Origin of the sequence: Salinimonas profundi, assembly GCF_014750655.1 — a bacterium.
GTDB classification, from domain to species: domain Bacteria; phylum Pseudomonadota; class Gammaproteobacteria; order Enterobacterales; family Alteromonadaceae; genus Alteromonas; species Alteromonas profundi_A.
Map to the genome: position 1 here is coordinate 1 of NZ_JABBXD010000001.1, position 57,671 is coordinate 57,671.

A 57,671-nucleotide genomic window follows, 5' to 3' on the forward strand; every position below is an offset into this window, starting at 1 on the left:
TGGGTGTTCTCCTTTGTGGAAGAACACCATGCAGTAGCTATGTCAGGTTTTGAATGTGGGGATTACCGGACGCTTACCATTAACCGGCTACCGTTCGCCTAATGAAGCAAAACGAGATGTGGGATATTACCTGATGAATTATTATAACTGGAAAAGACCGCATCAATTTAACGATGGGCTACTATCGGCAGAAGCAGAAGAATTAGCTAAAAAGGTGTCTGGGTTTTATTGACCAATACACCTTGAGACTTTATTGATGCAAATTTCCTATAAATTCAGGTCTATTATACTCAAATTTTATTTGGATAACTGGTCTTCTGCCTTACATGCAGTGGACATTTCCAATTGGGTTCTAATGAACGTCCGCTATATTGGCGAGCCTCGGAGTCACAGCCGTGATTATTTAACATTGGGTTCTCCTGGCCGTTGAAAATTTTATCCCTTTGACGAATATGTTGCTGGAAAGAATCAAACTTGTCTTCGCTTCTCAACTTCTCAAATTGTTGATGCAAATTGAATACAATAGAAGGGAACTCAAAGCGACGACTTTTACGAAGACTTGAGGGATTCAAACATATTATAAAAAAAGCTTCTCCTCCCAAACTAAAGCTAAAATCATTATGTTCTGGATTGCTGCTTACCTCGCTATCCCAACTATACAGCCGCGAATCTATATCATGTAGCTGCTGGAGCTTTTGCCAGAGTAACTTTTCGTAATAGCGCTCAGTATAGTCATAGGGCCCATCGAATACGCATACAAAGGATGAGTACATATGTTTATCAATTGAAAAATCGTGTATAAATTGATAAAGATAGTGTAATATTTCTAGGTTATTAGTGGCATCATCTAGAGTGCTAAAAGCTTTACTCTTTATTTGATTACGATTTAACGCAGTCTTCGCTCCTGCGCAGGGAAAACCAGTTTGACTTATAAAGTCACGAACAGAACTATCTGCTGACTCTATAAGAGAAATCATATCGCGGCCTCCAATGGTTGCTTTGTTAAAGGTCCTTTTAATGAAAGGTTTATAGATTGGTTGATTTCCTCAGAAGTAGGCATACGCTTTACATGAATTCCTGTTTGCCTAAAGTCGGAACTGATTACTCCATATTCTACGAACTTACTTAATATAGATAAGTTGGGGTAATATCCCCATTTTTTATGAAATATTGAAGCGTTGTGGATAAAGTCAAGACAATGATTAAGTGGACAAAAATAATTTGCTCTATACTGACAAAAAATCGCTTCATGAACCTTTTCTATGCGTAAGCCCATCCGTATGCATTTTTCGAAAAAGTCTTCATCATTAACCCCAGTCCCTTCCAGGGCCTCATCATATCCACCTGACTTTTCAGCGTCCTTTCGATTTATAAAATACAGGGAACGGTTTAGCCCATCCTCGTATTTTTGATACAAATTACATGGAAGCATGTTTTTTGATAAATCCAGCGTAAGAGCATCATACCCGCGATACAGCGATTCTTCCTTAATAGCTATATATAAAGAAGGTATTGTGATAGAGCCTAATTTTGCCTTACACGTATGTTTGGCAATAAAATCACGTGGAGGAAGCATATCCACGTTGATGTGTCCTATTAAAGGAAAGCTTGCACTAGTTAACCCTTTGTTTTTCGCCTTAGCTATTGGAATAGAATCATGACTGATGAATTTGTGGTTGATTTGAAAATGTTCTGACTTACTTAGAGACAAGCCATTTGGAGAGCGCATCCATATTACATTCAACTCATCAGGAAGTGGAGAGCATTGTTCAAGGTGATGAATCAAATTCTTTAGTTGACTCGTACGGTTTTTAACTAGAGTGAAAATGCTAACCTTCATCGCAGATCTCTTTGGTTTATTATCTTTACAAATTTGCAATATTTTTGCCAGGTTTACTTTTGCAAGTTATTGTTATACATATAATTAATCCGAGGTTTATTATTAAAGTCGTAATAAATGAAAATATTTCAATTTATTAAGTAGTTTATTCTTACTAGTACCCTATTTTATTTCTGAACCCTACGTGCGTTAATTTACAATGCCAGCTATTACTTTTTACCTTTGTTCTGAACATTCACTTTCTTTGCTAATAACTTGCGATACTGAAGGAAATTCTCGCTGTTATTGTTAATTCAGGCAAAGATAATAGTTTTGCGCTTAATAGCGTAGTGGCACCAATATAAATATTTGATGATTTATTGAATCCATTAGCTTGATACTCATCGTCAACAACAACTGTGAGCACGTTTCTATTAGTCATCTCTGTATATAAAGAAATGATTCCTTGATGCTCGAGATTTGTAATGAAGTCAGGAGTTTTAAGACTTTCTGCTCCACGACAGTCGATCCATCGGGATTTTGTGCCGAAGTCTGATGTGTGGGATATGTGTTTGCGACTTAGACGTAGTCGTCCAGATTTGAATAATGCATATAATTTTTTTGCAGTTTCCTGAGGTAATGCACCACTAACTTTAGTTAAGAAGGGATACAGGGCTTGCCTAAAAAATTGGAAATCCCTTTGGGTAAGAGAGCTTGATACTATTTACAAAGTATCGATAAATGCTTCCATAAGTCCCTGAAAGCGAGAGAATTCAGAATCGTTTAATAACATCGCGACTTTTAATTGGGTAGCCCCATCTATACCTTCAAAAAAACGGTTAATAAAAACAATTGTTCGCTCCAGTAAAAAATGGGCTATATGTGCATATAGTCGTGAGCATTTTTCACTGAGAATGGGTTTAAAAACCTGATTGAACAGATAGTCTTGACTGATCTTCTTACCAGGGGAGGGGGGCTTATCTGGGAGTACAAACGCCGTATCTGCTTACTCATATCGATACTAGGGTAAAATAGATGTGGTAATGCACTCGACGGTGAATACATAGTAACCGAAAAACTAGCTTTAGAATTATAGCGATATTCCCCTTGTTGATTTTTGAAGTAACCCAATAATTCTGCCGCTCGAATACAACAGTCTATCGCACTCATTGAGCTACCGATAAGGCGGTAGTTTCGGTATTGCTCATTTACTGAATAAGTTAGAGGATAGGCAGGAATAGTATTTATAAACTTATTAGGTTCATAGGTATGCCCCGCATTAATTACTAAATGAGTGGAGTTACTATACGAGCCTTCATTAGTTACCACATGATAGATCTCGCCAAAATTTTTAATATGTTGAAATTCATACTTCATGTAATATTGAACATTGGGAAAATGCTTAATTAGAACAACAAAGTTCCAATGAAAATATTGCCCTATCAAATATCGGGGATTTGTTGTTCTGGAAGCGATATGTAAGTATTTTCACACCATTTTTTGAAAGATAAGAGTAGCTCGGGAACTTCATCAACACTTAAATTAGAAAGTAGTGTGGTCCAGCAGTTTTCTTCTCGAAAAGGAGTTCCTTTACCCGGAGTTTCTGAGCTTTCAAAAATAGAAATCGATAAAGATTCAGCCCCTTGCTGGGATAGAAAAGTAATAAAAATACCGTTGCAGGACCACTACCAACAACAGCTATATGAGGTGACTGTTGCATACTTAATTTTCTCGAAATATTAAGAGAGGAGGCAAGGCCCCCTTATACTAGCGTTCCCAATAACGTAAAGGGCGAAGTTTCTTAATTAGCGGGGCGGTTTGGCTAGATTCGACTAAGAGATAACCGGCATCCATTTTATCTTCAAGATTGGCTTCTCGTATCAATGGCATCGCTGCTTCATTGTAAATAATAAATTTGTTGTGCATATGTGCATCTGTCACGAAGTCTTTGGCTTCTGGAATACTCACAACATTCTTCGCATGCTCTTCTGAAAGAACCACTGCTACAGCGTCATATAATACAGAAGGACCTCCATCAATTTGTTGGTGCCCGTCGATACGTTTGCCAGCTTTGGTAGTAATACCATAAACCGTAGGCGCGACAACTTCATACATTGCGCCTTCTTTTCTAATATCCTCAATTATTCGATTCAAAACTTCATCATCGGCGTTATCACAGCACAAAATACCTAATTTTCTTCCCTTGAACGAGTTTGGATTATTTTTCTGAATACTTAAAGCATCAGATATTTTTAGATCAGTCTGTGGCGGCATTGCAGTCTCGGCCTTTTCTGGTAAAGAAGGTATCCCTAAGCCCTGGGCAACACCTTTGGCCAAAGACTCATCAACATTCATTAGATGCGATACCACTCGCTCTCTAATAGCTGGTGTTTGGACCTTCGACAATTCGAAAATAAATGCATCTTTAATATGTCTTTGTTCTACTTGAGTCTGACTATTATAAAATTGAATTGCTTGGCTGTAGTGATCAGCGAAAGTCTTAGAGCGATACCTTAGTTTGTCGCCTTCAACAGGTTGAGAACTGCTTTGATAACCTCTAGTAGCACAGGCTCTGGGGTTATTTTCATCACGATCCCACGAATTGGGTTCATAGTTTACCCGCCCCTTCGGATTGTGCATCGCCATATGCCCATCTTGCTGAAAATGTCGCATAGGGCATCGCGGGGCATTAATGGGGATGTGAGTAAAATTTGGACCGCCAAGACGTTTTGTCTGTGTATCTAGATAAGAAAAATTTCGTCCCTGTAATAGTGGGTCGGGTGTAAAATCAATACCCGGAACAATATTTTGGGTACAGAATGCGACCTGTTCCGTTTCAGCGAAAAAGTTGTCTACCATTTTGTTTAGAACCAACTTTCCTATTTTCTGAACAGGGACATCTTCCTCTGGTATTAATTTAGTTGAATCAAACACATCAAATTTAAATTTGTCAGCAAACCTTTGGTCGAACACCTGAACGCCTAATTCCCATTCTGGATAATCGCCAGCGTCAATTGCATTCCATAAGTCTCGGCGGTGAAAGTCAGGGTCTGCCCCGTTAATTTTCAATGCTTCATTCCATACTACAGATTGAAGGCCACTTTTTGGTTTCCAGTGAAACTTTACGTACTTTTCTTCATTTGAGCTATTTATGAACTTAAAAGTGTGGACTCCAAACCCTTCCATAAACCGAAAAGATCTTGGAATAGCTCGGTCTGACATAGCCCACATTAGCATATGAATAGATTCAGGAGTTAGACTGGTGAAATCCCAAAAGTTATCATGGGCGGTCTGCGCTTGTGGGAAACCGCGGTCAGGTTCTTGTTTCGCAGCATGGACTAGATCTGGAAACTTCATTGCGTCCTGAATGAAAAAGACTGGTATATTGTTACCAACCAAATCCCAGTTGCCTTCTTTGGTATAAAACTTTACAGCAAAACCGCGCACATCGCGTGCCAAATCAGGAGAGCCCATATTTCCTGCCACTGTTGAAAATCGAACAAAAACTGGCGTTTGTTCCCCTTTTCTTTGAAATAGGTCAGCACAAGTTAAATCCGAATAGGCATCATATGTTTCAAAATAGCCGTGTGCTCCATATCCCCGTGCATGCACAACACGTTCAGGTATCCGTTCATGATCAAAATGAAATATTTTCTCCCGCAAGATATGATCTTCAAGAAGTGTCGGGCCGCGACTACCAATTTTTAGAGAATTTTGATCATCTTTAACAGGACAACCTTGAGCAGTGGTCATCATTTGTTTTGCATTCTCTGGCGATTGATGCAGTTCTCCTCCAGTACCTTTTTGGTTGTTGTATTTGAATGATTCTGCCATAGATAAGTCCTGTTTGGTTTATTGAACACTGTATATACATCAACGATTGACGGGCTGTTCATAGTAAAATTAAAATTTTTTAAAATTACAAAATAATACTTAAAGATAAATTTTATTATAATAAATTGCGACTACAGAATAATTTCTTCTAAATCATTTCTTTATAGAGGTTTAAATAAATTCTAAGTACGTTCAATAAGGTTTTTTAATTTCTTATTTAAGACTATTTAAATACAGGTGGTCATCTCGACTTTTCCCCCAAAATACCACCATGACACCGATAAGATTTTCAATAAACCGAAGACAATAGGGTGGTCAAAATTAAGAACCGCTATAGCGAAGAACAAATCGTCAAGGCCATCAAGCAGTATGGATCTGTCGCAAAGGTGGATGACATGGCATCTCATCAGGAAAACTTTATAATTTGCGCAGCAAATATGCGGGCTTCGAAGTCAACGAAGGTAAGCGTCTATTAGGAGCTCGAGTCTCAGAACAATAAGCTCAAAAAGATGCTGGCTGACAAGTTTTTGGAAGTGGTAGCGATGACGGTCGTGCTCTCAAATAAGTGGTAACGCCAGCAGCAAGGAAGTTTGTCGTCCGTTACCTTATTCATGTGTTTAGGCTCAGTGAATAGGGTGCCTGCAAGCTTGCTGATGTTAATCGAACCGCATTTAGATATTGCCTCACTACAAAGCCAAATAGCGCAGTGCAGTCGCGCCTGAAGGAATTGGCGGTAAAGTATCCGAGGTATGTATGCTTAGTGCTCCTAGGCTTGCTAAAGGGCAGTGACTTGCCATCAACCGCAAGCATACGTACCTTCTTTATATTGAAGAAGCGTTACAAGTACGGACGAAAGAGCGCAAGAAGCTGACTCATCCCAGGCAACCAATCGAGGTACCCACGGCACCGGATCAAGGATGGTCTATGGACTTCGTATCTGGTCAGCTTAGTAAAGGCAGACGGTTCAGGGTGCTAAACGTGGTGGCTAATTACTCCCGCGAAATAGTCGGGCAGCTTTTATCTGTTTCTATCAGCGGTCGTCAGGTTGCACCTTTCCCTGGTCAGCTCATCGAGCAAGGAGAAAAGCCTGAAAAAGTGATCTGCGACAACGGAACAGAAGTCACCAGCCAGGCAATGTTCTGGAGTAGAAAAAGAGGTGTTGAGCTCGGTTTTATTCAGCCAGGTAAACCAACGCAGAATACTTTCGTAGACGGCTCTAATGGAGATTCATAAACTAGTGTCTGAATCAGTATTAGTTTAGAACAATGGACGAGGCTCGTTACAAAGTAGATCTGTGGAGTGAACACTATAATTATGCTCGGCAACATGTTCACTGAATTACCTGCTGCCTGTAGAGTATACTAAGTGGACAGCATAATAAGAAAATCTCATCGAAAGAATGGTGCTAGTTCCGAGAAAAGATCACAGCTAACAAGCGTCCGTATGAGGGCCGGCTAACGAAACCTATCGAACACACGCTTCGCTGTTGCACGCTCAATCTACCTTTTGGCATCTATAAGCGTAGGAATTCGTGTCATCGGAGATTAAGAGGTTATTTCGCAGTGAGCAGTAACCTTGTTTAAAACATTATTTTTCTCGCTTTAGCCGATTCACGCGAGTTCCCAGTTCCTAAATGTACTGCTGCTTTTGCAATAACGCTTTAAACTTTTTTTGGAAGACTGCCGCGTTCAAACTCAAGCTGTTGAACCCATCGACGAAAAAGTACTTTCATGGACGTCGGCTACACACGCGGCTTCGATTACTCTAACCCCTCGGAGCGAAAACAATGATGACTACATCAATTTAAAATACAGAACTAACGACCGTCATTAAATTATTATTTAACGCACTGTTTCATATGGATGTTTTCATATGAAGCGGGGTTAAGATTATTCAAGGGCTAAAGAGGTATCTTTCGTAAAGCAGACTTTAGTTCCGGTAAATTTAATGGCTTTGTAAAATGTTGATCGAAACCAGCTTCAAGTGCTCGTTGTTTATCTTTTTGAGAGCCCCAGCCGCTAATAGCAGCCATATAGATCCCTTTAGACACTTCTTGCCGGCGCAAAATTTTTGCAACTTCATATCCACTTATATCAGGCAACCCAATATCCGATAGAATAACGCTCGGTCGAAAAGTCTCTGTTACTTCTATTGCTTTTTTACCGGAATAGGCAACTTTAATAATATGTCCATCGAATTCAAGCAGTAACCCAAGACTATCCGCAGCGTCTTCATTATCATCAACGATTAAAATTCTTTTGGGAGAAATGCTTTGTCCCTCTTCCTCTGAAGCAGGTTGCTCAATAGGTTCGCTGGAGGGCGCAATAGGTACTGTAACCGTGAATTCAGTGCCTTCATTTATTCCTGGGCTGTATACTTCGACATGCCCCTCATGCATTTCTACTAACTGTTTAACCAAAGCAAGCCCTATCCCCAATCCGCCTTGGCCTCGCTCACTAGCTGGTTCTAGCTGTGTAAACATATTAAATATAGCTCTGAGCTTCTCAGGAGGAATGCCTATTCCAGAGTCTTTAACCCGGATCTCAATGCTTGTTCCTATAGACTGAACAGACAGTCTGATATGGCCTCCCTTGGGAGTATACTTAGCAGCATTAGATAAAAGATTAACTATTATTTGATTAAGGCGAGTTGGATCCCCGTAAATCATAACTGTAGAACTAGGAAATGTTACATCTAAAGTGTGGTTGCCTGCTTCAATCAAAGCACTCGATGACTCAATAGCCATCCTCGTAACTTCACAGATGTCGACCATGGTTCTTTTTAGCTCTAGCCGCCCCCTACTGATACGAGTGACTTCCAGTAAGTCGTCGACGATGTGTTCAATTTGAGTCATGTGACGATTCAACATAGAATAGTAGTCATTGAGATTTTGGCGACATTCAGAATCATGTTCGATGAGCTTTAGTACATTCCTAATTGGGGCCAAAGGGTTACGTAACTCATGACCCAGTGTAGCTAAAAATTCATCTTTTTTTCGATCAGCTTCAGCCAATTGCTTATTTGCATCTGCTAGTTCTTTTTGTGAGTTCTTATGCTCGCTGATATCAATGAAAATGCTTAAAATATTAGTACATATTCTCTCGCTGTTGAAAATCACATTTCCCCGGCTTTCCATACTTAGCCAACTCCCGGAGCTATGCTTCAGCCTGAATTCGACCTCGTAATCACTATTTTTCTCAATAGCCGTATTAATCGCATCGTCAAATTGTGACAAATCGTCCGGATGTATTAACTCATAAAAATTTTGCGGCTTATGATATGAGCAATCTTTAGACAATCCCATCAATACTAACAGCTCTTCGCTAAAGTGGATTCGGCTAGAGACCAAATCATAGTTCCAAACTCCCATCTTAGCGCTTTTCATAGCCAAACCGAGAAAGTATTGATTTTCTTTTAATGTTTTCTGAGTTTCAAGTAATTCACGAGAGCTATTTTCAGCAGATTCGCGAGCAGTTACTAACTGTTGCTCGTAGCTATGGCGCTCTCGAGCCAAAAAAAACGCGAAAGAATTGTATGTAATATGCCCATCAATTTGCTGAGCTGCATTAACCAACATTGGTACACGCTCCCCGTTTTTGCCTTTTAATGAAAGCAGAAATTCCGAGACGGCACCTTCTAATTGCAATAGAGGTGTTAGTTGAGCATGGAAATAGAATCGACTACCTAAAGTAAATAAGGTGTCTATATTACTTTTTGTTGTAAATTCAGATTCGGAGTAGCCAAGCCATTTATAAAAAGTTTTATTTACACGAACAATAGCTCCATCTGTCCCGCAAATCAGAAGGCCACAGGCGGCATTTTCAAAAAAATCTATATTTTCAGGTATCATAGAATAGCCGGATGCTTGAATTCGTATTCTTTTAGAAAATCATCAATCGCCCCGAGGCATGCCTGAGGTGCGCTCATATGTGGACAATGGCCTACATTTTTAATTTTAACTAGCGTAGCTTTGGGCAATTTCTGTTTTAAATAGTCCCCGACTGAGGTTGGCGCGATAAAATCATCAGTGCATTGAAGTATAAGTGTAGGGATTTTACATTTAGGTAAATCGGCTCGATGATCAGCAAAAAAGGTCACGCGGGCGAAATGATGAGCTATCTCCGGTTCAGTGCGACAGAAGCTTTCACCCAATTCTGCACTAAGCTTTGGCTTCTCAGGAGCTCCCATAATAATCGGTGCCATTGATGTAGACCACTTTAAAAAGTTACTTTCAACAGCCTCGCATAGTTCTTCAATATCAGCTCGTGTGAACCCTCCATTGTAGTCCCCATTATTGATAAAGCATGGTGAAGGGCTGACCATAACCTGAGAGTGAAACTTGTTAGGCGATTCAATACTAGCTAAAAGCCCAATATTTGCGCTCACAGAATGTCCAACGAATACTACAGGGGCATTGGAATTTATTTCGTCTATAACTTCTAGCAAGTCCATAGCATAACTATTAAGACTGTTATATTTACTATAGCTGTACATAGAGATGTCAGATTTTCCGCAACCCATAAGATCGTATAATACAACTCTGTAGTTATTAGCCAATATAGGGGCGACGTGTTTCCACATCGTTTGATCACATCCAAAGCCATGACCAAGGACTATAACAGGGCCGCGCTCCCCTATTACTTTTATATTGTGTCGATCTACCAAATTCATAGTCAGGTTCTTATTTATAAATATTGTAAATCACTCAATGCAGCAGACAGTGCACGGTAGGCTTTAAAGGTAGAGAAACTTCATTTCCTTGATTCTGACTGCACTGCTCATATTGTGAGAGTTTGTTCAATAACCCAAATAGTTACGGTCCATCATTGCGTTGATTAGTCCGAAAGTTAACAACACCATGCTCACACAGATGGAGGCTAGATTAAAAGTTTTTAACAATAACTTCTACACTTTTGGTTACAAGCTCAGCCGGTATACTGTTTCAAGTGAAAAACTTTTCGCGGAAGTGCGTGTACAACAAGAAGACAAAGACGGCCTTTGTTAAGGCTTATACAGCCCGACATTTAAGTATGTACAGTCTGCTTGGTTTTCGACGTAGGGGGGCAATGTGGTTGACACCAACCACGCAGTGAATTTCATAAAAAATAAGTGGCGCAATTAAGTAAAGTAATTGGGGTGTTCATGGCGAGAGCATTTGGAGATTAACGTGCTATTACAGCTCGAGATGCTGTTGATAAGATAATTATTTTGAAGAGTCATCAGCAAAGCTCTTGATTGAAGGAGCTTAAAGAAGTAGAAATGTTGTACAAAGGTTTGTTAAAGCAAAGCTGTGCGGCGTTGCGCCGGGTACCTTGAAAAAGTGGGCACGTCATATCAACCTCCACAACACTCAGCCTATGTTAACTCCTGGGGATTTTCAAAAAATTTAGCCTTTTACGCCACGCTTTGACTTTGTATCTATGCTTTTCAAGTAATACGATAGTTGCTTCGCAAATATCGTCAACCTCGGATTGAGCCTCTCTCACGGTCCAATAGAACTCGTGACTTCTCAGATCCATTTCAAACTTTTTAACAGCTTTAGTGTGTCTTGCTATCAATTTTTTCATGATTATCGTGGCTTTACTTTCTCAATATTAATTTTATAGCACAAATTAAAGCAGTGTAAACCCGATTGGGTCGTTAATAAAAACGTTTAACTTATATTGGTCCAGGCTAGCTTTTGAGAAGTGTTTTCGACCAGCGCTCAGTAGTGGCTTGCTCTCACGGCGTTTAGCAACCAACATTGTTATTTCTCAAATAGCTTCCCTATAACGGAGCGGAAACAGTGATAAAAATTTCAGCTACCGGATTGAATCGCCGCCAACCAATCGACACCGCTAAGTATTGCCTTTAGCTCATTTTCAGAAAATTGGCCGACGCTTTTTGGCGTGCCCGATTTCGTGGTAAGCTTGAATCTGGATGCATTAAAACTGTCGCGAACTGCTTTGTACAGCAGTAATTGATGTTGTGCTATGCGCTCTTACCGCGACCTCAAAAACATTACTAGCAACCGCCTTTTCACCGGCGATAGCATATCTCAAATCTCCAATTTATTTTTTGCTCATTTAAAAGGATTGCCATCACCCTAAACCTGTCAGGAAACAAATGAACTTAAAGTACGCTCACTTTAATTTTCTCCTATATTTTGACAAATAGCTAAAAGGTAGTGAAAACCTCTCCTAATTATGTAAACCTCCCCTAAACTAGTGACATACCTTTTTAGAGTTCTTCGGCGTACACTGAGCCAAGAAGGAGAACTCCTGATGAAAAAGTCCCGATACACAGAAACACAAATCGTTAAGATTCTGAAGGAAGTGGAAGCTGGCCGACTGGTTAAAGAGGTCTGCCGTGAGTACGGCATTTCAGACGCCACCTACTACAACTGGAAAGCCAAATACGGTGGTATGGAGGCCTCGGACATCAAGCGCCTGAAAGAGCTTGAGGACGAGAACAGGCGGCTGAAATCGATGTTTGCCGATCTCAGCCTGGAACACCGGATATTGAAAGATATCGTTGAAAAAAAGCTGTAAAGCCAGCGATCAGACGTGAACTAGTGAATTATGCGCGAGAGTAGCATGGCGTCAGTTTGCGGATGGCGTGTCGCGTAGTTGGCATCAGTTACTCGGTCTATCGTTATCAGCCGGATAAAGCGCGCGATGACAAGATCATCGCAAAGCTACAGGAAGCCGTTGAACGGTATCCCGCCTACGGATTCAGTAAGCTATTTAAGATCCTAAAACGCTGGGGTCACGGCTGGAACCATAAACGTGTGTATCGCATTTACTGCGAGCTAAAGCTGAATAAACGCCGACGAGGAAAACGACGCCTACCAGCAAGAAACCCAGAGCTTCTAGCGGTTCCAGCTCAGGCCAAACATTGCTGGTCGATGGACTTTATGTGTGACAGCCTACAATGCGGCAGGCGCTTCAGAACGTTTAACCTGGTGGACGACTTCAACCGTGAAGCGTTGGCCATTGAGATTGATTTAAACCTGCCGTCGCAGCGGGTTGTACGCGTACTGGAACGCGTCGTCGCCTGGCGAGGTTACCCAGCCAAACTACGCATGGACAATGGGCCAGAGTTCATCTCCATCGCACTGGCCGACTGGGCGGAAGAGCATGGCATCGCGCTGGAATTTATCAAACCGGGTAAGCCTACACAAAACTCTTACATCGAGCGTTTTAACCGGACTTACCGCGACGAAATACTCAATATGTACGTCTTCAGAACACTCAATGAAGTGCGTGAACTGACAGATAGCTGGGTGACTGAATATAACGAAGAACGCCCCCATGATGCGCTGAATGATCTGACACCATGGAAATATTTAACCAAGCATGAACAGGCCGAAACCTCTAATTATGGGTGTAACTAATTAGGGGAGGTTTACACTGCCTCAATAAAGTTAGTTTTTCAGTATATAAATTGAAACTAACATCGGATCACTTCGAATAAAAGTTTTACTTTGTAATCAGACCTCTAAGAAGTATGACCCTGCAAGTATCTTCAATTTTACTGATTGCCGATAGGAACCTCTTACAGATTTTTACAAATTACTGCAATGCAGCATTAATAAATGAGCCAGCGCAAGAATGTCACGGACGATCTGGCATAGTTGGACGGGCCTGTTGCTCTCCAAGATGCTCTTCATTGATCCGATTACTAATCTCACTTTCAAAGTTTTCCTTTTTATACCGGACTTTGGTGTCTGGATAAAGAGAATCCCCGTACTAAAATATCTGTATTAGCAGTCTGAATTTATTTATAGACATGTAGCGAATGCTTTTAGTAGAGATATAAATTCATATTCTACGACAATCAAGCCTGAGCCAATTTATTTCGAAGCTCGCTCACATCTTTGGCAGGGGAGCAGCCATAAAAGCGACCATATTCCCGACTAAATTGGGACGGACTTTCATAGCCAACCTGAAACGCTGCCGAAGCTGCATCAAGATATTCTGTGAGCATCAGGTTCCTTGCTTCTTGCAGGCGAAGCTGTTTAACGTATTGCAATGGACTCATCGCCGTCATGTTACGAAAATGATGGTGAAACGTAGATACGCCCATGTTGGCTATCTGGGCTAACTGTTCTACCCGCACGGCCTCTGAGAAGTGTGTTTTTAGCCAGGATATCGCTTTGGCAACCTGGTAGGTCTGCGTGCCCATGGCAGCAAGTTGTCGAAGAGTATTCCCTTGTTCTCCCATCAGAAGCCGATAGAAGATTTCCTTTCTTACTAATGGTGCGAGTACAGCGATTTGTTCTGTTTCATCAACCAGGTCAATCATTCGTTGAAACGCGTTTACCAAAGGTGGTGACAACTTACCAGTCACCATGCCTCGTTCAGCGCGTTTGGTTCTTGAAGGCGGAAGCTGACTATCGGTCATTAACTGAGTAATTTCCTGATAGTCAAATGTGAGTTTAAGCCCAAGGTATGGCACTTCATTACTGGCATCAATAACCTGCGCAACAACGGGCAAATGAACGCCGGAGAAAAGGTAGTGCTGAGTATCGTACGTGTACTTTTCGTCTCCTAGTTGTACACGTTTTGCACCTTGGGCAATAAGACACACACTCGGTTCATACAATCCGGCAATAGGCTTGGCGGCATCCGTCTTCTTGAAGACTGTCAGGCCTGGCACCTTTGTGGGTAAATACCCTTCGTTCTCTGTTAGCCTTGCAATACTGTTTGCAAGACTACTCATCTGGTTTGCTAACACTGACTCTGTCTTCATTCACATCACCTGGAACGCCAAGACTTCTGCATTAAGTATAGCGCCGTATGAAACACGGTAATACCGATTCAATCGCATCCCAGAGAAATAGGCAATCATTGAGCAGGAATTGAATACTGGCTTTGCCGCTTAGTCGCTATGTTATTACCAGTACCACGAATAATTGTAAGCCCCTGATGGGTTTACCAGATAGAGCTGGTGAGGAGAAATGTAAATGAGAGTAATAGCAAAGACAGCAGCGTTGCTGTTAACCGTACATTTACTGTCGGGAGAGGCAAGCTCCGCTGATTATCAGCAAAACCCGTTCACTTTAGTTTATAAAGGCGCGATTACAGAGAATGAAAGTGGCGAAGTCAATATTCGCTCAGTCAGGTATGTGGTAAACAGAATCAGCATTGCCGCAAACGTTTATACACCGCGTGAGTACGATACCTCAAGAAGCTATCCGGCCATTGTTGTTGCCCACCCCAATGGTGGTGTCAAAGAGCAGGTTGCTGGTTTGTACGCTCAGCGGCTTGCTGAGCAAGGGTACATCACTATTGTCGCTGATGCTGCCTACCAGGGAGAAAGCGGCGGAGAACCTCGAAACGTTGATAAACCTGCCAATCGTATAGATGACATTCACGGCATGGCAGACTTTATATCCAGATTCGAAGGCGTTGATCCTGAGCGCATTGGTTTACTGGGTATATGTGGGGGTGGCGGCTACGCTTTAAAGGCAGCCCAGACAGATAAACGATTTCAGTCGATTGCAACCTTAAGCATGTTTAATACTGGGCGGGTTCGGCGTAATGGCTATATGGATTCTGCATTGGACACAGTACAGCAGCGACTAGTATCTGCTTCTGATGCCAGCCAAAAAGAAGCGCTGACTGGCGAAGTTACCTATGTTGGTGATACTAAACTCAGCGAGGAACAAATTTCAGCCCTACCGTTTGAACTCTATCGCCAGGGATTCGAATACTATTGGGACACGCATGCTCATCCAAATTCTACATTTCGCTACACCGAGAGCAGCTTGCTGTCACTGATGAACTTTGATGCCACTACGAATATGGCATTACTTCACCAGCCGCTACTGATGGTGGCAGGAAGTGAAGCCGACTCACTCTACATGACAAAAGAAGCCTATGCGTTGGCAACAGGAACAGAATCAAAAGCAATGCACCTTATCGATAGGGCTACGCACATAGAAACTTACTGGAAGCCCCACTATGTTGATGAGGCAATGGTTAAATTCACCGCGTTTTTTGCCGACACGCTAGGTTAAGGAAGCCGTAATATGAAAATTCAGATGAAACCCAGCCATACCGGAATACTAATGGTGCTGGTTGCGCTTATCGTGAGTGCCTGTTCGACAACAGAACGCACCGCTACGCAATCACCGATAATGATTGCTGAACAGGGTAGCTTTGCAGTGGGTGGCTCCACAATACAAAGTAAAGGCGAATTCGATCCCATTGAACTTAGCACCGATGGACAGACCCTGCATGGTGACCATGCGTATGTGTTTTACCAGGTTCCGGTAGACAAGCGCTCCTATCCACTAGTGATGTGGCATGGCTTCGGTCAGTTTTCTAAAACCTGGGAGTCCACGCCTGACGGGCGTGAGGGGTATCAAAATATCTTTTTACGCAAAGGTTACGGCGTTTATCTTATTGACCAGCCTCGTCGCGGAAATGCGGGAAAAGGTACGCAGCCTGGCACATACACACCAATACCAGATGAAACAAAAGTGGTTTAATGTATTTCGGGTAGGACAATGGCCGGAGTATTTTACCGATGTACAGTTTCCTACTGATGACGCTTCACTGGAGCAGTATTTCCGGCAAATGACACCGGACATTGGCCCGATTGATGTCGATGTAAACGCTGATGCAGTGGACGCGCTTTTCGACAAAATTGGCGACGGCATTCTTGTGACGCACTCTCATAGTGGCGGTATGGGCTGGCAGGCAGCCATGCAAAATCCCAAAATTAAGGCCATTGTGTCTTATGAACCTGGCAGTAATTTTGTATTTCCAGCAGGCGAAGTGCCTGAACCCAAACCAAGCTCAAGTGGTGAACTAACCGCAAAAGAAGTGTCGCTGACAGAATTTATCAAGCTCACCACAATCCCTATCGTCATTTATTACGGCGACAATATCCCCGAACAACCCAGTAATATGCCCGGACAGGATGGCTGGCGGGTGCGACTAGAAATGGCCTATGAATGGGCAGACGCGATTAATCGTCATGGTGGTGACGCCCAGGTTGTGCACTTACCGAAGGTGGGCATGTATGGCAATACACACTTCCCCTTTTCTGATCTGAATAATCTAGAAATCGCTGAATTGATGGCTGACTGGCTAAGCAAAAAAGGCTTGGACTAATCTCCAGGCATTCTCCCGAATAAGAAGGCTCACAAAATGAATATGACGACGTTAGTAACCAAGAAATTGTTATTCGTAATGCAGGGTTTGTGCTTTTGTATGCTCACTGTCGCTACTGCTTATGCCAAAGATGCAGACACCGCACTCACGGACAGACAGAAAGCCATTATCCCTATTGCTGCACTCACTGCCACAGGAGATACACAGGCGCTAGAGAAGGCGCTCAACGACGGGCTGAATAAGGGGCTGACAGTTAATGAAGTCAAAGAAATCTTTATTCACTCTTATGCCTACGCGGGGTTCCCTCGCGCGCTGAATGGAATCAATACTTTCATCACGGTAACAGAGGAGCGCAAGGCGCAAGGGATCGCCGATAAGACAGGCGCAGAAGCTACCCCTGTGCCCGCTAACTACAACGCAAATGCCGTCGGTCATAAAGTAGGTAACGATTTAGTCGGCAGAGATATTTCAAATCGCACAACAGGCTACGCGGCATTTGTGCCAACTATTGATATCTTTCTTGTAGAGCATCTGTTTGCCGATATTTTTTATCGGGATGTTTTAAGCGTCAAGGACAGGGAGCTCGTTACCATCAGCATGTTATCGGCAATGACTGGTGCTGAAGCACAACTCACATCGCATATGAAACTTTCTCAACGGGTTGGATACACAAATTCGCAGCTTCGCGAATTTACGCAGATATTAATTGAAACCGTGAGCCAGGGTAGTGCCACCAGAGCACAGAAGATACTGACTGACGAGCTGAATATCGCGATGACTGACACCAATATAGCTACTGTTATGGTCAATCGGGATAGGTCAGCCACGATGGGGGCAGCGGATAAGTTTACTGGCAACGCAAAAATCACGTCACGCTTTACCTCTTCGGTCTCCTCGCATTACAGGGGCGCGATGGTCGAATTTGAGGCAGGTGCCCGAACTGCGTGGCATACACACCCTAAAGGGCAAACACTCATCATTATTTCCGGTAAAGGGAGGGTTCAACAAGAAGGCAACAAGGCGAAAGCCCTACTACCAGGTGATGTTGTCACTATCCCTCCTCATACCAAACACTGGCATGGTGCTGCACCGGATTCTGCCATGTCCCATATTGCTATTTTGACACCTAATGACGGTGAAACAGTTACCTGGATGGGGTTAGTTAAGGATTAACTCTATACTACGAGAAAGTGGGAGCGGCGCCTCAAAAAGATTGGCTTTCAAATCGCCACATCATATCGCCAGCAGTTCATGCGAAATTATCATCTTAGTCCAAGAGAGAAGGTAAAGCAGTTTCAAAGATGGAGAAGTTGGGAGCAGGGCAAATAATAGTTCAGGTGTTTTATTCATCAATATCAGTATTGGGCACGAAAGTGTAATTACCCGGCGTGCCCAGTATGCTTGATTTTGAAGCTCTTAGCGTTTAAATAGGCATTATTTCACATTTATTTTAACATGTGCTGATTCGAGCCCTTCGCTGTTTGCTGTAACTGTAAAGCTGCCCGGTTGTCCGTTTTTGCTTTTAACAATCACTAATACCTTACCACTAAAAGCTTTGCGCGTGGGGGAAGGAAACGGAGTGAAATTAGTAGAGTCCCCATTTGCGGTGGCAATTATTCTGCCATTACCAGACACAGAAAATTTCACTTCATTGGTGGCAGTAGGAACAATTTGACCGTTTGCATCAATAATATCTAAGGTGATAAATGACAAATCCTCCTCATCGCTGTCAATGACGTTATGATCAGGGCTTAACCGCATACCAGCAGGTTTGCCGGAGGTTTTCACAGTTTCTACAGCCCATTTTTTCCCCTCTTTGTAAGCTACTGCTTTTAAAGTACCGGGCTGGAATCGTACGTTATCAAAGCGTAAGCGGTATTCAAATGCTCCCTTCTTTTTTCGGCCCTGGGACTTCCCATTGACGAACAGTTCTACCTCGTCGCCGGAAGTAAAAATATGTACAGGTGTTATCTTGCCTTCGCGTCCATGCCAGTTCCAGTGTGGCAATATATGTACCATAGGTAACTCGGGTCGCCATTCGCTTTGGTATATATAGAAGCGATCCTTTTTGAATCCCGCCAAGTCGATCATGCCAGAATAAGAGCTGCGCGAGGAGTAATAGGGTGTGGGTTCGCCAATATAGTCCCAGCCATTCCAGACAAACTGTCCAGCCACAAAAGGGTGCCTATCAAGGTATTTAAATACTTTGTCAGCCGAGGAACCAAAATCTACCGCATGGAGTTCGTAGGAGCTCACCTGATGTGAAGTCGAGTCGCCGCCGCGCCCATCGCGTACGGGCGCACTGGTTTCGTCGGTTACCGGAAACAGGTAAATTCCGCGGGAGCTGAACGCTGAAGCTGTCTCAGAGGACAGAATCACCTTATCAGGATGGGCTTGATGGAAAGCAGGATAAGAAGGCGGCGTGCGAATGCGATCGGTGCCTTCGAATTCAGGCAACTGACGGATCCCCTCGCCCTGATAGTTTAGGCTAATGAGATCCATCGCGGCCGTAAATGGGAAGTCGGCTTTAGCCCAATTCATTGACGCTGTGACAGGTCGAGTGGGATCTTCACTTTTGACTATCGCTTTAAGTTGACGAGCAATACGAGCGCCATCTTCCCCAGTATATTGCTCGCCCACTTCATTGCCAATATACCACATGATTACCGATGGATGATTGCGGTCGCGACGAACTAGAGCGCGTAAGTCCTGTTCATGCCAGTCAGCGAAAATCAGATGAAAATCCAGTGGTGTTTTTTTCTTATACCAGCTATCAAATGACTCATTTAACACCAGTATTCCCATCTTGTCGGTAAGTTCCAATAACTCCGGGGCTGGCGGGTTATGTGCCATTCGTATAGCGTTAACACCCATTTCTTTTAGCACTTCAAGCTGTCGTTTAGCTGCACTAAGATTAAATGCTGCGCCAAGCGGCCCCAAATCGTGGTGCTGATTGACGCCTTGGAGCGGAATATGCTGGCCATTTACATAGACTCCGCTATCAGGGTCAAACCGCAAACTGCGTATACCGAAGTTAGTATGAAATGTATCTAGCTGTCTGTCCCCGTGCATAACGTTTGTGACGATGGTGTAGCGATTAGGTTGTTGCTTGGGTAGCGGCCCCCAGAGTTTTGGATTTTTTAATGTCAGTGATGCTGTGAGCTCACTTTCCTCGCCTTTCGGCAGTATTACGCTTTTATTGTCAAAGCTTGCCACTGCGTCACCGCTAATCTGACTATTTTTGTCCAATTCAAAAATCTGGTTTGTGAGCGTAAGTTCTTGCGTTTTATCTGAGTGGTTTTTTAACGCTACGGTAAATGCAATATCGGCCGACTTAGAGCTGATGTTACTGCTGATTACCTGCGTTCCCCAATGCTTAACATGTACCGGGCTGGTTTTAACCAGCCAGACATTACGATAAATGCCGCCCCCGGGATACCAGCGGGAGGACTTTGGAGGGTTATCAAGACGAATTGCCAGTTGGTTTTCTTCTCCCACTTTGATATGCGGTGTTAAGTCCAACCGATAGGATGAGTACCCGTAGGGCCAGCCGCCAACCAACTGCCCATTAAGCCACACCATTGAATATGACATTGCTCCGTCAATATCCAAATAAATTTGGTTATCTGCATCAGCCTGGTTCAGCGTAAAACTGTTTCGATACCAGGCAACACCATGACTTGGAAGGCGACCCATACCGCCACCCACTTCAGGGTCTTTGCCAGTGAAAAAAGGGCCTTTTATAGCCCAATCATGGGGGAGGTTAACAATCTTCCAGTCGCTGTCATTAAAATCAGGCTGAACAAAAGGGAAGTCTTCGCCGGGATTTCCCGGCGGCCGTACATAGCGGGAGGAAGGATTCGCAATAAAATCATTACCAGTCGGCATTACCCAAGGTTTTAGTACCTGTTGTCTGGTCTTTACCTCTATCGCATCGGTAGGTTTAGCATCAGCATTATTGCTGTCGTCAAATTTTAAAATCTCGGGTCGAACATCATAAATCAGAGAATCGGCCTCATTCATTGACGCGTATTTGAAAAAACGCCAGCCTTCATTGAATGAGATGCGCTCTCGTTCCTGCGCAAGTACAGGTTGCATCGCTAATAGCGAAAATGTTGCCAAAAGCAGCAATTGACTCGTCGAAATCATAATCTTTCCCTTTCTGCTTTGCTTGTATACAAGCTCTGATTTTTCAATATAAGCATGTTGAATTAATTCCTAAACCTTTAACGAAATTCGGTAAGCCAGAAAGTAAATATTGAAACATGTTTACCGCACAAGGGGTTGCAGTTTAAATGACACAGATCTTAATCGGCACCGGATAAATGTTGAACGGAAGTACAAACTTAAAATCAGTTAGTTATGAGCTATAAACGGACAATAAGCGACTTACCTGATAGGAGAGATTTACTTGCAAAAATTTAAGGCCACGACTGATGCGAAAGGATTGACTGGTAAGCCTCTAGTTCAGTAGGCTCATCATAACCATATTTTGGGGTGGAACTGAAACCTATTGTCCAATGCCTGCTTTCCGTACATAGATGTCCCTCGGAAAAAACAATCAAAATGCAGTATTAAGCACATAAGGGGTTAAGCCTTACCTTGGATAAAACACCAAGCGATCTTGATGTATCTGAACTACATGCTCATATCCCAATCATGCCGTTCTTTATTTCCACGAGTCAACGCCGACTCAATTGCATCGATTTGTGAAGTAATCGTTGCGCCGACGTATGGCCAGAACTCTTTACGATTCAGGGTGCGCTCTCTAATACCTTTAGGAACAAATCGAGACATTTCTCTTTCAAAGTCTGATTTCGTTTCATGCGAAGCCAGAATGAATCCGCGATGTATCTCTAGACTGTCGAGAAATTCATCCTGAGTTTTACCACGCATCTCGAGCTTCTTTTTCACAAGCGACGCTTCAATTGGCACATTTTTCTGGTTTAGCCATGTCAGGTCCCACACGTCCCGGGGTTTAATCCGGCGCTCTCGAAACGCTAACGTAATAAGCTTGTCGGCAAGTATCTCTTTGGCACTTTGCACAGGAATTGGTAAACCTTCGACAAGCGAGGTTACTTCATAGAAATTTTTAGCCGGACGGCGAACCTTATCAAACGAGTCATAGCGGCAAATGTCGATTTGCATCTTCTGTGAAGATAAGTCTGGGCGCTTAGGGTTTTTGACGATGGTCACTTTCCAGGTTGAAGTGTCGCCGCGGTCTATGACAGGCTCTCGCACACTGACGTCCAGCATGAATTTATTTTGCAAGTTTGACTCTATATCAGCCGATAGGGACGAGAAGTCTTTTGTTGAAAAATGCGCGCCTCCGGTAAAGTCTAAGTCTTCTGACAGGCGGTTAGAGCCGTGACAAAGATGCAGGGCCGTTCCGCCAATAAAAGTGAGATGTTCTAATAACCCTTCTTTATGCAGAATGTACAGCAACTCATGATGCACAATCTCTTTTTCTACGACATCTTCCAACCCTATCAATTGAGGGTTGTTCTCAATTGCCCGGGTAACCAAAACACTAATCATTGATGACCTCTTCATTTATCATATCAGTATTTCTCCCGACCCGCTTTAAATCTGCAATCGCCCGCTTGGCTTTGGCCCGAAAAATCCGTGCATCAGAATCATAATACACATCTTCCTCGGTCAGGTTTTTGCGACTGGTGTGCGTAAATTCGATTGTCCCATACCGCGTCTCGATTTTACCACTTCGGCCCTGTGTCATGACGGTAAGGTAGCCAAATGGGATTTGGGATATTATCCCTTGTCTAGAAAGCTCAGTTTCTAAGCTGACATATATGAATTTATTCCAATGCAGACGAGAGGCAATATATTCAAGCACTCCTACTTTTATAGGCTCATTGCCAGGCAATGCATACATGTCCCGGCAAACTTTCAATAGCCACCTATTTGAAACACCTTTAGACAGTTTTTTTCGAAAATTATCATTAACACTTTCTTCAGTTGCCAATGCGATATCGTGGGTTGTAAATATCGCAAAATGACCATCTTTAATGGCTTTATGTAATGTAATGGTGACCTTCAAAGCAAAGTTCATTAACACATTTTCTCCACTTGGGTGAAATTATGTATAGATAATAGTATATTTATTTAAATGTACACTTTTTCGCCTTATAGGTGAAAAGGTGTGAGCATGAATTGGTTTGTATACTGTGGGCGAATTTTTGGACAGGTGTTGATTGCAAAAGGGTGGAGATAACAGGTCATGTACTGAGCTTTACCGGATTGCAAACCGACCACTATTGTATTGTTGGTCTCTGCACAAGTTCGCGCTCTTCAAAGGCGGATTGTGTGTCTCTGGTGAATATATCTGCAGTCGAGTAGCGGCAGCTAAACCTTCTTCGGGGTTGATTATAAAGCCATCGAATTCTTTGAGCAGGGTTTGCTTCGATGTTGGACCGTAATGTCGATCTACCTCTACCTAGACTTCTTATGGAGGCCCCCCATTGATGAAACATCATCAACAGATCGATAAAGTCTGTCTTGCCTGGCACGATGGCTCAGTCTGTAAGTGAAAGTATCTCGGTGATACAACAACTTGACTGGTCAATACGCCCAGCGACGAAGGGCGCGTTAGGGCTCTACCCAGATTCACTGACACACCCATAGAGAGGCATACTATGCTTAAAAGGAGTGTCTATGACCAAGCTATTGCAGTAACTCAGCATCATGAAAACGGTTCATCCTCTCTCGTCGACGACTAACAAGATTCGACAACGCTTTGAAAAAAGCATTGGCCTGCTCGCGAGTCTAAGGTTGACTATATATTTCGGAATCCTACCGTTTGGTTGATGAAGCTAGGCCTGGTGGGGGCTCTACAAAAAACCTGTGGCTGGAAAGACACGTTAGATGGCGTCGGACTACCTTGTAAAATCGCAGAAGGATAGGCTAGGAGATGTCGGCAGTTGTTAGCGACTACGTGAATCCTTTAACTTTATAAGCAATTATATTTAAAAAATATAATTATAAGATTTCAATATAATGGCGTATGAGATACCTCATTATACATATGCTCGCCAGGCCCGCTCTCCGTTGCAGCGCCATTCCTTCGATATGACCCTTTGCGCCAGATGCTACGACCGGCCCTAAGTCGCGATTCTGTCCAAGTCCGCCCATAAGGAATATACTTGTGAAATATCACGCACAAGTGGATCAAGCAATGAGAATCGTTTCGTTTACAAAAGCCCGAAATGAGCGAAGATTACGAAAAACAACGTCAATTAATGCGTGACAGTCTCAATTTAGAATCCACCAAAACACTCCATGAAATGGAGGTAGAAATTGATTACTTACACCGTAGACGCTTTGATGTATAACAAACCTTAGTATCAATCCCAAGTGCAACACACTCACTGCGTTCGTTGGGACGCATACACGCGCGCAGGGCGCGCTGCGGACACAAACACAGCGCCGCTTAGCGATTGTAACGCAGTGTTTGTGCCGTTTATGCGAAAGTTAGATTTAGGAGGAGGAATGCCAGATAAGCCAAAAACTGTCGAAGAATATATTTCTTCCAAACCCAAAAAGGCACAGGAGAGACTAGGGGAGTTGCGTAGATATTTAAAGCTTGCCGATCCAAATGCGGATGAAGAGCTAAAATGGGGTAAGCCTGCATTTGTAAATAATGGAATACTTTATGTATACGCAGTCTTTACAAAGCATATCAGCCTCCACCCAACCCCTTCAGTGATAAAGGCTTTGCGCAAAGAGCTAGAATCATTCAAGTTGTCTGATAATACAATCCATTTTCCTTTGGAAGATCCAATCCCAAAAGAATTAGTTACAAAAATTGCTAACTTAAGAGTCTTCGAGAAAAATAACAAAGGTATCGGCTGGAAATAAAGACAAAAAATCTAACAAGGTAAATGCAATCGGGCGGTAAAAAGCGTCGCTTCGCTCAGCTTTTTACCGCCAGTGATTTGCGGCGTTAGCTGCCAGTTACAGATCAAAGATTGAACATGCTTAAATCTAAATGAGCAGGCAGAGTACCTGTTTCAACAAAAAAGACCTTTTGCGTACCATTCAAAACCAAACAAAATGGGCGTAAGGGGTACAAAGTCAGTGAGTCGCCGGTTAAGCCTGAGGTTAATTACACTCTATCATTTTCAGATGCGTTAGAAAAACTTAGGGGATATAAAGTGGCTGGTTGGCGAGACTACATCCCTGGAAGTACCAAGGGTGCAAGACAAGGAATTGGCTGGGTCACGGAAGCTGATGCTAATAAATTACTCGCCGGAAAAGACGACCTAAAACGGGTCGTACTGTTCGAATCACTTTCGGACGTCCTTGAGTAGCAGCTAACAAACGACTATAGCGTGCGCCACGGAGCACTGGGACGCAAACACGCAGGCGGCTTCGCCATTTTTGCCTGCGTGTCTGCTCCTTTGTCTATTGATGCACGTGAAGTATCGCTGTTGGGCTGCTCTGTACGTAAAGCAGACATTGTACTTTTCCCATGAAAACACCGAATTTGGCGTTTCGTGGGAAACGGGTGTTACTATGAAGTCTCAGTAAAAAGCTGTTATTCACTTTAATCTACTTTCGGAGAGATCATGAAACTAAGGAAGGTAATCATCCATAATTTTAGGTCTATATTAGATGCCACATTTGAAGTGTCGAACTATAGCCTTATTGTTGGTGAAAACAATTCAGGGAAAACGAACCTACTCAGCGCATTAAGGGTATTCTACGAGGATGGTGGTCTAAAGTTCGAAAAGAATAGGGATTTCCCAAAGATTGATACGATTGACAATGAATCATGGATGGAATTGCACTTTTATACGTCGGCCGAAGAACAAGATTCATTGAAAGATGACTATAAATCTCCCGACAACCTTCTCAAGGTTCGTAAGTATTTTATGTCTGATCAGGGACGAGTTAAGGCTAAGCAGTCAAATATTTACGCGTATGAAAATGGAACTCTTTCTGAAAGTAACTTTTATGGAGCCGCGAATGTGTCATCATCAAAGCTCGGCTCAATAATTTATATACCCGCTGTAAGCAAAGTGGAGGACACTTTAAAAACCACCGGCCCTTCGCCATTCCGTGATTTGGTGAATTTGGTAATGAAAAAGGTCGTTGCAAGTAGCAATGTCTTTGAAGAGCTAAATAATGCCTTCTCAAAGTTTAACGATGAATTTAAAGGTGAGGAAGCTAGCGGGCTATCAATAGATGGGATTAAGTCAGGCGTAAACGCCGAGCTATCGCAGTGGGGAGTTGGAATTGATATTGAGGTCTCTCCGATAAAATCAGACGACATTGTTAAAACCCTGCTTAAACCACATATTGAAGATCATAAGCTAAACGGGCAGCGCGTCGATATATCTTCATTCGGGCAGGGCTTACAAAGGCATCTGATTTACACTCTTATCAAGATGTCTTCTCAGTACAATACCCCATCCAAACCATCAAAGAAGGATTTCAACCCTGATTATACGTTACTTCTATTTGAAGAGCCTGAAGCATTCCTGCACCCCTCACAACAAGATGTGCTATTTAGAAGCCTAAAAGATCTAGGTGACTCCAACGGACAGCAGGTAATTGTATCTACGCATTCGTCGCAATTCGTTGGAAAATCAGTAAGCGATCTAACTTCAATCTTACGTTTGCATCGGAGTGATAAGCACTCTGTCGCCCATCAGCTAACTGAAGTGACGATGCAAGAGGTTTTAGATAACAACTTGGTTGCTGCCAGAGAATTCGGCGAAGACCAAGACCCAAATTTCGATGAAGAAGTTAGAATGGCAGATGAGGAGTTAAGGTATTTTCTCTGGCTTGATTCCGAGCGTTCTAGTCTATTCTTCGCCCGTCACGTTTTGGTATGCGAAGGTGCTTCTGAAAAAATATATTTTGACTACTTGGCTGACAATGAGTGGGACTTTCTAAGGGAGTCCAGAGTTTATGTGTTGGATTGTCTTGGCAAGTATAATCTTCATAGATTTATTCATCTTCTAACCGAGCTAGGTATTCCACATTCTGTAATTTTTGATGGGGATAACAATAGAGGTAATCATGCCACGTGGAATGGAATTGTGACTGATGCATCGACACCACTAACTTCGGGAATTCATCAATTTACAGAAGATCTTGAAGATTTCCTCGGAATACCTAAACCACAAGGACGAAATGATTTGAAGCCGATAAATATAATCAAGCACCACGTTGATGGTTTAATTGATGGACAGAAGAAAAGCGAGCTTGAAGCCATAGTGAAGGGGTTGGTCGGTGTTTAGCAAGCGCATGTTGTCGGACTGGTTTTCCGCAGCACTTTAAACCAGCCGCAAATGCGGGTGTTAGTTTTCAGGAAATATGGATGCCTATAGAGACAGATGAAGAGCTCGCGATAGCTGTCAAAAAAGCTGGTCTATTACTTCAAGATATTCAGGATTATTGTGGCCGCGAAAATCGTCCAGACGCAAAGGTTCGCTTTCCTCGAGGCTACCTTAGAACTGCCAGTGAACAGCGTAACCGGCTCAAATTTGTTCAGTCGAAAGATTTGAAAGCGAATTTATCATATACCTTAATTTTAACAGATAGCATTCTTTGGCTATTAGTCAGAACAGATATAGCTGCAACAGCTAAAGACATGCTTATAAAAATTTTTATGTTCCTTGGGGGCGCATTAATAGAAGGCATACTATCTGATTACCTTACAGGTATAGTCGGTAAGCAACGTTCTTTCAAAAAAAGAACTTAATACCTCTTGGAAAGCGACATTATATCTCAATCATTGCATGATGATTTGAACTGGGTTTGGGATATGAGAAATAACATGCACTTATTTTTGCTAGATGGTCGAGAATATGAAAACTCATACAATGCAACTTCACAAGTCCGGTGCGCGAATACGTTTAAAGAATTAATTAAGATTTTAGATGTAAAAGGTCGTATAAATGAAAGCTAACAAGCACATGTTGCCGGACTTTTTTTTGTTGCGCTCACACCAGCAGAAAATGCGGGCGTTAAACGCGAGGACGGATAATGGACTTCATCATGAAAAACAAGGTAACTGAAGTCACCTTGTATAGAAGCGCTTTAGAGTATCTGAAAGTAATCAATATCACCCAGAAAAGTGAGGAGCGCTGCCCCCAGACCGCATTCGGTTTTATTGCATCTCTTGCAAGCGAGCTGGCGTTAAAGGCCTTCCTAACTAAACAATGTGTACCTGAAGGTTCCTTGAGAAATATTGGTCACAACTTAGTACAAGCTTGGTCAAAGTCCGTTGTGCTTGGACTAAATGTTGATCAAGAGGTGACTCTGATGCAGAGGGCTGAGATGTGCTTGAAGCAGACATTTCATATTCTTTCCCATGGAAACACAGAATATGACTTTTCAGAGGAAACGAATAATACTATGAATTCTCAGTAATAAGCTGTCAGGGCATAAAAGGATTCGAGCACTAGTCTATGCAATTGGCATTGGTCAATAACAAAAAAGCCGAAGCATTTCCAAAAGGAAGAGGTTTTTGTCCTACTTGTGGCGCAGAAGCTATTGCAAAGTGCGGTCCGAGAGTTATGCATCACTGAGCACACCTCAGAAAAAGGGATTGTGATCCTTGGTGGGAGAATGAGACTCCTTGGCATCGAGAGTGGAAGGATAGATTTCAATTGGAATGCAGAGAAGTATCTCATGTCGCTAAAGATGGAGAAATTCACAGGGCAGATATAAAGACTCCAACAGGCATCGTTATTGAAGTTCAACATTCCTCAATGACTGATGCTGAAAGAATATCTAGAGAAGAGTTTTATAAAAACCTTGTTTGGGTAATTGATGGTTCCGTTTTTGATGACAACTTTGATATTTATCACATGCTGCCTGATCCGCGGTCTGAGTTAGCTCAAGATTTAGTATGGAGTAAAGCCAAACGGCATATGCATGGAGCCAATACTGGAATCTTTTTCCGGCTCTCTGAGGCCATTGAAGAAGACCCAGAGGTTACGAAAGCAACTCTCAGGGGAGGTGGGATTCATGGAATATATGGTATTGAGGAAGAAATAAAAGAAACATATAACGGCTACCACCAATATGATTGGGTACGACCAAGAAAAACATGGTTAGATGCGAATTGCCCAGTTTATATTGATTTTGGTGATGAATACCTTATAAAACTAGAAATATACGATGAGTCTGGCCTTAATTGTATACGTTTAGTTTCAAAGCTAAAGTTTGTGCATGATGCGATGACGGAATCAGAGGCGCAAGATATTGCTACCAGATTTTATCCGATTAACAGTGAGCATCCCTAACGAAGTGCTGCTAGGGACAAACCTTCGCTACGCTCCGATTTGCCCAGAGCACGGCGTTTGACCGTCCGTTACTTGTCTAAAGCGGAAGTCTTTTCTTCAGGTAATGACCGTCGCGTTCCCGCTCACAGGAGACATCCAACGGCTATAGCCTGAACAACCGAATCATACTATCGTGTCTGCATATAGAAAAGTTGAAGCACGAGGAATTAAGTTGACGCCACACTAATAATTTCCTTCTAGGACGGCTCAGCCAGTCCAAAGTACTTCGAAATTTAGTCAACAGGCTGTTGGCCAAATGCTTCGTTAAGCTAGCAGGAGACAGTTTTTAGTCGCCGTGAATGAACGAGAGCTTTGAACTAAATCACTCACTATAGTAAGTAGCTTTCCCAAATGTTCACTTTACTAGTGAACGATTAATGAGCACTCCAACGAAACAGATAAATCTGCTTCGTAAAGCGGGAAAAGTCGTCGCTGAAACAGTCGCTGATCTCATTTTATCCGAACGAGTATCTTCGCCGTCGCGCTTCCTATATGGATTGAGTCTTGCACCACAGCGTCGATAGCATCAACAATTATCGAATTTTTATTCGAAATCATAGGTATACCTCTATCATCTTATGAGAAATGGGGAGTAGTGGGTCGATATCGCCATCTTTTCCGATGTTTGTGTATCTCCGGCTTGCCTTCCATCTGTGTGCGCATTTTAGCCTAAGAGCACCAGTAAAGCGTGGTACGCATTCTCATCTTGCCGTAAAATCTCAATTTAAGTGGCAATGGCCAAATATAAACGTTAATAAATTGTGTAATTGAAAAATCATCTGGTACAATCAGTTGATTAATGAAAGTAAGAGTAGTTCAGGCAAACATTTATGATTTACAAAGCCCAGAGTCCTGCCGGATTTGCTGAAGAGTACATTGTTGAGTCGATTTGGAGTGGACGTTTCCCTCCGGGCACAATCTTGCCTGCTGAACGTGAATTATCAGAGCTGATTGGTGTGACACGCACCACATTGCGCGAAGTGCTCCAGCGCCTGGCCCGGGATGGGTGGCTCACCATCCAGCACGGTAAACCAACAAAAGTGAATAACTTCTGGGAAACCTGCGGGCTGAATATTCTTGAAACGCTGGCGCGGCTTGACCAGGAAGGAATACCTGAACTGGTAGATAATCTTCTGGCGGCAAGAACTAACCTGAGCGCTGTTTTCATTCGTGGTGCTATCAGAAATAATCCTGAAGAAGCCATCAACATTATCGCCCGGTATAAAGATCTTGAAGCAGACGGTATGGCCTTTGCTGAATACGATTATCAGATGAACCATGATTTGGCTCTGGCATCCGGTAACAATGTTTTTGTGCTGATGATGAACGGGTTCCGTGGTTTATACTCGCGCATTGGCGGATTTTTCTTTTCGCATGAAAGTGCCCAGGAAGTTGCACGTAACTTTTATAAAGAATTGTTAGAAGTGGCGCAGCAGCATGATTACGATGCGGTACCTGTGGTAGTCAGAAAATACGGTATTGAATCGGGTAAAGTCTGGCAGACGGTGCGCGAAGAAATGCCTAAAGATTTAGTAGACTAACTATAAATTGATAATAAAAAAGGTGCCTGATGGCACCTTTTTTTATGTCTTGTTCCACATGTTCTGATTCTTTTTGTTGGTAAAGTAATCAGAAGGCTCCCAGAAGGCCGGTACCAGATCGTCGACGGCATTTGGATCGGCGTTGGGGTTTAGCTGTCGGATAATCTGCTGGATCCGCTCCCGACCAATCTTGAGTAACTTTTTGCGGTTTGCAGGAAAGTACAGGTTGCGTCCACGGCTAATCACCTCGGTGTTACCCGAGCAAATGTAAGTCAGGTTACGTGAGGCAATGCGACAAACGGGTTCGGCTGGGTTTTCCGGATTCAGTCTGGAGACAATGGCAAACTCAAACTGGTCTTTTTCAAACCCTTGTTCATTCACAGGAATAAAGGTGACGCCGAACCCCTGCGGAAAATAGCCAACGATTTGCGTAAATGCATCGGCCAGTTTCGGATTTAGTGAGTTCTTCTTGCCCAGTTGCTCAATAAGCAGATAGCCTTTGGGCAACTCCTGACGTGTGTAATCAGATTTTGTAGACAATACCACCGAACAATAAATCTGCGGGATCTTTAATATCTCACCCAGGCCAGTCTTCGATAAGAAGGCATCCTGTACCAGTTTCTCTCGGAACTGATTGGCCGCCTCATGGGCCTGATTAAAACGATGACGCTCTTCCTTGTCGTTACCGACATAGGCTGGTAACCCCAATCCCTTTTTTAAATAGTAAAGGGTGTGGGAGTAATTGAGACGAAGCAGCTGTTTGCGATCCTGTTCTTCCAACAAGCGAAACTCGTCTTTATCTTTCTCTTCGCCCAGCAGTATTTTCTGCGCATCCTGATGCTGCAGACCGATATCCTGTAACAGGGCGGCACTGATCAGGGGGATCGCTAATTCCTCTTCCCATTTATTACGCCAGTAGCTATTTCCCCGAAACCGGTTTGACGATTCCCGGTATGCAGACAAATAAGGGTGGGAAATCGCTTCCTGCTTTAAAACGCTATCAACCAGACGCAATGTCAGCACCGCTTTATACAGCGGTTTCAAACGTTGATGGAATCGGGCGAAATTAGGCACCGCGCCGCGTGTGAGCAGCATAACAGTACCCAGGAATTTGGCACTGAGTAGCTGAGTATCTTCATAGGACTCACCCTCGCATAGCTCAAGTAAGTCTCTGGCGATATCGGTAATCCGCGCGATACGTTCCTGACGCTCACTGTCTCTTTTGGCCCGGGCATGTTTCAGCTTTTTTTGAAGATCGGCCGGAATCGGCTTATCCGGTGACTTGGCTTTTACCCGTGAAAACTGGTTTTCAACATCTTTAATATATTTTGCCGATTCTTCCGCCAGCGCGAAGAAATGCCGGGCGTCCTCAAGCACTGAGCCATAGCCGGGCTCCTGAGGGTGCACCTTATCAATGAGTGCCTTAACACTCTGGGTATAAAGATTGTCAGGATTATCAACTTTTCTATTCACAAATATCCTCACGCAGAAAGACACCACAGGGAGCTTGCGCGAAACTGGTGGAGTTCAACTCAAAGTTAAGTAAGTATATGTTCAGCAGGGTGGATATTGTCTTGATAGTTTATATTCGGTACCACCCTGGCTAAGAAGTATAGCCAAACGCTATTTTAAACGATATCCAGGTGTTTTTACGTATCATTGTCTATTCCTTTCTGATCAAAGAAGACTTTTTGCATACGTATCCGGATGCAGTTTGCATCAATAGTTATTCGTAAAAATGAATATCCCAAATATCAGGGAAGGAAACGGCAGGCATGGCGCTATCGAAGCAACAATTTGATTATATTATTGTGGGAGGCGGCTCAGCCGGCGCGGTACTGGCGGCGCGACTTTCTCAAAAGCAATCGTGTAATGTGTGTCTCATCGAAGCAGGTAAACCGGATAAAAGCCTCTTTATCCACATTCCCTTCGGACTTTCTGTGCTATCCAGAATAACCTCTTTGAACTGGGGGTACAGTACTCAGCCCCAGTCAGGGCTGAACAATCGATGTCTGTTCTGGCCGCGCGGAAAAACATTGGGCGGTAGCAGTGCCATCAATGCCATGTGTTATATCCGCGGGCAGGACAGTGATTACAATAACTGGGTGGAGCAGGGCGCAACCGGCTGGTCCTTTGAAGACGTATTGCCCTGGTTTAAAAAAGCGGAAAAATTCGAGCACGGCGCATCGCAGCGTCATGGCAGCGAGGGGCCGCTCAGTGTAGAGTCTTTGCGTCATGTTGACCCTTTGTCTGAAGCGTTCGTGCAAAGTGGCGCAGAAGAAGAATTGCCAGCGCTTACCGACTTTAACCTTGCCTCACGCTGCGGCCTTGGCCTTTATCATGTCACGCAATCCGGTGGTCAGCGATGTTCTACCTCTAAAGCCTATCTGAAACCTGTATTGGCACGGCCTAACCTGACCATTATGACAGGCGCACACGTCGAGAAAATTGTTATTAAGAGTGGCAGAGCAACAGGGGTGATAACAAAGTACGAAGGACAGGTGCACACACTGCAAGCCCGGGAGGAGGTGATTGTCAGCGCCGGTGCGATCAACACCCCGCACCTGTTAATGTTGTCGGGTATCGGCCCTGAAGATGAGCTCAGGCGGCATAATATTCCGGTTGTTAAGGCCTTAGCGGGCGTGGGCAGAAATCTTCAGGATCATCTTGATGTCATCGTGCAGTGCAGAGGCAAGACCCGTCATGGTTATGCGCTCGCCCCCGGAAAAATAGCGAGTTACCTTCGCGCTGCCTGGCAATATGCGGTTGGTCGCAAAGGCATGCTTTCGTCCAATATTGCAGAAGCTGGCGGATTCGCCTGTTCTTCTGCTACCACTGAGGATAAGCCTGATCTCCAGTTTCATTTTTTGCCAGCCATTCTTAAAGATCACGGCCGTCAGAATGCGCTGGGATATGGCTACGGCTTACATGTCTGCAATCTTTATCCGGAGAGTCGGGGAGCAGTAACGCTTCAAAGTGCAGATCCGACAGCTGCACCGCTGATTGATCCGGCTTATCTGTCTGCGCCAAAAGATATTCAGGTACTGCTTGAGGGTCTGAAAATGGCCAGACGCTTACTGCGCAGCGAGGCAATGGCGCCATTTCTCAAACATGAATTACTACCGGGTGAGGAAGTGCATGATGATGACGCGTTAATCCGCTTTATCCGACAGTACGCTGAAACCATCTATCATCCTGCAGGGACCTGCAAGATGGGCGCGCCGGATGATGAGATGGCGGTGCTGGATCCACAGTTTCGTGTCTACGACATTGAGCGCCTGCGCGTTGTCGATGCCTCAGCAATGCCAATGCTGGTGGGCGGTAATACGAATGCGCCGGTTGTGATGATGGCTGAGCGGGCGGCTGCGTTTATTCATGATTTGCCGACGCCTGCATAAACAGTTGAGCGGCCGTATCACACATCTGTTCAATGTGACTGCGATCAGCATAAATGCCGTCAATCAGCAGCCGGGCAATACCATGTAGCGTGCCCCAGGTCACCTGTGCCAGCCTCAACGGTTCGGGGCCAGCCGGTAATAACCCGGATTCCTGCCAGTAACGTGTCATTTCAACCTGAAACTGAAAGCACGGATAGGCCACCGCCTTTAAATCGTCAGTGGCTGACTGAGCCTGCCATAAAATACGACCAAACATCAGCTCGTAAAGTTGTGGATGGTCGGCCGCATAGCCCACATATTCATGAATGAATTGGCGGAACCGGGCAGATGGTGCCAGCGTCTGCTGTTCAAAGATAGTACGGGCGGTATGATGCCACTGACGAAAGCCTTCTGCAGCGATGGCACTCAACAACCCGTTCTTATCGGCAAAATGATGGTAGGGCGCAGAGCGTGATACGCCCACATCCTCAGCCAGCTTTCTCAAAGATAAGCTGTCCACCCCGTGTTCATCAATACGCTTAGTGGCAGCATGCAGTAATGCGCTTCGTAAATCGCCGTGATGATATCGCTGCTGAGCCTGATCCATACTACTTACCTGAATGCGTGAAACCTTATAAGCGTCGCTTTAAATCTTGACAGTGTCAACATAGCCTTTTATCTTGACAGTGTCTAGTTTGCAAAAATGTTAACGGAGCTGCGATGGACCAGTCTGATGAGCCACGCTCAAACCAGTACGAAACACTAAGTGTCACCTACAAGGGGCACCTTGCATTTATCACGCTGGATCGGCCGGCGGCGCTGAACTCAATGAATGCGGCTTTTTGGCGGGAGTTTCCAGGGGCGGTCCGTGACATTGATGAAAAGGGCGAGGCCAGGGCGCTGATTATTAACGCCGCAGGCAAACACTTTTGTGCTGGCATGGACCTGGCTGTCTTTAAGGCGATGGGCCAGTCTTTTCGCGGCGATCCGGCGCGGCGCGCAGAGCAGATGCGGCGCAAAGTACTATTTTTGCAAGATGCGTTCAACGCACTTGAGGATATCAGAATTCCTGTACTGGCCGCCGTTCAGGGGGCTGCTATTGGCGGCGCAGTTGATTTACTGTGCGCCTGTGACATGCGCTACTGTACCACCGATGCGTATTTCAGTGTGAAGGAGACGCAGCTTGCTATGACAGCGGACTTAGGTACGTTACAGCGACTGCCCCGGCTTATTCCCATGGGGCTGGCAAAAGAGCTTGCCTATACGGGGCGCGACCTTACCTCATCGCAAGCATTGCAGGCAGGTTTTGTGAATAACGTCTACGATGATAGGGACGCGCTCATGGAGGGTGTGACACAAATCGCACAGGATATTGCCAGCCAGTCTCCGATGGCAGTGGCTGGCACCAAAAAAATGATTAATTACGCTGCTGATCACAGTGTGGCAGACAGCCTTAATTTTATGGCGACATGGCAGGCCGGCATGTTTCAGATGGAAGACGTGCAAACTGCGATGCAGGCAAGGCAAAACAAGCAAACACCACAATATGCACCGTTAAAGCCTGGCATTACCAGCATAGATGACTAAATCAGGACAATTCAGGAATAATTATGACCAAGACCGATTCGGCTCATACTCAGTACCCGCATTTATTTCGCCCGCTGGATTTGGGCTTCACTCAACTTAAAAACCGCATCATTATGGGGTCAATGCACACCGGACTTGAGGAAATGCCTGCAGGTCACAAACATATGGCCGCGTTTTATGCGGAGCGCGCCCGTGGTGGGGTTGGCCTTATTGTTACTGGTGGCATCGGACCGAATGAGGAAGGTTCAACGCATCCTATTACAAAGCGACTGAATTCTGATAAAGCCGTCGCGAATCATAAAGAAGTAACCGATGCGGTCCATGAAGCTGGTGGTAAAATTTGCATGCAGATTCTGCATACCGGCCGCTACGCCTACACGGAAAAGCTGGTCGCCCCTTCGGCTATCCAGGCGCCCATCAACCCCTATAAGCCAAAGGCCCTGACGGACGATGAGATTGAGCAGCAAATTGAAGATTTCATTTTTACCGCCAAGCAGGCGCAGCGCGCTGGTTACGATGGTGTAGAAATTATGGGTTCAGAAGGCTACTTTCTGAATCAGTTTATTGTGACGCGCACCAATCAGCGTGATGACAAGTGGGGAGGCGAATACGAAAACCGCATTCGCTTGCCCATTGAAGTGGTGCGCCGCGTGCGTGAGGCTGTCGGTAAGGAATTTATCATCATTTATCGTTTGTCTATGCTCGATCTGGTTGAGGATGGCTCTGACTATGATGAAGTGGTTACGCTGGGGAAAGAAATAGAGAAAGCCGGCGCAACCATAATTAACACCGGTATTGGCTGGCATGAAGCACGCATTCCGACAATATCAATCCGCGTGCCACGCGCGGCATTTACCTGGGTGACAGCAAAATTCCGGGAAGCGTTGTCTATTCCGCTTATCACATCAAACAGAATCAACATGCCCGATGTGGCTGAGGAAGTATTAGCCCGGGGCGATGCTGATATGGTGTCTATGGCGCGACCGTTTCTGGCTGATGCCGAGTTTGTGATTAAAGCGGAACAAAACAGAGCAGATGAGATTAATACCTGTATTGGTTGTAATCAGGCCTGTCTCGACCACGTTTTTAACGGCAAACTTACCAGCTGTTTGGTCAACCCTCGTGCCTGTCATGAGCTTGAGCTTACCATTAAACCGGCAGAGCAAACTAAACGAATCGCTGTAATAGGGGCCGGACCAGCCGGACTGGCGGCGGCGGTAACTGCAGCATCCAGAGGCCATGCCGTTACGTTGTACGATAAGGATGATAAGACCGGCGGTCAGTTCAACATTGCCAGACAAATACCCGGCAAAGAAGAATTTAACGAAACCCTGCGTTATTTTGACCGTCAGTTAGAGCTACATAATGTGACTGTAAAACTCAATACTGAGGCCACTGCTGCATTACTAAACGATGAATGTTTTGATGAAGTTATTATTGCTACAGGCATTTATCCTCGTATCCCCGATATTGAAGGGATAGATCACGAAAAGGTACTTTCGTATGTGGATGTCATTAAGGGTAAAAAACCAGTGGGGCAAAAGGTAGCTATTGTTGGTGCTGGTGGCATTGGCTTTGATACCGCAGAATATCTGTCTCATGGAAAGTCACAGCCAAGCCTTGATATAGAAGCCTTTATGAAAGAGTGGGGCATCGATATGTCATTTTCTGCCCGTGGCGGCGTAAATGGCATGCAGCCTGAGCCGGAACCGTCTTCCCGAGAAATTGTATTATTGCAGCGCAAGACAACAAAAATGGGGAAAGGGCTGGGCAAAACCACTGGCTGGGCGCATCGTGCGAGCCTTAAAATGAAAGGGGTTACTATGATCCCCGGTGTGGAATACAAAAAAATTGACGATAGCGGGTTTCATATCAGTATCGAAGGTGAAGAGCGGCTCCTTGAAGTAGATAATGTCATTATCTGTGCCGGTCAGGAACCGCTACGCGACGTTATTGAAGGTCTTAACGCGCCGCATTACCTTATTGGTGGGGCCGATGAAGCACTTGAGCTTGATGCAAAACGTGCTATTGATCAGGGCACACGACTGGCTGCAACACTGTAAAACATGTCGCGCTGCGCTTTACCAGCGTAGCGCGATGCTTCATGTTACATATCTTTCTCATCCATAAACGGATAGTCGATATAACCTTTCTCATCGCCGCCGTAGAATGTGTCTTGGTCTTGTTCGTTAAGTGTCGCGCCGGCTTCAAACCGCTCGGCAAGATCCGGGTTGGCGATGTATGGCCGGCCAAACGTTACCGCATCAGCGTAGCCTGATTTAACAGCCTGTTGCGCAGACAGATAGTCATAATCGCCGTTGGCGATGTAAAAGCCTTTCCACGTATTACGCAGACTTTCCTGGATCTTCAGATCTTTATTGCTGGTGGGCATGCCGGGAAAGCGCTCAACCATATGTAAGTAAGCCAGACGGTAATCATTCAACCGCTGAATATAATAGGTAAACGCGGTGAGCGGGTCGCTGTCTGCAATGTCATTCTGGTTGCCGATTGGCGAAAGGCGAATCCCTACCTTTTCAGCAGGCCATACACTTAACACGGCTTCGGTGACCTGATTCAAAAAGCGCATACGATTTTCCAGCGAGCCGCCATATTCATCATCACGCTGATTTGTTTTGTCTCTTAAAAACTGATCAATCAGATAGCCGTTTGCAGCATGGATCTCAACACCGTCAAAACCTGCTCTTTCTGCGTTTTTTGCGGCCAGACGGTAATCTTCGATGGTTTGCTCTATTTGCTCAGTGGTCATTGCCTGTGGTTCGGATGCAGGCTGTTTTTTACCCTCAAAAAACACATCGACATCTGGCGTGATAGCCGATGGCGCCAGCGGCTTGTCGTCGTCAGGCTGAAAATGGGTATGACTGATTCGACCGACATGCCAAAGCTGAAGGTATATTTTGCCGCCCTTATCGTGAACCGCCTGGGTGATTTCCCGCCACTTCTGAACCTGCTCTACTGTGTAGATACCGGGTGTACAGATATATCCCTTGCCCTGAGGGTTGATTTGTGTCGCCTCACTGACAATCAGCCCTGAAGAGGCGCGCTGCTCATAATAGGTAATCGACATTTGTGCCGGTTCATCGGTGTCATCATCGGCGCGGCTGCGGGTTAATGGCGCCATGAAAATACGGTTTTTCACATCTGTGTTACCCACGATGCCGTTACTGAATAAATCTGTCATATCATAGTCCTGAGAATCTGGAAGATGCCGGGCAGAGCGCCCGGCCTGAATTGCTTTAGCTGTGGTCTGATTACGGCGTCTGGCGGTCGTGCTTTCCTTCGCGCAACTCTTCTATTACTTTTTTGCAAAATGCTTCCATATCGTCAGGCGTGCGGCTGGTTGTCAGGCCCTGATCGACAACAACTTCCTCATCCACCCAGTTACCGCCGGCATTCAGAATGTCGGTTTTAATAGAAGGGAATGAGGTGACAGTGCGTCCCTCTAGAACGTCTGCCTCTACCAGCATCCATGGCCCATGGCAAATTGCTGATACGGGCTTATGCTGAACGAAGAAGTCACGCACAAACTGCACGGCTTTGTCGTTGGTGCGCAGTGTGTCCGGGTTGAGAACGCCACCTGGAAGAATCAGACCGTTGTATTCTTCAGCTGATACCTCATCAACGGTTTTATCCACCGTAAACATGTCACCCTTTTCATCGTGGTTCATGCCCTGAATTTCACCGGATTCCAGTGAAACGATGTCGACATCTGCACCAGCGGCTTTGACTTTTTCCATCGGCTCTGTCAGCTCGACTTGCTCAAACCCGTTGGTAGCCAGAATAGCTACTTTCTTGCCTGTTAAAGCACCCATAAAAACATTCTCCTTTTATTGTGAATGTGGCGATAGTTACGGGCTGGAAGGGGAAACTGGTTTTGATCTGAACATTAAAAATTCTTGCAACGTTTAATGATCTTTTTGCAAATGCAGGGTGTTCGTCCGCTGGTCGATAAAAAATGTAAACTGACCGAGAATATTCATACCTAACAGGCCATCAGCGCGAGGTTTAGCGGCTTTCGGAAGCACAAACATTTTCAAGTTTTCAAGACGGAAGATACTGATAGATATCGCCTTTACCTCAATCAGTGCAGCCTGACTGTTCCCTGAAGCGGTTGAAATGGTGAAATTGCCCAAAAACCGATAGGCAATTTCGTGCTTGATCCGATTAAAAGCATCGGCAGATAACGCACTTTGCGAGGCGCCGGTATCTAACAATAAGGATAATGGCATCTCCTCAACCCGGATGGGCACTATAAAATGACTACCCTGAGAGAGCAGTGCAACACGCGGCGCTGACGCATCAAACGGTGACGCATCGGGGCCGGAACGTTCCGGCTCTGGTTGCGGCTGGCGGTTATATTTTGACGCAAATTCGCCATGCGCCGGATCATCTGGCGGTAAGGCGGCCAGCGTAGCCGCCATTAACCCGGGTTTCTCCTGCTCAGCGTACGCAGTGGCTAATGCCAGCGTATACTGCCGGTTCCCGGGCGCATATTGAAAAAGCGGCTCGGCAAAAATGGCCAGTGCTGTCCAGCTCTGTGTCTGGGACAAATTGTCAATGGCATCATCAACCAGACGCTGTAAACGCTGACTGACCGTTTCATGAATCGTGTCGGATAATCCCATATCAAGCATGTCGTAATAGTGCAGCGCCACATCGCTAAGCGGGGCGGTTCGCATAAGAAGTTCAGCTTCCAGTAGCAGCAGATCTGCATCGCGAGGATGATTTTTCAATGCATTTTGCAACTGGAACCTGGCCCGGTCATAGTCACCCTGCTTCAAAAGCTGCGAAATAGAGACCTTCATGGATGCAGTTTGTGACAATGCTTGCTCAGGGCGCACGGTCGTCTTCGTGTTGTCACCGGCGTCAGCCTGCATGTCTGACGTCGTTGGTAGTGGTATTACTGATTTTTCAGCCGGTGACTTTTTAATTTCAAAAAGTATATACAGCAGAACAATATTGCCGCTTATAGAGAAGATGAGCAGGCCGCCTGTTAGCCAGCGCCAGATTTTCATTGGCCGGTAACGGCGCCGCAATAAACGTCTTTGAATTCTCTTGGCATTCGTCGCGGGGCGCCAGAGCTCAGTCGTGCGCACACAAACTCTGTTTTTGCTTTAAACACTGTTTTGCGTCGTCGTAAACAAATAAACTGAAACTTGCGGGTCAGATGAAGCCGACCGTCACAGGCGGTTATCCAGGTACTACATGCCAGTTCGTCACCCTGATGGCAGGGCAGTATGTAATCGAGTTCATGACGGTGGATAACCATTGCACTATCCAGTGCCTGATAATCTTCGAAACGCAGGCCCAGTGCGTTTGTATGCGCCCACGCCAGCGATTCCAGCTGTGTCAGATAAGCCACATTATTGACATGGTTGTAGTGGTCGATGTGAGCATCCTGTATCGCCCAATTGTCAGTAAAGGGGGCGTCAAATTGCCAGTCTAAATTTGTCATGCTTTTTGTTAACGATCGATTGTGCATTTATGCTAACGAATTTCCCTACGCGCGTCTGCGGTTTTTGCGCGCCAACATAGTCTGATTTCGAATGATTTGATAAACTCCTGCCAGTTTTTCGCCACAACAAAAGGTTTGCCTTGAATAATTGCGCCCGGGTCCGGGAAGAGGATAACGCGCTTGCTCAGTTAATCGTGTTATTCGACGCTACCTTCTTCGACGAATTTAATACACGTCTTATTCGCGGTGACGATGAGCCGGTGTACCTGCCTGCGGGAACGCAAACTTCTTATCATCAGATTATTTTTGCCCACGGCTTTTTTTCCAGTGCATTACATGAAATCGCCCACTGGTGTGTAGCTGGCCAAAAGCGTCGTCTGCTGGAAGATTATGGGTATTGGTATTGTCCTGACGGGCGCAATGAAGCCGAGCAAAAAAAGTTTGAGCAGGTGGAGGTCAAACCACAGGCGATAGAGTGGGCGTTCACCATCGCTGCCGGCAGACAGTTTTCGGTGAGTACTGACAATCTTGATGGCGCGGAGCCTGACAGAGAAGGGTTTACCCGTGCAGTCAAAGAACAGTTGAACACGTACATTGATGAGGGCTTTCCGCCGCGGGCACAGCGCTTCATTGCTGCGTTAAGCGCAGCGTTTAAGACCGCGCCGTTATCTCGTTCCAGCCTTACAGGAGAGGCCGCATGAACAGCAATACCCGGTTTCGGTTAGGTGTGGTAGTCAACCCCTTTGCTGGCATCGGTGGCGCCGTTGCACTTAAGGGCAGTGATGGTGCCGCCATTCGTGAAAAAGCACTCGCTCAGGGAGCCGAACAAAAAGCGGCAGAAAAAATGTGCCGCGCACTGATGCAACTTCAGGGAACTGATAATCTTCTTGTCTTTACTGCCGCTGGTGAAATGGGAATGGACAGCTGCCAGCAAGCCGGGCTGTCGGCAGAGGTTGTTTATTCGCCGCAAACCGCACAGACCGAAGCCGAGCACACGCAGCAGGCGGCGCGTGCAATGATGGAAAAGGGCATCGATTTATTACTTTTTGCCGGCGGTGATGGGACTGCACGTAATCTTTATGATGAGTTAGGCACCGACCAGGTCGTGCTTGGCGTGCCAGCGGGCGTGAAAATCCATTCCGGCGTCTATGCGGTAACGCCTTCAGCAGCGGGTAAGGTGGCCCTTAAAATGGCAATGGGCGAACTGGTCAGTGAGTTTGATGCGGAAGTGCGCGATATTGACGAGGACGCATTCAGACACGGAAATGTTACCGCTAAATACTATGGCGAGATGCGTGTTCCCAGAGAGCTTGAGTATATTCAGGCAGTAAAGATGGGCGGCAAAGAGCATGAAGAACTGGTGCTGGATGATATTGCCGCATACGTGAGCGAAATGATTGAGCAGGATGATGAGACCTGTTATGTCATGGGCTCTGGCTCAACCGTCGCGGCCATCATGGATGCGCTCAACCTTGACAATACCCTTTTGGGCGTTGATGTAATTTGTGCGGGACGGGTTATTGGCAGTGATGTCAGCGCCAAAACGTTGCTGGAAATCACCGACGGGCAGCCGGTTAAGCTTATCGTCACCCTCATAGGCGGTCAGGGACATATTCTGGGGCGCGGAAACCAGCAGCTCAGCCCGGCGTTCATAAAACGTCTGGGAAAACAGAACATGCTGATTGTGTCGACGAAGCAAAAGCTTCAGGCGCTTGAAGGCAGACCCTTACGATTCGATTCAGGCGACGATGCACTGGATGAGGCGTTAAGCGGCAGTGTTCAGGTTATTACAGGTTATCAGGATAAAGTTTTATATCCGGCAGTATAGGAGAAAGGTATGCAGCCCAGTCCATTGGCAGAACCAGCGTTTATTGACGCAGTCATGCACATCGAAAATCAACTGGATAATGTGGTTGATCACGGCAGTGATGACGAACTGTTTATCGCCAGCTATCTGCAGGGCCATTTTGCAGTCATCTCCCGCCCGCTGGAGATGGAGCAAAATGCTACTGTTGCGTTGCTGGATGAAACGGTCAAAGAAAGTCTGCAACAGGCTTTCAACAATAATGAACTTGAGCCGGACGACCAGAAAAAAGTCACTGCACTGTGGCAGCAACTTATTGCCAGTGCGCAGCAGTAACGGCACGTTCCGTCCTTTGCTGGCATAGTTTTGCCGCCTCGGTCGGTTGATGTGCCTGCTCATCCTCCCCGGGGCCGCGCGAATTACAGAGATGCTGTGTGTGGTATGAATTTTGCCACTATGACTCTGTTTATTGATAAATTGCAGGATTTTTGACGCAGGCCCATGAAATTAATAATTATACGCAGCTTTTCTTTCGCGCTTGCTCTGGCAGGGATAACGGCTTGTGTAACAGGCCCGGATACGCAGAATGATGCGCCTCAAGCCACCGCCGAGACACCGTCACCGCAGCCGGTTGGCCAGTCGTTGGGCAATATTGAATACCAAACCTACCTGCTGGCCAATGAGTTATTTGCCAACCTTAAGCCTGCACAGCATTTGCGCTACGCCGTGGCCGGTTTTGTTCCGGTCACGTCGTTGCAGTATGAAAGCCAGCATCAGTCGCCATTGATGTTATTAGGCCATCAGTTAGAGCAGGGTTTGATGACCGAGGCCACCAAGCGCGGATTTACGACTCAAGAGTTCAAGCTTTCGAACGATATAGTAATAGGGCAGCACAGCGATCGTGTGTTATCACGCAATATCGCCAATCTGTCTGCGCCTGAGAGAATTGATTTTTATATTACCGGAACACTGGTTCATCAGCAGGGCGGCGCGGTAGTCAATGCCCGCGTGATTGAAGCCAGAACTAAAGATGTGGTGGGGGCTGCCACTCGCTTTTTCCCATCAGGGTTGTTCTGGGACGAAGAGCAGGTTACTACCCGACAAGGGCGTTTGTACCGCATGCAGGATAAGGGGTAAAGAGGATGAAGTTGCAATATTACGCGATTGGCGCACTGTCACTGGGGCTCGCTGCCTGTTCGACAACACAGGAGCCTGAGCAGACGGCGGGACAGTCCTCTGATGCTTCTGAGTCAATGCAGATTATAGATGTACAGGATGCCGATCGCCGCAGCGCGCCTTTACCTGCCGATTACAACGGCGAGGAGACTGACAGCTTTGGTGCTGTGGGTCACCCGCGTATTTATTCTAGTGTGCAAGGTGCATACAAGGGGCGGCCACTGACCCGCCATGTCGGAGATTATGTCAAAAACCTGACACAGGACCTCATCTCAAATATGGAATATGTCTCGGCAAAAACGCCCGTGGCAGTGACTAACTTCGCGTTGCTTGATTCTGACCTGCAACAGACAAACCTGCTGGGACAGCAGATGGCAGAATCATTTGTTCACGAGTTGCACAAATTCAGGATCCCTGTTCTTGACTATAAAGCCACAGATTATATCCGGGTGACAAAGCAGGGCGATTTTTTATTATCCCGCGATTATCTGGATCTCAATTCCAGCCTGCCTATTGAGTATGTATTGACCGGTACAATGGCAAAACATCAGGGCGGTGTGATGGTCAATGCAAGAATTCTGGGGATCGAGTCGCGTGCCGTCGTAGCCAGCGCTCAGATGTTGATTCCGTTTTATGTGGTGGATGCGCTCATTCCCAGCGATGGCGCAGAAAAGCCCGGGACAAAGGATGGCGTTAAGCTGACACAAGGGTAAGCGATAATGGATAAACTTCTTCGCCTGAGCGCTGTGTTGCTGGTTGCGTTGCTGACAGGTTGCAGCACCATCGATGAGCAATATCATGCGTTGCGCGCCGCTAAATGGGATACCTCAACCGGTGAGCCTGTTGTCATTCCCCACGAGGATACCGGCCTGGTGTACCGTCCTGACTCGCGGGATTTGAAAGCCCGCCCTGAATCACAAGAACAAAGCCGTTATCAGGACCCCTTATATGTAGGGTTTTCTTCTGATCTTACACACAAGTCGTTAAATGACTATGCCGGGCAACTGGCCATGGAATTAATGGACACTGCCACGACTATCCGGCCGCGTGAAAAAGTGGGCGTGGCGAGTTTTGTCAGACTGAATCATACCCTTCACGACACCACGGTTCTGGGAAACCAGATGGCCGAATATATGCTGGGCCAACTACAAAGTTATGGACTGGCAGTTATCGACTTTAAACTTTCCGATGCCCTCTATGTTACCGAGCGCGGCGATTTGGTAATGCACCGTGGTTTTCAGAAAATCGCAGCGCAGTCTAAAATGGACCATGTACTAACCGGTACCATGATAGAAACTAAACGCGGCGTTCGCATCAATGCGCGCATTGTCAGCGTGTCCGGCCAGTCATTAGTCGCCAGTGCCAGCGTGGATGTGCCGGCATTTATGGTAACCAGCCTCAATCCGGTTGAGGCGGGCAATTAATTGTCGTTCTGATTCCGAATAGCATTTCGGATAATAAACCGCTGCGGGCTGATGGCCTGTAATAATGCTTCTGGCAGCGGAAGGGGGTGGTGGCAGAGCTGGCTTGCCAGCACGTCTGCCATAAGCGGCGCTGTCGTCAGCCCCCGGGAGCCTAAACCGGTCAACACATGAATGCGATGTGCCGGAGGACGCGGCATTGTACTGAGGCGTTTTCCTTTTGCCAGCTCACGCCAGGCCGGTTGTTGCTCAAGAGTAGCCGGAAGGCTGCCACAAACAACCTGATGATCCGGCAAGCCAAGGCGAATTGCCGCCCGCGCAACACCGTCTGTCTGAATATCCTCCACCCAGCTTTGACTGTTGAGCGCTTTTTTGTGCGTCTCAATATTCTGCTGTGTCTCATTTGCTCTGACCTCGGTGTTCATGTCGCCTTTGACATAGGTGGAGCCCAGCGCCTGACGCCCATCCGTTTGCGGTGTCAGGTATCCTTTATGGCACAAAACAGTTTGCAATTTACCCGGGGTAGTTCCGTCTGCAGGCATGGCTTCGACCTGTCCACGCACCGGGCGCAGTGGCAGTACGTCACTTAAGAGTGAACTGACGCTATCGGCACCGGTAGCCAGCACCACATGGTCGAAGCTAAGTGGCGCCTCCAGATGTTCAATATGCAGGGTAACGGCATCCGCTGACTCAATTTGAGAGACTGCATGGTCTGTCAGAACGGTCAAAAGGGTGCTGTCCTTTGCCTGTTTAATCATGGCCTCAACTAAGTCCGGGGGGCTGAGCCATCCGCCCTCAGCCGTAAAAATGCCTCCGCAAGTTAATGGTATACCGGCTATCTCGCTGGCTTGGCGCGCATCAATTTTCTGAATAAGGGCGGCCGGCCAGTATTGATTGTCTGTCAGTTTCTGGTGTCTGGCAGCAACTTCGTCAGTAAAGTCCATTTGCAGCACACCACACCATTGGTGAGGGTATGCGTAATGAGCAGCGAGTTGCTGGTAGGCGCGCCTGGCATATAAAAAACTGTGGGCCTGAATCTGGCTGGCGGGACTTGGCGTGGCATGAAGTTGCGGATAAAATCCGCCTTGCGGGTTACCCGATGCGCCGTCAGCCAGTATGCCAGCCCTGGTTATCAGCGTGACTCTGATACCACGGCTGACCAGCGCCAGTGCACTGGCAGCGCCTGCCAGCCCGCCACCTACAACGGCAACATGACTGTCTGTTGTTAACGGCGCGGCTTCAAAACGCGCGTAGGGCCAGTCACGTGGAAATCGTGATGCATCCTGCTGCTTGCAGCCAGCATAGTGCCCGGCAAGCATCTCACGCTTACGGCCAAACCCTTTTACCTTTTGAATATCGAACCCGGCGTCCTGCAGACCCCGCTTCACGATGCCCGCGGCGGTAAATGTGGCAAAGGTCGTTTCTTTTTTCGACAAGCGGGCCATTTGTTCAAACAGCGCATCGGTCCACATATCCGGATTTTTGCTGGGCGCGAAACCATCCAGGAACCAGGCATCAACAAGTCCGTGGAGGGGAGCGTGCCACTGTGGCAACGACGCATGGATGTCACCCATCCAGATATCCAGTGTTGTATCAAAACTGTTTAGCTGCAGCCGGTGGCAACCGGATAGCGCACAAGGGTACTGGGCCAGTAACGCGTCGGCGGGTTTTGCCACCGCTTTGAAGTGAGCCAGTGCCGCCTGAAGATCTTCCTTTTGCAGCGGAAATTTTTCTGTGCTGATGATATAAAGGCGTTTGAGCGGATGGTTTGGATTATTTTTGCGAAATTCAGCAAAGGCTTGCATGGCAACCAGGCAGTTAAGGCCGGTTCCAAAACCGGTTTCTGCAATCACGAAGTGAGAATGCTGATGCGTTAGCCAGCGAGCCGGCAAGCGGTTCGCAGCCATAAATACATGCATGGTCTCATCGATGCCACTGTCATTGGAAAAGTAAACATCGTCGAAGTCGTCGGCAACAGGTGTGCCCTGTTCATTAAAGTGTACTTTTGCGTGATCAGTTTTCACCGGGATTTCCTGCATTCGTGTTTGTTTCGACTGCATGATCATAGCGTGCATGATACAGTGAATATAGTGCTTAACGCACTTACTGACGATTTGATAGTCAATAAGCGATAATGCATCGCTCATCCGGGCTGAAAAGAGCAGACCACTTAGTGTCACAAAATCGTTACCATATGCCCCATCAAAAGAAAGGGTAAATTATGAAAAGAGCAGTTATTACCGGTCTTGGTATTGTTTCAAGTATTGGTACCAACAAAGATGACGTGCTGGCTTCTCTGAAAGCGGGCAAGTCTGGGATTTCGTTTTCTGAACAATTCGCCGACATGGGCCTGAGAAGTCAGGTGTGGGGCGCAATTGATATTGATTTAAAAGAACATATCGACCGTAAAGCCATGCGTTTTATGGGCGATGCAGCCGCGTACGCGTACATCGCGATGCAGCAGGCAATTGCCGATTCTGGTCTGGAAGAAAAAGACATTTCTAATGAGCGCACGGGCATCATTGCCGGCTCCGGCGGTGCGTCATCAGAAAACCAGGTGTTATCGGCCGATATTTTGCGTGAGAAAGGCGTGAAGCGGGTTGGGCCTTATATGGTGCCTCGTTGTATGGCATCAACGGTTTCTGCCTGCCTGGCAACGCCGTTTAAAATAAAGGGTGTAAATTACTCAATTGCATCAGCCTGTGCTACCAGTGCCCATTGTATCGGCAATGCGCTGGAGCTAATCCAGCTAGGCAAGCAGGATGTGGTTTTTGCTGGTGGTGGTGAGGAGCTACACTGGTCACTGTCCAGTCAGTTTGATGCAATGGGCGCACTTTCCACAAAATATAATGACAATCCAGCGGTGGCTTCACGCACCTATGATGCAGGCCGTGACGGATTCGTAAGCTCTGGCGGCGGCGGTATGGTCGTTGTGGAAGAGCTTGAGCATGCGCTGGCGCGTGGTGCTACCATCTATGGTGAGGTGGTTGGCTATGGCGCAACCTCTGACGGTTTTGATATGGTTGCTCCTTCCGGCGAAGGCGCTATTCGCTGCATGAAAATGGCGATGCAGAATGTCAGTGGTAAGATTGATTATCTGAATACCCATGGCACTTCAACTCCCGTTGGTGATGTCAAAGAACTGGCTGCCATTAAAGAAGTCTTCGCAAATCAGCAGGTACCGATCAGTGCAACCAAGTCATTGACCGGTCATGCGCTGGGGGCGGCTGGTGTCAACGAAGCGATTTACAGCTTGCTGATGATGCAAAATGACTTTATTGCCCCATCCATCAATATCGATGAGCTGGATGAACAGGCAGAAGGACTGGATATAGTTACTAAGGCCCGCGAGGCGAAGCTGGATACGATTATGTCCAACAGTTTTGGGTTTGGTGGTACCAACGCCACGCTGGTAATGCAGCGTTACAAGTAGATATTAGAAACCCTAAAAGACGTAAAAACAGCGCTTCGTGCGCTGTTTTTTTGTATGTGTTTCTCCTATTATTTGCTGGCATGAAAACAGGCAAATCTTTATGAAAATTCTTTACGAAGATACCATTCCGCGTGGTTTTGATTATTTCTCATCGCTGGGTGAGGCCGTCTCCTACAACGCTGCTACTCTGCGCGCTGATGATGTCGAAAAGTGCGACTATCTGGCAGTGCGCTCCACCACATCAGTAAACGAAACAATACTGAGTAAAGCACATACCCTGCGCTGTGTGGCGACAGCTACAGCCGGCTCTAACCATATTGATAAGACATATCTGGAAGAGCGGGGCATAGCGTGGCGTGATGCTGGTGGGTGCAATGCTATTGCAGTGGCAGAGTACGTGTTAAGCGTGTTACTGGTTGCTCATCGTGATAACAAGCTGGACTTAAGTCGTATCCGGGTGGGTATCGTAGGTGCTGGACATGTGGGCACAAGTTTGTCCAGGTTACTGGAGGCGCTTGATATTGCTTATGTACTGAATGATCCCCCGCGACGGGAAGCCGGTGATCCGCGTCATTTTGTCGATTTTAATGATATTCTGACGTGTGATGTTATTTCTTTGCACGTCCCGTTTGTTAAAGAAGGCGCTCATAAGACGCTCAACCTGATTGATGAGGATGCACTCCAATCTTTGGGCGCCGATACATTATTGATTAATGCCTGCCGTGGTGAGGTGGTCAATGAAAAGGCGCTGATGCAGCGGCTCACTGCCGGTTCAGCGCCCACGGTTGTGCTTGACGTATTTGACAACGAACCTGACATTGATACGGCGTTACTTGAGCACCTCTGGCTGGCCACCGGGCATATCGCCGGGCACTCTGTTGAAGGAAAACTACGCGGTACGCAGCTGGTCTATGAACATTTTTGTGAGCTGGCCCAAAAGCCTGTAAAATTGGCCATGGACGATTTTCTGGCGGCCCCGCAGCCCATTTCGTTTATGCCCCGGGACCCGTCAATGGAAGCATTGAACTGGGACGAAGTCATATCACTGTTATTGTCAATCTATGATGTGACAATCGATGACCAGGATTTTCGTCATGCGATGCAGGCAGGGAATAAGTTCGCTGCATATCGCAAAGCGTATCGGGTCAGGCGGGAGTTTAATGCCTTTACCATTGCGCTGAGTGGTGTCGTATCAGAAGGCATTTTGCGTCAGCTTACCGGTTTAGGCTTTATTATAGAAACGTTATAATGCCATGCTCTTTTATCCCAATAATTCCATTTTGCAGGAGTAACCACATTTATGTCACAAGCCTTTGATGTTGCAGTATTGGGCGCCACGGGTCTGGTCGGTCAGATGATGATCGAAATGCTCGAAGCGCGCAAATTCCCGGTCAACAGACTTTATCCGCTGGCCAGCGAACGTTCTGTCGGTGCTACAGTGAACTTCAAAGGGGAAGACATTGAAGTGATAAACGCAGATGGTTTTGATTTCAGCCAGGTGCAGTTTGGCTTTTTCTCTGCAGGTGGGGCTGTGTCTGCCCAATATGCGCCCATCGCCGCTGATGCCGGGTGTATTGTCATAGATAATACTTCTCAGTTTCGTTATGAGCCTGATATTCCCCTGGTAGTGCCGGAGGTTAACCCGCATGCGCTGGCGGATTTCAGAACACGCAATATCATTGCCAACCCGAATTGCTCAACCATTCAGATGCTGGTGGCGCTTAAACCTATCCACGATGAAGCGGGCATAGAGCGAATTAATGTTGCTACTTACCAGTCTGTCTCTGGTGCCGGTAACAGCGCAATGGAGGAATTGGCGCGCCAAACTGCGGGGTTGCTAAATGCGAAGGAGATCACGCCAGAGGCCTTTAGCCGCCAGATTGCATTTAACGCCATTCCCCAAATCGATGACTTTATGGATAACGACTACACCAAAGAAGAAATGAAAATGGTGTGGGAAACGCAGAAGATCATGGGAGACTCGTCCATCATGGTTAATGCCACAGCAGTGCGCGTACCGGTTTTCTACGGCCATGGGGAAGCGATACATCTGGAAACCAGAATGCCGCTGGAGGCAGACTATGTGAAGCAGCTTTTGGAAAGCGCACCGGGTGTGAAAGTATATGATTCACCTGCAAGCTTCCCCACTCAGGTATCCAGCGCCAGCGGCAATGATTTGGTCCATGTGGGCAGAATCCGAAATGATATCAGCCACCCCAATGGTCTGAATATGTGGGTAGTGTCGGATAATGTGCGCAAAGGCGCCGCGACGAACAGTGTTCAGATTGCTGAAGTATTGGTGCGCGATTACCTGTAAAGTACCTGTAAACTTTATAAAATATCTGCCGATAAGGTTGAAAGCTACGCCGTTATTCTGATGAAAGTGACGGACAGCTAGATTGACGTTTCTCAGTGGTTTATAGTTTGTAGAAAGAGAAACACGATATATATTACTGATCGTTGTTGAGCTGCTATTGCTCAGGTGGGAGACCAGCGGAGTCTGGTTTCCGGATAATAAAAACAGAACTGTATCACCCGCTTTTGGGGCTGGTATCACAATGCCATGAGCTCGCGGCAGGGCAATCGTTCGCCCGAGCAATGCTTTTGTGTTGTGAGCGTGACATTTGAAGGCTTATAGGAACGCTATGAAATTGCATTTTATGGGTTTGGTTGTATTGCTGTTACTTAGCACATTCCCAGCAGCAAATGTGGATGCTCAGCAAAGACAAACTCAATTGCGTGGACCAAAGGACGCGACAGATCAATTTTCGGGCGCGACATACGGCCCTATTGATGAGCAGGATACGTTGTGGCGCATAGCCAGCCGGTATCGTCAGAACGAACAGCTGTCTGTTTATCAGGTAATGCAGGCTATTTATGAGCTTAATCCCAACGCCTTTGAACAAAACAACTTTAATCTGCTGGTCGATGGCGCGACGTTACGCCTACCCTCAGAGCGCTACATCGCGCGAATAGATACGTCCCGGGCAAAGCAGCGTGCAGACAAAGACGACAAAACGTTTGCACAACTTCTGAAAAATCCTCAGTCTGGCAACAACATCAAACCCGCGGTGCCGTTGGTTAATAAAGACGAACTGTCAGATACCCGCTCTCAAATTGAAGAAAAGATCAGTGCTCTTGATGCCCAGCAGGTGGAAAAGTTTGAGGCGCTAAGAGATCAGTTTGCGCTGTCTCTGGATAGCGTGCAGTCCCTACTTAACGAAAACAAAAAGCTTTATGAGCGGGTAGAGCAGGTTAATACTGACCTGATGAATCTGCGCCAGCAGGTAGAGGGCGATGTTCAGTCGCAGATGGATGAACAGCTGGCGCTCCAAAAGGAGCTGCTGGATATAGTCAGGCAAGAGCGGGCTCAGCGGGAGGCCGAGCAGAGCAGTAGCCTGATGTCTGCACTGACACAACCGGCCAGCCTGATTATCGGCTCAGGCATTATTACATTATTACTGGCTGGCGCGTTAGCGGCCTGGTTACTGAAGCGTCGCTCTGATGAACCTGACACCGTCGCAACAACCGAGAACGGAAATGTGCAGACGGCACCAGAGCCTGACGCCGAAATCGATGATTTATCGACCAGCCTGACCAGCGAATTGGCTCAGGATGATGCAGAGCTCTCTGATGATGAACTGTTCAATGATGAAGAACTGCTGGATGACGTTTTATCGTCTGAGCTGGAGGATGCGCTTGATGATGAGCTGGAGAATTTCTCTGATTTAGATGACGACATGCTTGTGCCTGATAGCGAGGATGACGAATTTGAATCAGGAGAATCAGAATTAGATCAGGATGAGCTGGACAATCTCTTTGACGAAGAAGATTTGTCTGCAGAATTGCTAGAGGAAAACTTCGACGGCATTGACCTGGCTGATGATGACAGTGATGTGACTGATACCGTCGAGGAGCCGGAAACTGACGAGTTTGCTGAGCCCGAACCCCGGGACAGTTTTGCTGAACCGGTGACAGAAGACGACTTCACCACTACGGTGGAAGATTCTGCCAGCGACCCTGCGCCTGTGACCGATGAGCAGGAAGTGATGGGTGAAGCGCCGATGGCACCGCTGCCTGGTGCTGTCGATGACGCAGATGATAAGCCGGAAATAAGTATTGACGACCTGCTTGAAGAAGAGCAGGAAAGCGTTGAAGACAAGCTGGATGTAAATAACGGCAACGTTGATGAATCGATGCTCAATAAGCTCGACAAAGAGATTAATGAACAGAATGAAGCTCTGGATCGCCTTGCCGACGACATTCTTAATGAAATTGAACAGCTTGAACAAATGGGCGGCTTGCCGGATGTAGAAGATGATGAGGAGGATGATGAGTTCTCTGAGTCAGGCAGCACGCCGTCGCCGCAGGGTATACAAAGCCTCGATGACCTCGCTGAAGGCCTGGATGATATTAGTCTGGATGAAATTGAAACCGACGAGATCAGTTCAGAAGTTTTCGATGATGACATTATCGAAAAACTGCAAAACGAGGAAGAGGACAGCGCAACGAGCTTTGATGATCCGTTAAGTGATGAGCTTCTGGCAGAATTGTCCGCTGAGCAGGGTGAAGAAGAACAACAGCTTAATGATTTATCAGATGAGCTTCTTGCTGAACTTGAAAGCGGTATGGAGACTGAAGCAGAAACTCCTCCAGCGCCGACTAATGATGAAGCGCCTGGCTCTGAGAGCGAAGACCTTCCTGAAGATGCGTTAACGGAAGAGTTGCTTGCTGAGCTTGAATCTGAAATTGAAGACGAAGACGGCAATGCAGCCGGCGAAGATGTATCGGATCATCAGGTATTCAATGAGAGAAACGATGAAGCATCGTCAGGTGCTGATGATGACATGTCATCAGAAGACGGCGATGAATTACCGTCAGAGGTTCAGGTTGATGATACGGTAGAAGATGACGCTGTAGCTGATTCAACTGATGCTGACACCGACGCGCCAGACAGTGCAACATCAGAAGATGATGTTGAGTTACCGTCAGAGGCTCAGGTTGATGATACGGTAGAAGACGATGTTGTAGCTGAATCAACCGAGACAGAAACTGAAGAACTGACCAGTCCGCTATTACCAGAAGACGATGATGAATTACCGTCGGAAGCTCAGGTTGATGATACGGTAGAAGACGACGCTGCAGCTGATTTAACAGATGCTGACAGCGATGCGCCAGACAGTGCAACACCATCAGAGGATGATGATGAATTACCGTCAGAGGTTCAGGTTGATGATACGGCAGAAGACGACGCTGTAGCGGAATCAACTGACGCTGACAGCGATGCGCCAGACAGTGCAACATCATCAGAAGACGATGATGAATTACCGTTAGACGTTCAGGCTGATGATACGGCAGAAGACGACGCTGCAGCGGAATCAACTGACACTGACACCGATGCGCCAGACAGTGCTGCACCATCGGACGATGCTGATGAATTACCGTCAGAGGCTCAGGTTGATGATACGGCAGAAGATGACGTTGTGGTTGAATCAACTGATGCTGACACCGATGCGCCAGACAGTGCAACACCATCAGAAGACGATGTTGAATTACCGTCAGACGTTCAGGTTGATGATACGGCAGAAGACGACGCTGTAGCGGAATCAACAGACGCTGACAGCGATGCGCCAGACAGTGCTGCACCATCAGACGATGCTGATAAATTACCGTCAGACGTTCAGGCAGATGATGCGGTAGAAGACCACGCTGAAACCAACGAGCCGGACGCGTTACATTCACTTGATGCCGAAAGCGAAGATGCGGATCCGCTGGACGATGCACTTGCTGAGTTTGATAAAACCTTTATCGACGATATCCCGAGCTTTTCTGACAGTGCTACTGCTGTTGATGCCACCAACGACGTTACTAATGAAAAAAGCAATTTTGATGACAGTGTTCTTGAAGTTGATTATGAAGATGATGTCGAAGAGTTTGCTCTGGAGCAGGAAATTGATGGCGTCATTCGAGAGTCCGGGCCAAAGGAAATCAATGAGCTTGAGGATGTACCAGGGCTTGATGAGTGGCTAACCGGATCTGACAAAAATGATAAAACAATTTTTGATGACCTGGACGCTTCAGAATTTGACGCCTTACTTGACGAAATGGACGAGCCGCCAGCGGCTCAGCCATCAGAGTCAACCGATGACTTAAAGCTTGATAATCCGGATTTAGATCTGGCAGCACTGCTTAATGAGCCTGGTACAGATTCGTCGTCAACGGAGCGTAGTCGTGAAGACGAGTTTCTTGATGTCGATACCTTACTTGACGAATCCATGCAGGATGATACGCAGTTCGAGGAAATGCCGCTGGAACTTGACGTGAGCCTGTCTGACTACAGCGGCGTTAGCGAAGATGTTGATATTATCGACATCGATAAAGATGCCGGTCAAAGCGCTAACCTCGACCTGGCCAGAGTGTATATGGAAATGGACGATCTGGCAGCAGCGAAAGAGTTATTAAGTGAAGTGGTAGAAAAGGGCAGCGATGAGCAGCAGGAAGAAGCGCAGGCGCTGCTGGAAACACTACATTGATTTTAATACCGATATAGTGTGGATAGACAATATTCATTTCATTGAGCAATAAATCTAAAAAGCTTCGCTTGCGAAGCTTTTTTTTCGTCTATCTTTAGTCCGACGCTATTTATCAAGCGCAACCGAATTGCATCCCGGTGCGCCTGTGATTACACTTACGCGTTTTAAACACAACAGGGTATGAGGGTGTGATGAACCGGTACGCATTGGGTATCGAATACGATGGTGCAGCGCACTATGGTTGGCAGCGACAACTTAATGTGCCAAGTGTCCAGGCTTATCTGGAAACAGCCTTAAGCAAAGTGGCTGATGAAACGATTCAGGTGCAGTGCGCCGGGCGTACCGATGCGGGCGTGCACGCGACAGGACAGGTAGTGCACTTTACCAGCAGCGTAACCCGCCCGGAACGAGCGTGGACCATGGGTGTAAACGCAAACTTGCCTGACTCTATAGCGGTAAATTGGTCAACTGAAGTTGACGAAGATTTTCATGCGCGTTTCTCGGCAACGCATCGTCGTTATCGATATATCATTTACAATGCCGTCAACCGACCGGCGATTCTGGGTAAAGGGGTTACACATGTTTATAAGCCGCTTGATGAAAGCCGCATGCTGGAAGCTGCGCAGGCATTAGTCGGCGAACACGACTTTAGTGCGTTTCGCGCAGCCCACTGTCAGTCAAACACCCCCTTTAGAAATGTGACGCATGTTGACGTAAATCGTAAGGGACGTTACATCATCATTGATATCAGAGCCAACGCCTTTGTTCATCATATGGTGAGAAATATCGCCGGTTCGCTGATTGAAATTGGTGCGAATGAGCAACCAATTGACTGGATGGCAACGCTACTGGAAGGCAAAGACCGTACATTAGCCGCTGCTACCGCGAAACCACACGGGCTTTACCTTGTCGATGTCACATATCCGTCGCGTTTCGCACTGCCCAATCGTCCGCTTGGGCCATTATTTTTACCCGATGATAGGTAACAAACGCATAAAAGGTATAACTTCTTAGACCAGTTTTATTTTTCCGATTTTTCTGTATTGTGATGTAATAGCGGGCTAAACCTAACAATAGGCAGCATACTTAATAGAATGAAGAACAATTGCTGCGTTAACTAAGCGTAAAAGGATTCTCCACGATGAGCTGGATTCAAAAAATACTTCCCAGAACACAAACGTCGACAAAGGGGAATGTACCCGAAGGTATCTGGACAAAATGTACTTCTTGTCAGGCTGTTCTTTATAAAAACGAGCTTGAGAAGCTGTTGGAGGTTTGTCCCAAGTGTGACAATCACATGCGCATCAGCGCTCGTCGTCGCCTTGACAGCTTTCTGGATAAAAATGACCGCAAAGAACTGGGTGCTAACTTTGAGCCTCAGGATATTCTTAAGTTTAAAGATTCCAAGCGCTATAAAGATCGCATCTCTGCAGCACAAAAGAGCACCAGCGAGAAAGATGCGCTAATCGCGATGCAGGGTAAACTTAAAGGAATGCCTGTTGCTGCGGTGAGCTTTGAGTTCGCTTTTATGGGTGGCTCGATGGCTTCCGTGGTGGGTGCCCGGTTTGTAGCAGCTGTTAATGCGTGCATTGAACACAATATGCCTCTGGTCTGTTTTTCTGCCAGTGGCGGAGCACGTATGCAGGAAGCGCTGATGTCATTAATGCAAATGGCGAAAACATCGGCTGCGCTGGCAAAAATGCGCGAAAAAGGCTTGCCGTATATTTCGGTGCTGACAGACCCGACAATGGGCGGTGTATCAGCCAGTCTTGCCATGCTGGGGGATATTAATGTTGCCGAGCCACGAGCGTTAATTGGCTTTGCCGGACCTCGGGTTATCGAGCAAACAGTTCGTGAAACTCTGCCAGAAGGTTTCCAGCGTAGCGAATTTCTGCTGGATAAGGGCGCTATCGATATGATTGTTGATCGCCGTGAAATGCGCGACAAAATTCACGGGTTACTGCTTAAACTACATCGTCCTGATTAAGCTATGAAGTCATCAACATCGGCTAAGCCACAAAACAAAACGTTAACCGAATGGTTATCTTATCTTGAATCCATTCACCCCAGTGTGATCGAATTGGGTTTAAACCGCATTAAGCTGGTGGCCGATCGGTTGAACCTGGATTTCAGTGATAAAACCGTCATTACCGTTGCAGGTACCAACGGAAAAGGTACGACGTGTCGCTTTCTGGAGCAGGCATGTTTAAGCAAAGGTAAGACGACTGGCGTCTACAGCTCGCCGCATCTG

42 protein-coding genes and 3 pseudogenes (1 of these 45 running past the window's edge) are annotated in these 57,671 nt (G+C 46.1%); 29 read left to right on the forward strand and 16 right to left on the reverse strand.

Annotated features, from left to right (window positions below):
* Positions 1-73: 73 nt before the first annotated feature.
* Positions 74-232: pseudogene (locus HHX48_RS00005) on the forward strand (IS3 family transposase); the annotation flags it as partial.
* Between the two features lie 58 nt (positions 233-290).
* On the opposite strand, the gene gntA reads toward HHX48_RS00005, so the two are convergent.
* The 3 genes from gntA to HHX48_RS00020 form a co-directional block, all read right to left on the reverse strand.
* Positions 291-977: a guanitoxin biosynthesis heme-dependent pre-guanitoxin N-hydroxylase GntA gene (gntA, locus tag HHX48_RS00010; protein ID WP_191021608.1), complete on the reverse strand. Its 687-nt coding sequence runs from the start codon at positions 975-977 to the stop codon at positions 291-293.
* Positions 974-1,840 carry a glycosyltransferase family 2 protein gene (locus HHX48_RS00015; RefSeq protein WP_191021609.1) on the reverse strand — a complete coding sequence of 289 codons (867 nt, stop codon included), beginning with the start codon at positions 1,838-1,840 and terminating at the stop codon, positions 974-976. Before HHX48_RS00015 ends, gntA begins: the two co-directional genes overlap by 4 nt.
* Before the next feature lie 1,746 nt (positions 1,841-3,586).
* Positions 3,587-5,653, reverse strand: a complete 2,067-nt coding sequence (locus HHX48_RS00020) for a catalase (protein WP_191021610.1) — start codon at positions 5,651-5,653, stop codon at positions 3,587-3,589.
* Between the two features lie 320 nt (positions 5,654-5,973).
* Here HHX48_RS00020 and HHX48_RS00025 point away from each other — a divergent pair.
* Positions 5,974-7,031 (forward strand): annotated as a pseudogene (locus tag HHX48_RS00025) (integrase core domain-containing protein).
* A 522-nt stretch (positions 7,032-7,553) separates the two neighbouring features.
* Here HHX48_RS00025 and HHX48_RS00030 read toward each other — a convergent pair.
* Positions 7,554-9,503 carry a PAS domain-containing hybrid sensor histidine kinase/response regulator gene (locus tag HHX48_RS00030; RefSeq protein ID WP_191021611.1) on the reverse strand — a complete coding sequence of 650 codons (1,950 nt, stop codon included), beginning with the start codon at positions 9,501-9,503 and terminating at the stop codon, positions 7,554-7,556.
* Positions 9,500-10,324 (reverse strand): alpha/beta fold hydrolase, encoded by an 825-nt coding sequence (locus HHX48_RS00035; protein WP_191021612.1) that lies wholly within the window; start codon positions 10,322-10,324, stop codon positions 9,500-9,502. The genes HHX48_RS00030 and HHX48_RS00035 overlap by 4 nt, the downstream gene beginning before the upstream one ends.
* 1,592 nt (positions 10,325-11,916) lie before the next feature.
* Here HHX48_RS00035 and HHX48_RS00040 point away from each other — a divergent pair.
* A pseudogene (locus HHX48_RS00040) lies at positions 11,917-13,028 on the forward strand (IS3 family transposase).
* A gap of 443 nt (positions 13,029-13,471) precedes the next feature.
* Here HHX48_RS00040 and HHX48_RS00045 read toward each other — a convergent pair.
* Positions 13,472-14,386: an AraC family transcriptional regulator gene (locus HHX48_RS00045; protein WP_191021613.1), complete on the reverse strand. Its 915-nt coding sequence runs from the start codon at positions 14,384-14,386 to the stop codon at positions 13,472-13,474.
* Positions 14,387-14,600: 214 nt separating this feature from the next.
* Between HHX48_RS00045 and HHX48_RS00050 the strand changes: the two genes are divergently transcribed.
* From HHX48_RS00050 to HHX48_RS00060, 4 genes are read left to right on the forward strand one after another with little or no spacing between them, the layout of a single operon-like run.
* The gene (locus HHX48_RS00050; protein ID WP_191021614.1) at positions 14,601-15,656 is read left to right on the forward strand and encodes an alpha/beta hydrolase; all 1,056 of its coding nucleotides are present in this window, start codon (positions 14,601-14,603) and stop codon (positions 15,654-15,656) included.
* 12 nt (positions 15,657-15,668) lie between these two features.
* Complete coding sequence (locus tag HHX48_RS18595; RefSeq protein ID WP_223857938.1) at positions 15,669-16,130, forward strand: alpha/beta hydrolase family protein; 462 nt, start codon at positions 15,669-15,671, stop codon at positions 16,128-16,130.
* Positions 16,111-16,758 (forward strand): alpha/beta hydrolase, encoded by a 648-nt coding sequence (locus HHX48_RS18600; RefSeq protein ID WP_223857940.1) that lies wholly within the window; start codon positions 16,111-16,113, stop codon positions 16,756-16,758. The genes HHX48_RS18595 and HHX48_RS18600 overlap by 20 nt, the downstream gene beginning before the upstream one ends.
* A 36-nt stretch (positions 16,759-16,794) precedes the next feature.
* Entirely contained in the window at positions 16,795-17,931 is a 1,137-nt protein-coding gene (locus HHX48_RS00060; RefSeq protein WP_223857942.1) for a (R)-mandelonitrile lyase, read from the forward strand.
* A gap of 261 nt (positions 17,932-18,192) precedes the next feature.
* Here the strand turns inward: HHX48_RS00060 and galB are convergent, their stop codons facing one another.
* From galB to abiEi, 3 genes are all read right to left on the reverse strand, one after another.
* Complete coding sequence (gene galB / locus HHX48_RS00065; protein WP_191021615.1) at positions 18,193-20,907, reverse strand: beta-galactosidase GalB; 2,715 nt, start codon at positions 20,905-20,907, stop codon at positions 18,193-18,195.
* 489 nt (positions 20,908-21,396) lie between these two features.
* A complete protein-coding gene (locus HHX48_RS00070; RefSeq protein ID WP_191021616.1) occupies positions 21,397-22,296 on the reverse strand; it encodes a nucleotidyl transferase AbiEii/AbiGii toxin family protein in 900 nt (299 codons plus the stop codon).
* Positions 22,289-22,828, reverse strand: coding sequence for a type IV toxin-antitoxin system AbiEi family antitoxin (abiEi, locus tag HHX48_RS00075; RefSeq protein WP_191022548.1), 540 nt, complete (start codon positions 22,826-22,828; stop codon positions 22,289-22,291). The genes HHX48_RS00070 and abiEi overlap by 8 nt, the downstream gene beginning before the upstream one ends.
* Before the next feature lie 1,436 nt (positions 22,829-24,264).
* Between abiEi and HHX48_RS00080 the strand changes: the two genes are divergently transcribed.
* The 6 genes from HHX48_RS00080 (at position 24,265) to fadR (ending at position 30,616) form a co-directional block, all read left to right on the forward strand.
* On the forward strand, positions 24,265-24,633 hold the full coding sequence (locus tag HHX48_RS00080) for an iron chaperone (protein ID WP_191021617.1): 369 nt from the start codon (positions 24,265-24,267) through the stop codon (positions 24,631-24,633).
* A gap of 710 nt (positions 24,634-25,343) precedes the next feature.
* Positions 25,344-27,023, forward strand: a complete 1,680-nt coding sequence (locus HHX48_RS00085; protein ID WP_191021618.1) for an ATP-dependent nuclease — start codon at positions 25,344-25,346, stop codon at positions 27,021-27,023.
* An 80-nt stretch (positions 27,024-27,103) separates the two neighbouring features.
* Entirely contained in the window at positions 27,104-27,487 is a 384-nt protein-coding gene (locus tag HHX48_RS18605) for a hypothetical protein (protein ID WP_223857944.1), read from the forward strand.
* Between the two features lie 284 nt (positions 27,488-27,771).
* Positions 27,772-28,158 (forward strand): hypothetical protein, encoded by a 387-nt coding sequence (locus HHX48_RS00095; RefSeq protein WP_191021619.1) that lies wholly within the window; start codon positions 27,772-27,774, stop codon positions 28,156-28,158.
* Between the two features lie 239 nt (positions 28,159-28,397).
* Positions 28,398-29,036, forward strand: a complete 639-nt coding sequence (locus HHX48_RS00100; RefSeq protein ID WP_223857945.1) for a competence protein CoiA family protein — start codon at positions 28,398-28,400, stop codon at positions 29,034-29,036.
* An 869-nt stretch (positions 29,037-29,905) separates the two neighbouring features.
* Positions 29,906-30,616: a fatty acid metabolism transcriptional regulator FadR gene (gene fadR, locus HHX48_RS00105; protein WP_139755890.1), complete on the forward strand. Its 711-nt coding sequence runs from the start codon at positions 29,906-29,908 to the stop codon at positions 30,614-30,616.
* A gap of 42 nt (positions 30,617-30,658) precedes the next feature.
* Here the strand turns inward: fadR and HHX48_RS00110 are convergent, their stop codons facing one another.
* The gene (locus HHX48_RS00110) at positions 30,659-32,089 is read right to left on the reverse strand and encodes a hypothetical protein (protein WP_191021620.1); all 1,431 of its coding nucleotides are present in this window, start codon (positions 32,087-32,089) and stop codon (positions 30,659-30,661) included.
* A gap of 302 nt (positions 32,090-32,391) precedes the next feature.
* Here HHX48_RS00110 and HHX48_RS00115 point away from each other — a divergent pair, with 302 nt between their 5' ends.
* Positions 32,392-34,014 carry a GMC family oxidoreductase gene (locus HHX48_RS00115; RefSeq protein ID WP_191021621.1) on the forward strand — a complete coding sequence of 541 codons (1,623 nt, stop codon included), beginning with the start codon at positions 32,392-32,394 and terminating at the stop codon, positions 34,012-34,014.
* Here HHX48_RS00115 and HHX48_RS00120 read toward each other — a convergent pair.
* The gene (locus HHX48_RS00120) at positions 33,986-34,600 is read right to left on the reverse strand and encodes a TetR/AcrR family transcriptional regulator (RefSeq protein WP_191021622.1); all 615 of its coding nucleotides are present in this window, start codon (positions 34,598-34,600) and stop codon (positions 33,986-33,988) included. The two genes, HHX48_RS00115 and HHX48_RS00120, sit on opposite strands and share 29 nt — an antisense overlap.
* Before the next feature lie 113 nt (positions 34,601-34,713).
* On the opposite strand from HHX48_RS00120, the gene HHX48_RS00125 reads away from it, so the two are divergent.
* Both HHX48_RS00125 and HHX48_RS00130 read left to right on the forward strand, forming a co-directional pair.
* Complete coding sequence (locus HHX48_RS00125; RefSeq protein WP_191021623.1) at positions 34,714-35,580, forward strand: crotonase/enoyl-CoA hydratase family protein; 867 nt, start codon at positions 34,714-34,716, stop codon at positions 35,578-35,580.
* 23 nt (positions 35,581-35,603) lie between these two features.
* Complete coding sequence (locus HHX48_RS00130; protein WP_191021624.1) at positions 35,604-37,643, forward strand: NADPH-dependent 2,4-dienoyl-CoA reductase; 2,040 nt, start codon at positions 35,604-35,606, stop codon at positions 37,641-37,643.
* Between the two features lie 44 nt (positions 37,644-37,687).
* On the opposite strand, the gene HHX48_RS00135 is transcribed toward HHX48_RS00130, so the two are convergent.
* From HHX48_RS00135 to HHX48_RS00150, 4 genes are all read right to left on the reverse strand, one after another.
* Positions 37,688-38,779: an alkene reductase gene (locus HHX48_RS00135; RefSeq protein ID WP_191021625.1), complete on the reverse strand. Its 1,092-nt coding sequence runs from the start codon at positions 38,777-38,779 to the stop codon at positions 37,688-37,690.
* A gap of 70 nt (positions 38,780-38,849) precedes the next feature.
* Positions 38,850-39,410: a type 1 glutamine amidotransferase domain-containing protein gene (locus HHX48_RS00140; RefSeq protein WP_191021626.1), complete on the reverse strand. Its 561-nt coding sequence runs from the start codon at positions 39,408-39,410 to the stop codon at positions 38,850-38,852.
* A gap of 93 nt (positions 39,411-39,503) precedes the next feature.
* Positions 39,504-40,613: a retropepsin-like aspartic protease family protein gene (locus tag HHX48_RS00145; RefSeq protein ID WP_191021627.1), complete on the reverse strand. Its 1,110-nt coding sequence runs from the start codon at positions 40,611-40,613 to the stop codon at positions 39,504-39,506.
* Positions 40,610-41,053, reverse strand: a complete 444-nt coding sequence (locus HHX48_RS00150; protein WP_191021628.1) for an acyl-CoA thioesterase — start codon at positions 41,051-41,053, stop codon at positions 40,610-40,612. The genes HHX48_RS00145 and HHX48_RS00150 overlap by 4 nt, the downstream gene beginning before the upstream one ends.
* A gap of 140 nt (positions 41,054-41,193) precedes the next feature.
* Between HHX48_RS00150 and HHX48_RS00155 the strand changes: the two genes are divergently transcribed.
* From HHX48_RS00155 to HHX48_RS00180, 6 genes are all read left to right on the forward strand, one after another.
* Positions 41,194-41,754 (forward strand): elongation factor P hydroxylase, encoded by a 561-nt coding sequence (locus HHX48_RS00155; protein WP_223857946.1) that lies wholly within the window; start codon positions 41,194-41,196, stop codon positions 41,752-41,754.
* Positions 41,751-42,881, forward strand: coding sequence for an ATP-NAD kinase family protein (locus HHX48_RS00160; protein ID WP_191021629.1), 1,131 nt, complete (start codon positions 41,751-41,753; stop codon positions 42,879-42,881). Before HHX48_RS00155 ends, HHX48_RS00160 begins: the two co-directional genes overlap by 4 nt.
* A 9-nt stretch (positions 42,882-42,890) precedes the next feature.
* Complete coding sequence (locus HHX48_RS00165; protein ID WP_191021630.1) at positions 42,891-43,193, forward strand: YfcL family protein; 303 nt, start codon at positions 42,891-42,893, stop codon at positions 43,191-43,193.
* 165 nt (positions 43,194-43,358) lie between these two features.
* Positions 43,359-43,994, forward strand: coding sequence for a FlgO family outer membrane protein (locus HHX48_RS00170; protein ID WP_191021631.1), 636 nt, complete (start codon positions 43,359-43,361; stop codon positions 43,992-43,994).
* A 5-nt stretch (positions 43,995-43,999) separates the two neighbouring features.
* Positions 44,000-44,746: a FlgO family outer membrane protein gene (locus HHX48_RS00175; protein WP_191021632.1), complete on the forward strand. Its 747-nt coding sequence runs from the start codon at positions 44,000-44,002 to the stop codon at positions 44,744-44,746.
* Positions 44,747-44,752: 6 nt separating this feature from the next.
* Positions 44,753-45,457 (forward strand): FlgO family outer membrane protein, encoded by a 705-nt coding sequence (locus tag HHX48_RS00180; RefSeq protein ID WP_191021633.1) that lies wholly within the window; start codon positions 44,753-44,755, stop codon positions 45,455-45,457.
* On the opposite strand, the gene mnmC is transcribed toward HHX48_RS00180, so the two are convergent.
* Positions 45,454-47,634: a bifunctional tRNA (5-methylaminomethyl-2-thiouridine)(34)-methyltransferase MnmD/FAD-dependent 5-carboxymethylaminomethyl-2-thiouridine(34) oxidoreductase MnmC gene (gene mnmC / locus HHX48_RS00185; protein ID WP_317983461.1), complete on the reverse strand. Its 2,181-nt coding sequence runs from the start codon at positions 47,632-47,634 to the stop codon at positions 45,454-45,456. The genes HHX48_RS00180 and mnmC overlap by 4 nt on opposite strands.
* A gap of 41 nt (positions 47,635-47,675) precedes the next feature.
* Between mnmC and fabB the strand changes: the two genes are divergently transcribed.
* The 7 genes from fabB to folC all read left to right on the forward strand — a co-directional run.
* Complete coding sequence (gene fabB, locus HHX48_RS00190; RefSeq protein ID WP_191021634.1) at positions 47,676-48,887, forward strand: beta-ketoacyl-ACP synthase I; 1,212 nt, start codon at positions 47,676-47,678, stop codon at positions 48,885-48,887.
* Between the two features lie 100 nt (positions 48,888-48,987).
* Positions 48,988-50,136 (forward strand): 4-phosphoerythronate dehydrogenase, encoded by a 1,149-nt coding sequence (locus HHX48_RS00195; protein ID WP_191021635.1) that lies wholly within the window; start codon positions 48,988-48,990, stop codon positions 50,134-50,136.
* 51 nt (positions 50,137-50,187) lie between these two features.
* The gene (locus HHX48_RS00200; protein ID WP_191021636.1) at positions 50,188-51,204 is read left to right on the forward strand and encodes an aspartate-semialdehyde dehydrogenase; all 1,017 of its coding nucleotides are present in this window, start codon (positions 50,188-50,190) and stop codon (positions 51,202-51,204) included.
* A gap of 328 nt (positions 51,205-51,532) precedes the next feature.
* Positions 51,533-55,420, forward strand: a complete 3,888-nt coding sequence (locus tag HHX48_RS00205) for a FimV/HubP family polar landmark protein (protein ID WP_191021637.1) — start codon at positions 51,533-51,535, stop codon at positions 55,418-55,420.
* Positions 55,421-55,611: 191 nt separating this feature from the next.
* Entirely contained in the window at positions 55,612-56,406 is a 795-nt protein-coding gene (truA, locus tag HHX48_RS00210) for a tRNA pseudouridine(38-40) synthase TruA (RefSeq protein WP_191022554.1), read from the forward strand.
* Between the two features lie 155 nt (positions 56,407-56,561).
* On the forward strand, positions 56,562-57,407 hold the full coding sequence (gene accD, locus HHX48_RS00215; protein WP_191021638.1) for an acetyl-CoA carboxylase, carboxyltransferase subunit beta: 846 nt from the start codon (positions 56,562-56,564) through the stop codon (positions 57,405-57,407).
* A gap of 3 nt (positions 57,408-57,410) precedes the next feature.
* Positions 57,411-57,671: the beginning of a bifunctional tetrahydrofolate synthase/dihydrofolate synthase gene (folC, locus tag HHX48_RS00220; RefSeq protein ID WP_191021639.1), read on the forward strand. It continues 1,011 nt past the right edge of the window; 261 of the gene's 1,272 nt are visible here — the first part of the coding sequence; it begins with the start codon at positions 57,411-57,413; its stop codon lies off the right edge, out of view.

Bases quoted from the DNA above. Each gene is read 5' to 3' on its own strand.
- gntA (WP_191021608.1), bottom strand. From the start codon at position 977: ATGATTTCTCTTATAGAGTCAGCAGATAGTTCTGTTCGTGACTTTATA.
- HHX48_RS00015 (WP_191021609.1), bottom strand. From the start codon at position 1,840: ATGAAGGTTAGCATTTTCACTCTAGTTAAAAACCGTACGAGTCAACTA.
- HHX48_RS00020 (WP_191021610.1), bottom strand. From the start codon at position 5,653: ATGGCAGAATCATTCAAATACAACAACCAAAAAGGTACTGGAGGAGAA.
- HHX48_RS00030 (WP_191021611.1), bottom strand. From the start codon at position 9,503: ATGATACCTGAAAATATAGATTTTTTTGAAAATGCCGCCTGTGGCCTT.
- HHX48_RS00035 (WP_191021612.1), bottom strand. From the start codon at position 10,324: ATGAATTTGGTAGATCGACACAATATAAAAGTAATAGGGGAGCGCGGC.
- HHX48_RS00045 (WP_191021613.1), bottom strand. From the start codon at position 14,386: ATGAAGACAGAGTCAGTGTTAGCAAACCAGATGAGTAGTCTTGCAAAC.
- HHX48_RS00050 (WP_191021614.1), top strand. From the start codon at position 14,601: ATGAGAGTAATAGCAAAGACAGCAGCGTTGCTGTTAACCGTACATTTA.
- HHX48_RS18595 (WP_223857938.1), top strand. From the start codon at position 15,669: ATGAAAATTCAGATGAAACCCAGCCATACCGGAATACTAATGGTGCTG.
- HHX48_RS18600 (WP_223857940.1), top strand. From the start codon at position 16,111: ATGAAACAAAAGTGGTTTAATGTATTTCGGGTAGGACAATGGCCGGAG.
- HHX48_RS00060 (WP_223857942.1), top strand. From the start codon at position 16,795: ATGAATATGACGACGTTAGTAACCAAGAAATTGTTATTCGTAATGCAG.
- galB (WP_191021615.1), bottom strand. From the start codon at position 20,907: ATGATTTCGACGAGTCAATTGCTGCTTTTGGCAACATTTTCGCTATTA.
- HHX48_RS00070 (WP_191021616.1), bottom strand. From the start codon at position 22,296: ATGATTAGTGTTTTGGTTACCCGGGCAATTGAGAACAACCCTCAATTG.
- abiEi (WP_191022548.1), bottom strand. From the start codon at position 22,828: ATGAACTTTGCTTTGAAGGTCACCATTACATTACATAAAGCCATTAAA.
- HHX48_RS00080 (WP_191021617.1), top strand. From the start codon at position 24,265: ATGCCAGATAAGCCAAAAACTGTCGAAGAATATATTTCTTCCAAACCC.
- HHX48_RS00085 (WP_191021618.1), top strand. From the start codon at position 25,344: ATGAAACTAAGGAAGGTAATCATCCATAATTTTAGGTCTATATTAGAT.
- HHX48_RS18605 (WP_223857944.1), top strand. From the start codon at position 27,104: ATGCCTATAGAGACAGATGAAGAGCTCGCGATAGCTGTCAAAAAAGCT.
- HHX48_RS00095 (WP_191021619.1), top strand. From the start codon at position 27,772: ATGGACTTCATCATGAAAAACAAGGTAACTGAAGTCACCTTGTATAGA.
- fadR (WP_139755890.1), top strand. From the start codon at position 29,906: ATGATTTACAAAGCCCAGAGTCCTGCCGGATTTGCTGAAGAGTACATT.
- HHX48_RS00115 (WP_191021621.1), top strand. From the start codon at position 32,392: ATGGCGCTATCGAAGCAACAATTTGATTATATTATTGTGGGAGGCGGC.
- HHX48_RS00120 (WP_191021622.1), bottom strand. From the start codon at position 34,600: ATGGATCAGGCTCAGCAGCGATATCATCACGGCGATTTACGAAGCGCA.
- HHX48_RS00125 (WP_191021623.1), top strand. From the start codon at position 34,714: ATGGACCAGTCTGATGAGCCACGCTCAAACCAGTACGAAACACTAAGT.
- HHX48_RS00130 (WP_191021624.1), top strand. From the start codon at position 35,604: ATGACCAAGACCGATTCGGCTCATACTCAGTACCCGCATTTATTTCGC.
- HHX48_RS00135 (WP_191021625.1), bottom strand. From the start codon at position 38,779: ATGACAGATTTATTCAGTAACGGCATCGTGGGTAACACAGATGTGAAA.
- HHX48_RS00140 (WP_191021626.1), bottom strand. From the start codon at position 39,410: ATGGGTGCTTTAACAGGCAAGAAAGTAGCTATTCTGGCTACCAACGGG.
- HHX48_RS00145 (WP_191021627.1), bottom strand. From the start codon at position 40,613: ATGAAAATCTGGCGCTGGCTAACAGGCGGCCTGCTCATCTTCTCTATA.
- HHX48_RS00150 (WP_191021628.1), bottom strand. From the start codon at position 41,053: ATGACAAATTTAGACTGGCAATTTGACGCCCCCTTTACTGACAATTGG.
- HHX48_RS00160 (WP_191021629.1), top strand. From the start codon at position 41,751: ATGAACAGCAATACCCGGTTTCGGTTAGGTGTGGTAGTCAACCCCTTT.
- HHX48_RS00165 (WP_191021630.1), top strand. From the start codon at position 42,891: ATGCAGCCCAGTCCATTGGCAGAACCAGCGTTTATTGACGCAGTCATG.
- HHX48_RS00170 (WP_191021631.1), top strand. From the start codon at position 43,359: ATGAAATTAATAATTATACGCAGCTTTTCTTTCGCGCTTGCTCTGGCA.
- HHX48_RS00175 (WP_191021632.1), top strand. From the start codon at position 44,000: ATGAAGTTGCAATATTACGCGATTGGCGCACTGTCACTGGGGCTCGCT.
- HHX48_RS00180 (WP_191021633.1), top strand. From the start codon at position 44,753: ATGGATAAACTTCTTCGCCTGAGCGCTGTGTTGCTGGTTGCGTTGCTG.
- fabB (WP_191021634.1), top strand. From the start codon at position 47,676: ATGAAAAGAGCAGTTATTACCGGTCTTGGTATTGTTTCAAGTATTGGT.
- HHX48_RS00195 (WP_191021635.1), top strand. From the start codon at position 48,988: ATGAAAATTCTTTACGAAGATACCATTCCGCGTGGTTTTGATTATTTC.
- HHX48_RS00200 (WP_191021636.1), top strand. From the start codon at position 50,188: ATGTCACAAGCCTTTGATGTTGCAGTATTGGGCGCCACGGGTCTGGTC.
- HHX48_RS00205 (WP_191021637.1), top strand. From the start codon at position 51,533: ATGAAATTGCATTTTATGGGTTTGGTTGTATTGCTGTTACTTAGCACA.
- truA (WP_191022554.1), top strand. From the start codon at position 55,612: ATGAACCGGTACGCATTGGGTATCGAATACGATGGTGCAGCGCACTAT.
- accD (WP_191021638.1), top strand. From the start codon at position 56,562: ATGAGCTGGATTCAAAAAATACTTCCCAGAACACAAACGTCGACAAAG.